Origin of the sequence: Micromonospora sp. AP08 (assembly GCF_008085935.1) — a bacterium.
GTDB lineage: Bacteria > Actinomycetota > Actinomycetes > Mycobacteriales > Micromonosporaceae > Micromonospora > Micromonospora chersina.
This window is the reverse complement of the sequence record NZ_VSEZ01000001.1, coordinates 1-57,126: the sequence shown is the minus strand read 5'-3', so window position 1 is coordinate 57,126 and position 57,126 is coordinate 1. Positions and strand designations below refer to the sequence as shown.

The window sequence follows — 57,126 nt, the reverse complement described above, 5'->3', positions numbered from 1 at the left end:
CGGCCCGGTCCGCGCGGCGGACGCGTACGCCTGGCCGGAGGTGCTGTTCGAGGGCGTCGGCTGGGTGCCGTTCGACCCGATGCCGCGCCCGGACGAGCAGCCGCGCCCGGTGGAGGAGGACTTCCGGCCGAAGCCGGAGGACCCGCCCCCGTCCGAGGTGCCCGCACCGACCGTCGAACCCACCGCTACCCCGCCGGCCGCGGCCGGCCCCGACGTGGGGGGCGGGCCGGGCGGACCGGGCACGCCGGTGCTGGTCGGCGGGGGCGTCGGCGGCCTGGTGCTGCTGGCCGGAGGGCTGCTGCTGGTCCTGGCCGCGTTGCGCCGGAACCTGACCCGGGCCCGGCTGGCGCAGGGTGACCCGGGGCGCCGGATCGCCGGCGCCTGGCGGGAACTGACCGACGCGCTGCGGCTGGCCGGCCACCCCGTGGGGGCGGACCTGTCCGCCGCGGAGGTCGCCGAGCGGGCCCGCCGCGCCCTCGCCGAGGCGCAGGCCACCCCGCCGCCGACACCCGCCCCGGCGCCAGCACCCGCCCCGCCGGCGCAGGTACCGGCCCCGCGCCCGGTGCGCAGCCCCGGCGCGGAGCCGGTCGCCGGCCGGCCCGGCGGCCCGGTGGACGAGCTGGCCGGCCTGCTGAACCAGGTCGCCTTCGCCCCCGGCACGGCCACCCCGGCCCAGGCCGAGCGGGCAGCTGCGCTCGCCACCGGCTACGTGGCGGCGCTGCGCGCCGCCCGCCCCGGCTGGCGTCGCCTCCTGTGGACCGTCCACCCCGGCCCGCTGCGCTGGCGCCGCTGACCCCACCCGACACCGTCACGGAAGCGGCGTGGGCGTCCTGCTGACGCGGGACGCCTGGCGCTCTGACCGGGAACGTCTACCGGGTTGGCGGCGGTGCGCGTTTTACGCGTTCGGGTCCCAGTCTGCGAGCTGCTCCATCGGCTCGGTGTCGCCGGTGTTCTCCAGGCCGTCGAGCGGGAGGCGATCGTAGAAGTAGAGGACCAGTTCGCTCGCTGCGCCTCGCATCGCCAGGTCGCCCGGCTCCGCGTCGGCGGCGAGGTCGTCGCAGCGGACGCCGTCGGCGTTGAGGGTCAGGCGCCAGGAGCGGCCCTCGGTCGCGTGCAGGTCGATGGTCGCCGGCTTGAACGGCCAAGGGACGGTCGTCGCCGCGACGGTCGTCAGGAACTCGTCGACGCCCTCGACCGCGACGTCCGTCGGCAGCGGCTGTGCGGCCCCCTGGGTGAGCTGCACGTCGTAGGTGTGGACGGCGATCTCCTGGATCTGGTGCCGTGCCACGGCTCCGCTGGTCTCCGGGGCCTGCGAGCGGCCCCACCAGGTCCAGCAGCCGCGGTCCGGGCCGGCCTCGCGCATCGCGTCGAGCATGAGCCCGGTCGACTCGGCGAGCCACGCGTCCAGGGCTTCGCGGTCGCGGGGCGCGGTCGGAGCGCCCTTCGGGTCCGTCCTCGCCGGGGGCTCAGCGCCCGGGCCCGCCGCGATGATGGCGGCCTGACGGCGGCGGCCGTCGCCGAAGTGCTGCGCCAGTTCGCGCAGCGTCCAGTCCGGGCAGGTCGGGACCTGGACGTCAAGGTCGGGGGCCGACGCGATCGCGGCGCGGAACGCGGCCGAGCGGTCTTCGATCAGCCGCAGGACCTCAGGGAACTCCAACGTGTTTTGCACCTCGGTTGTGTATCACCGCGCTCCGGCCGCCGGGTAGCGAATTTGTCGGACGAACGCTCCTACTGATCCGCGGCGCGCAGCTTGCGGACGAGTTTGCGCAGGCCGGCCTGCCAGCCGTCGGGGTCCTCGGCGCGGCGGCGGGCGTAGCCGGCGACCTCCGGGTGCGGCAGGATGAGGAACCGCTCCTCGGCCAGCCCGGCGATGGTGGCGTCGGCGACCTGCTCGGGGGTGAGCACCGCGCCGGAGGCGGCGATCACCCGGGCGCCCAGGTGCCCCTCGGCCAGGCCACCGGCGAGCATCGGAGTGTCCACGCCCTGCGGGCAGAGCGCGCTGACCCGGATGCCGTCGTCCCGGTAGGTGATGGCGAGCCACTCGGCGAGGCCGACCGCCGCGTGCTTCGTGGCGGTGTACGGGGCGTCGCCCACCGCGGTGAGCACGCCCGCCGCCGAGCAGGTGAACAGCAGGTACCCCTGGCCGCGGCGGAGCATCGCCGGCAGCACGGCCCGGGCGCTGTGCACGTGCCCCAGCACGTTGACCCGCCAGGCGCGTTCCCAGTCGGCGTCGGGCGCCTCCACTCCCCCGCCGGTGGCCACCCCGGCGTTGGCGCAGAACAGGTCGATCCGGCCGTACCGGCGCTCGGTCTCGTCGACGAGCGCCCGCACCTGCGCCTCGTCGGTGACGTCGAGCCCGACGCCGTGCGCCACCGGGCCGATGCCCTCGGCGACCGCGCGCGCGGCGTCGGCGTCCAGGTCGGCCAGGACGACGGCGGCGGCGCCCTCGGCGGCGAACCGGCGGCCGAGCGCGGCGCCGATGCCGCCCGCCCCGCCGGTGATCACGGCCACCCGGTCGGTCAGGTTCATGTCAGCCCGCCTCTCCGCCGGTCACGCCGAGCCGTGGGATCAGCCCGGCCAGGGCCGCCGCGCCGCCGGCGGTCAGTTCGGGGGTGGGCAGCAGCGCCAGCACGGGCACGTCCACGCCGCGGTCGCCGTAGCGGCGGACCCCGGCGACGCACTCCTCGGGCGAGCCGTGCAGGACCAGCGCGTCGACCACCTCGTCCGGCACCGCCGCCGAGGCGCCCCGCCGGTCGCCGGCGGCCCACGCCTCCCACATGGGACCGAGGCTTTCGTGGCGCCCCAGCCAGCGGTGGAAGGCCGCGTACGCCGGCACGGTCAGGTAGCCGGTGATCAGCCGGCGGCCGAGCGCCCGGGCGTACGCGGCGTCCTCGGTGGGGCACACGAAGATCCGGGCGACGACTTCGAAGCCGGGGCGACGCTCGCCCAACTCGGCCAGGGCGGTCGGCACGTCCTCGGCGGCCAGCCAGTTCAGGATGACCCCGTCGGCCTCGGCGGCGGCGAGCCGCAGCATGCCGGGGCGCAGCGCGGCCAGCAGCACCGGCGGCGGCACGGCCGGCGGGCGTTCCAGCGTGAACCGCCGGACGGTGAAGGTGTCGTACACCTCGTCGACCGTCTCGCCGCGCAGCGCGGCCCGCAGGAAGCGCAGCACGTCCCGGGTCCGCCGGAACGGCTCGTCGAAGGGCAGCGCGTTCCAGTCCCGGACGAGCACCGGCGAGGAGGCGCCGATGCCCAGCGCGAAGCGGCCCGGCGCGGCCTCGGCGAGGGCGGCGGCGCTCATCGCCAGCAGCCCGGGCCCCCGGGTGAACACCGGGGCGATCGCGGTGCCCAGCCGCAGCCGCGGTTGCCAGGCGGCGGCGAGCGCCAGCGGCGTGAACGCGTCGGTCCCGGCGACCTCCGACGACCAGACGTCGGTGAAGCCGGCCCGGTCGAGGGCCGCGTAGACCGCGGCGTGGTCGGCGAGGGTGACGCCGGCCAGCGGCACCGTCATGCCCCATCGATTCGTCACCGGTCGATCGTGCCCGTTCGCCATGGTCGCGAGCAAGATCCCGGCCGGTGGCTCCAGGTCGCGGTTGCGGCGTGGGACGCGCCGAGCTGGCGTTGCCACCTGGAGGCGATATGCCCGATCGGCAGCACCCGGCGCGGAAAGGGTGTTACGAACGCCAGATGGGGTGGGCCAAGGGCGGGAGGTCGCGGTGAAGACTTCCGAACCGGCCGCCCTCCGCCCCACAGAGGGGCCGAACCGGGCGACGTTCGTGGAGCTCTTCTTCGACCTGGTGTTCGTCTTCGCGCTGACCCGGATCTCCGCCCGCGCCTTCGAGGACCTGGCGCTCGAAGGGGGGAAGACCGCCTGGACGGCGGTCACCGGAGGCGGCAAGACGCTGCTGCTGTTCCTCGCGCTGTGGGCGGTCTGGCAGGGCACCGCCTGGACCACCAGCCGCTACGACCCGTACCACATCTGGCTCCAGACGATAGTGCTCATCGCGCTGATGGGCAGCATGGTGATGGCTGTCGCGACACTCCGTGCCTTCAGCAGCACCGGGCTGGCCTTCGCGGCCGCGTACGTGGTGGTGCAGGTGAGCCGGCCCGCGATCCTGCTGATGGTGCTGCGCCGGATGCAGTACCGCCGGCTGAAGCTGCGCATGCTGATCACCTTCAGCGCGACGGGGGTGCTCTGGCTGACCGGCGCGGTGCTGCCCACCGACTCACGGGTGACGCTGTGGGCGCTCGCGCTCCTGCTGGAGTATCTGGCGTCCCGGTTCGGCTGGCCGGTGCCCGGGTTGGGCCGGTCGACCGTCTCCCGGTGGGACATCCATGGCGAACATCTGGCCGAGCGCTACCAGCAGATCTTCCTCGTCGCGCTCGGCGAGACGATCCTGATTGCCGGGCTGGCCTACAGCCAGAAGCCGACCGGCGCCGCCCGCACCGTCGCCTTCGCCGCCGCGCTGCTCACCTCGGTGCTGTTCTGGCGGATCTACGTGCAGCGGGCCGGGCGGATCCTGGGCGAGGCGGTGACCCGGGCAGCGCACCCGGCCACCATCGGCCGCTCCGCCGCCGACACCCACCTCATCATGGTGGTCGGCGTGGTGGCCACCGCGATCGGCTACGAGCTGGTCAACGAGCACCCGACCGGCCACAACCAGGCTGGCTGGGTCGCCATGATCCTCGGCGGTCCGGCGGTCTTCCTGCTCGGCCGGGCCCGCTTCGAGTACGAGGTGTTCGGCCGGGTGTCCCCGTCGCGCTGGGTGGCCGTCCTCGTCCTGGCGCTGCTCATGCCCCTGCTCAAGCCCGTGGTGCCGCTGACCGCAGCCATCGCCACGCCGCTGGCCGCAGCGATCGCCACCCCGCTGGTGCTACTCGGGGTGGCGGTGGCCGACGCCCGCCGCGCCTGGGGCCGCCCGCTGGAGGAGGCCGCCCCGCCGTACTGACCGCGCCTTGTGCGGACCGCCGACGCCCCAACCCCGGCGCTACCATCCCCGGGTGACCTACTCGATCATCGCCCGCTCCGCGGACGGCCTCCTGCACGGCGTCGCCGTGGCCAGCAAGTTCCTCGCCGCCGGGGCCCTCGTTCCGGCCGCCGAGGCCGAGGTCGGCGCGCTCGCCAGCCAGGCCCACGCCAACCTGGCGTACCGGTCGCAGGGGCTGGCGATGCTGCGCACCGGGGTCCCCGCGGCGGGCGTGGTGGCCGGCCTCATCGCCGCCGACCCGGGCCGCGACGACCGGCAGCTCGGCGTGGTGGGCGCGCGCGGCGACGGCGCCACCTGGACCGGGCCGCGCTGCCACCCGTGGGCGGGCGGCCAGTCCGGCGACGGGTGGGCCGCACAGGGCAACATCCTGGCCGGCCCGGAGGTCATCGACGCGCTCCGGGACGCCTGGCTCGGCGCGGCGGACCTGCCCTTCCCGCAGCGGCTGCTGGCCGCCCTCGCCGCCGGCGACCGGGCCGGCGGCGACCGGCGGGGCCGGCAGAGCGCCGCCCTGTTCGTCGTGCAGCGCCACGGCGGCTACGCCGGCACCGGCGACGAACTGGTCGACCTGCGGGTCGACGACCACCACGACCCGGTCGGCGAACTGGGCCGGCTGCTCGACATCCACACCCTGCTCTTCGGCAAGCCCGACCCGGCCACCCTGCTCGACCTCACCGGCCCGGTCGCCGACGAGGTGGCGGCGCTGCTGGCCGCCGCCGGCCACCCGGTCGGCGCCGCCGGGCTGGAGGAGGCGCTCGACGCCTGGGCCGGCGTCGAGAACCTGGAGGAGCGCATCGTCCCCGGCCGGATCGACCCGGTCGTCCTGGACCACCTGCGCCGCACCACGGCGGCGGCCGCCGGCGGCTGACCGCCGCCACTCAGCCGCCGAAGGACAGCCAGCGGAAGCCGGTCCGGTCCAGCACCGCCCGCTCCGCGTCGGTCACCGGCACCCGGCCGGTGGCCTTGCGCACCAGGGTCAGCGCGTCCCAGCCGAGCCCGTCGGGCACCGGCCCGCGGGCGAGCAGGTCGGCCACCACGGTCGCCGCGGTCGGGCTCAGCCAGGGCCGCCGGTCCAGCGCGTCGGCCAGGTCCAGGCCGTGCACCGCGACCTCCACCACCCGGGTACGCAGGAACTCCGTCAGCGCCATCGCGTCGCCGTGCCGGGTGCGGACCAGCCGCCCCGGCTGCGCGGCGGCCACCGCGGCGTCGGCGGCCCGCCAGGCCCGCGCGAAGCCGTCGGCCACCTCGGGTACGCCGGGCAGCCCCCGCGCCTCCCGCCGGGCGCCGTCGATCCGGTCCCGGTCCACGTCGGGCGCGAACTTGGCCGCCCCGAAGTAGCCGGCCGCGTCCACCTCGGCGCGCTCGGGGGCCGGCGCGGCGAGCATGCCGACCAGCCGCCCGGCGCCCGTGCGCACGTGCGCCAGCAGGTCCCGCACGGCCCACGGCGGGCAGAGCGTGGGCCGGTCCAGGTCCGCCTCGTCGAGATCCCGCAGCACCTGCTCCAGCCGTGCGCACTCGTCGCGGAACGCCGCGCGTACCTGCTCCATCCGTCCTCCCCCGTCCGGTCCGTACCTCGGTGGTCCACCCTGCCAGCTGCCGTTTCGCCGCCCACCGGCCGGGTACGCGCCGGTGGACCGAGGAGAGGAGGCGCCGAACGATGGCCGGCATCATGCTCCGCAGCACCGCGTTCAACGACCACGACCTGCTTCCCGGGCGTTTCTCCCAGGAGGGCGGCAACGTCTCGCCCCCGTTGGAGTGGTCCGGGGCCCCGGACGGCACGGAGGAGCTGGTCCTCATCGTGGAGGACCCGGACGCGGGGAAGACTCCTTTCCTGCACTGGCTGGTGACCAACATCTCGCCGGATTCCGGCGGGGTCGCCGAGGGCGGCGTCCCGGAGGGCGGCCGGGAGTGGCCCAACAGCTTCGGCACGACCGGCTGGGGCGGCCCGCACCCGCCTCGCCACGAGGACCCGCACCGGTACTTCTTCCGCCTGTACGCACTGGAACGCCCGCTGGCGCTGCCGGAGGCGCCGCAGGCCCCCGACGTGCACCGCGCGCTCACCGACAAGGAGATCGCCAGCGGGACGATGGTGGGCACCTTCTACCGCTGACCCGCTCCGGGGCGGCCGGCCGGCGATCCCGGCCGGTCAGCCCTTCCAGCGGGGCACCAGGCGGTGCACCACGGCGAGCACGAGCGCGGCCACGACGGCGATCGTGCCGGCGATGCCGGCCGCGCTGCCCGCGTACCCGATGAAGAGCGGACGGCGGGTGAGTTCCTCGACGGGGATGGTGGAGCGGTCGACCAGCCAGGAGAGGGCGAGCGCGGAGACGACCAGGGCGAGGGCGCCGACGCCGCCGAGCACGGCGGCGGCGACGCGGTGCGCGTCCGCCGGGGAGACCACGGCCTGTTCCCGCTGGAAGAACAGGAGCACCAGGCCGGCGACCGCCGCCCAGGCGCCGACCACGAGGAACGCGGCGACGGCGTCGCTGGGCCGGTGCCAGCCGGCGGAGAGGGTGGCCACCCCGGCGGCGGCCGCGTAGCCGGCGCCGATGAACGCGCCGGCCACCCGCAGCTTCGGTGGCAGCACCAGGATCAGCGCGACCGCCACGGAGGCCGCCACGGCGGTGTGCCCGCTGGGCAGGCTGTTGCCGGCGGCGGCCCGTTCCGGGTCGATGCCGAAGTCGGGGCGGTCCAGGTAGCGCTTGAGCAGTTGGGTGCTGACGTTGGCGCCGGCGATGAGCAGGGTGGCGGTGACGGCGAGCGCCTTGCGGCCACGGATCAGTGCGATGAAGCCGATCACGGCGGTGGCGACCAGCAGCGACACCACCGACATCGCGTTGAGGATGCGGTCCACCGGGCCGTCGATGCGGTCCTGGCCGATCCGGTTGCCGCTCAGCGCCACGGTGTCGAGCCACTGGCCGAGCTGGGTGTGCACGGCGAAGCGCCACACCACCAGGAACGCGGCTGCCTGGGCCAGGGCCAGTACGACCAACCAGACCGCCGTCCAACCCCTTGCCGTCTCGCGCACCCGCACAACTTAACGGTCGGCCGGGTTCGGCGCTCGTCGGAGCTGCGCGGCCGTCGGCGTAGGTTGGGGACGCGACGGGAGGGGGTGCGCGTGACCAGCATGCCGGAGCCGGAACGGCCGGCCGGGGACCGGCCGGAGTCGCTGGCCGACCTCCTCGGTGGCCGGCGGGGCGCGGTCGACGCCACGGTGCCACCGGTGGCGTTCGCCGTCGGCTGGCTGGCCGCCGGACTGTGGGGCGGGGTGGTCGCCGCGGTGCTGGCCGGCACGGCGGTGGCGGGCTGGCGGTGGCGGCGCGGGGACCGGCCGCGCTCGGTGCTGATCGGGCTGCTCGCCGTCTGCGTGGCCGCGCTCATCGCGCTGCGGACCGGGCGGGCCACGGACTTCTTCCTGGTGCAGCTGGTCTCGAACGCGGCGAGCGGGCTGGCCTGGATGGTGAGCATCGCGGTGCGGTGGCCGCTGCTGGGCGTGCTGGTCGGCGCGGTGCTCGGCCAGCGGAGCCGGTGGCGACGCGACCCGGCGCTGCTGCGGGCGTACGGGCGGGGCAGTTGGGTCTGGGTGGCGACCTACCTGCTGCGGCTGGCGGTGTTCGTCCCGCTGTGGCTCGGCGGGCAGGTGGTCGCGCTGGTGGTGGCGCGGGTGGCGCTGACCTGGCCGCTGGTGGCCGCGGCGCTGGCGGTGAGCTGGCTGGTGATCCGGCGGTCGCTGCCGGCGGGTCACCCGGGGCTGCGGCACCCGGTCGTGCTGTCCGATCGGGACGACGTGCCGGCACAGTAGACGTGCGGGCAAATTAAAAGAGAGGCCGCCACGGGGGGAGCGGCCTCTCCGGTGAATTACGTTACTCCGTCGCCGGCTCTCACGTGATCCCGTGGAGCGCCGATTTTCGCGGGCTTTTTCGCGGCAAGTTCGTCTCCGGGCGGTTGGGTGGGCCGGTCCGTCCGCTGCGTCGGCCGGACGGCCGGCCCACCCGGCCTGACTGTGGGGTGTCAGGCCGCCCGCCGACCGGGCCGCTGCGTTCCCCCTTCGGCCCGGGTCGGCCTCCGTCGCGGGCGGGCGGGGCCCGCCCGCGACGGAGTGGTCAGCTCAGCCCGCCGGGAAGTAGGTGCCGTAGTCGGAGTACGCCATGGCGACGTCGGCCTGGGCCCAGAACCGGTGGTAGTTGAAGACCGGCTCGGCGCCGCCGTTGAGGTACGCCTGCACCTTCGGCCAGTCCGGGTCGTTCTTGTAGAACGAGCGGATGTCCAGGAAGCTCTTGCCGGCGGCGATGGCGTCGCCGTTGGGCATCTTCCCGGTCCAGCCCGAGGGGATGTAGAGGCCCTGGCCGTCGGCCGCGTTGTAGACGTCGTCGAAGCGCTTGTAGTCGCCGCGCTTCTCCGGCATCGAGACGCCCTTGGCGTCGGCGGCGGCCGACAGCGCGTCCAGCAGGCCCTTGGCCGTGGTCTTGGCCGCGGCGTTGCCGGACTTGGCCGCGTACGCGATGAGGGTCCGGGCGTAGGCGGCGGCGACGCCGACGTCTTGGCCCTTCACCGTCACCTCGACGTGCAGGTTGGTGTTGGGCTGCGGGCTCGTCGGGTTCCAGTTGGCGGGCTGGCCGGTCCACTTCATGTCCGAGGGGATCGACCAGTTGGCGCCCACCGTGGTGTTGGCGATGGCCCACGGCACCCACTTGTCCAGCAGCGCCTTGGCCTTGGCGTTGCCGGTCTGGAGGTACAGCTCGGCGATCCGCTGCATCGACCACGCCTGCATGCCGAACCACTGGTTCGACGGCGGGTCGTTGTAGACCGGGTCGACGTCGTAGAACATGCCGTAGAAGGTGGCGGTGCCGGCCGGCGGCTGGGCGTAGCTGCCGTCCCAGCTGTTGGTGGCGCCGCCCGCGATGCCGCCCTCGGCGGACTGGAGCCAGGTGTAGAACTCCAACTGCCGGTCGAAGCTCTTCTGCCAGTCCGCGGTCGCGGTCGCCGACTTGGGCTTGAGCTCCGGCACGTTGGTCAGCGCCCAGGCCGCGAGCGGGTTCTGGTAGCCGAAGTGGTTGTGGCTGGAGCCGATCCGCCACGACCAGTTCTGCGACGTGTCGTACGCGCCACCCCAGGCGTAGTACCAGGAGAGCAGGTAGTGCGCGGAGTCGCGGCCGCTGCCGGCCGGGCAGGCGGACGCGCCGACGCAGTTGCCGATCTTCTTGAAGTACTTGTCGAACAGCGCGTAGCGCAGGTAGTCGCCCATCTTGGCGGCCTTCGCCACGGTGGCCGCGACGTCAGCCTCCTTGCCCTGCGCCTTGGCCCAGGTCAGCGCCCAGTACGCGGCCTGCACGGCGCGGGCGTCGGCGTCCGGGGCGTTGGTGTACTTCCACTGCTTGGCCGGGGCGGCCGACTCCTTGACGAACAGGTCGAGGTAGCCGTACTGGCCGCCGTGCTTGAAGGTGTCGCAGGACGGCTGCGGCACGGTCTCCCAGACCGACTCCTGGGTGCCGCGCTGGAAGGTGTTGATGTAGGCGGGGCGGGTGGTGCCGTCGCCGCAGCGGCCGTAGCCGTAGGTGTTGTCGACGTCGAGCAGCCAGTGCATGCCGTAGATGTCGCCGGTGCCGTACGTGGACTGGAGTTCGGAGCGCAGCGGGTCCTGGCCGACCGGGACGTTCGGCTCGAGGGCCGACGGGTACTGGCTGGGCAGGTTGTGCTCGGCGGCGTACTGGGGGGTGCCCGGGGCGCCGGCGGTGGGCTGGTCGGCGTGCGACGGGATGATGTACTTCTCCATCACCGTCCATGCGTTGTTGAACGGGGCCCAGTTCTGGGTGACCCGGCCGTACTGCGCCTCCAGCCAGAGCCAGAAGCTGAACGCCTCCGAGGTGGTCTCGTGGCCGTGGTCGGGCGCCTCGACGATGAGCGTCTCGACGGAGTGGTACGGCACGCCCTCGGGGCTGAAGTAGCCCGAGTTCTTGATCTTGCCGTACTGGTCGAGGAACTTCTTGATGTACGCGTTGTCCCCGCCCGGGGTGTCGTTGTCGATCTCCGTGGCGGTGACCACGACGGGGGCGAAGCCGGTCGCCGAGGCGGTGATCGTGGCGGTGCCGCCGGTGGTGTCGGCGTCCTCCGCGGCCGCGACGGTGGCGCTGACCCCGGTGTTCCAGTTGCTCGGGGTCAGGGTCAGCGTCGAGGGCGACACGGTCACGTCGCTGTCCCCGGCGACGGCGAGGGTCACCGGGACGTTGGCGGTGGGGGCGGCGCTCAGGGTGAACTTCACCGACGAGGCGCCGCCCTCGTTGACGCTCACGGCCGACGGGGTGGCCACCAGCACCGGGCCGGAGGCCGGGTTGACGGTGAACGACTTCTCGGCCACCCCGATGCCGTTGGCGTTGTCGTACGCCTTGGCCTGCACGGTGTAGCTGCCGGCCGGCAGGTCCTCGAGGGTGTAGCCGTAGGGGGCGCTGGTGTCGGTGTTGACGAGCAGGCCGTTGCGGTAGAACTCGACCTTGCTGATGGTGCCGTCCGGGTCGCTGGCGGTGGCCGTCAGCGGCACGTCGGCCGGCGCCTCGAAGGGCCCGGACGGCACCCCGAGCGAGACCGTCGGCGGCTGGTTGGCCGGGGTGCCGTTGCAGGTGACGCCGTTGAGGGTGAACGCGGTCGGCTTCGGGTTGCTGCCCGAGTAGGCGCCGTTGAAGCCGATGGTGGTGGAGGCGCCCGTGCCGAGGCTGCCGTTCCACGACTCGTTGGTGGCGGTCACCTCGCTGCCGGACTGGCTCCACCTGGCCGACCAGCCCTGGGTCAGCTTCTGGGTGCTGTTCGGGAAGGCGAACTTCAGCGTCCAACTGGTGAGCGCGTCGCCCAGGTTCTTGATGGTCACGTTGGCGGTGAAGCCCGTGCCCCAGTCGTTCGTCGCGTAGGTCACGTCGCAGGCGGGGGGGGCCTGCGCGGCGCCCGCCGGCAGGGCCACCCCGCCGATGGCGAGGGCGGTGGCGGCGAGCATCGCCGTCCGGCGACGTCTGGCCATGAGTCTCATGTGCGCGGTGTCTCCTCGGACCGGGCCGGGACGCGGAGCCCCGGCGGGGCGCCTCCACGCGTCGACGAGGACGTACGCGGGGGGACGGAGGCGCCCGGAAAGGTGGTCGACCCGGCCGTGCCGGGGGGATCGGGGCGCCGCACCGGTGTCACCGGGTGCCCTCGGCGGCCCGCACTCACGCGAGCTGGCTCCGCTTCGCGGTTGAGAGTGTGCCATGGAAGCGCTCCCACCACAACGGCCAGGGCAGACACGCACGCGAATGTTTCGATCTCATTCAGGGGGTTTCACAAACCGGTGACGGGCGTTACAGTCGCAAGCATCGCCGATGGGAGCGCTTCCATCGACGGAGATGCAGGTACAAGATCGCCGGGGACCCCGTGTGCCCGGCGCGCCAGCCCCTCGGCTGACGGCGGGCCAGCCCGGACGCCGCCGTCAGCCAACACCCACCGACATGGAGGGAGGTGGAACCAGAGCCACTCGCGTGGCCCGGCTCCCGCGCGACACGCACGACCGGACGCCAATTCCACTCGTGCGTGTGTGCATCACAGGTGGGGACGGGGGTTGCCCTCCCCCGTCCCCACACTAAACCCCCGTTGTCGACGGGAAAAGAGGCCGACGGGACAGGCGCGAGGCGCCGCCCGGACGGCCTCCTTCGCTATCTGCCCCACCCTCGCCGCTCGCCCCCGCCCCCGAGCGACACCCCGCCCACCCACATCTCCGGCCGCCCGACGGCCGGGCCGCGCCCCTGCCGCGGCCCGCCCTCGGGACGCGGCCGGCCGCGCCTGGCCTATGCTGGGAGCGCTCCCGGCCCCCAGGGCGGCCAGTCACTCCGAGGAGAACGCCCATGTCGCTACTCACCAGACGGCGCCTGCTCCGCCGTGCCGCCCTCTCCGCGACCGCCGCCGGCGCGGCCCGGACCGGGCTGGTCGGCGCCGCCGCGGCCGGGACCGTCGCGTCCGCCACCGCCGTCGCCGGCTGCGACGGCACGCCCGATCCCGACGACGACGCCGACCCCGACGGCACGCTGCGTTTCCCGCCCGACTTCGGCTGGGGCGCGGCCACCTCGGCCTACCAGATCGAGGGGGCGGCCAAGGAGGACGGGCGGGGCGAATCCGTCTGGGACACCTTCAGCCACACCCCCGGCCGCACCCGCAACGGCGACACCGGCGACGTCGCGGCCGACCACTACCACCGGTACGCCCAGGACCTCGACCTGATGCGCGACCTCGGGCTGCGCAGCTACCGGTTCTCCATCTCCTGGCCGCGCATCCAGGCCGACGGGTCCGGCCGGCCCAACCAGCGCGGCCTGGACTTCTACCGCCGGCTCGTGGACGGGCTGCACGAGCGGGGCATCGCGCCGATGGCCACCCTCTTCCACTGGGACCTCCCCCAGGCCCTCCAAGACGCCGGCGGCTGGGAGAACCGGGACACCGCCGAGCGCTTCGCCGACTACGCCGACGCGGTGTTCCGCGCCCTCGGCGACGGGGTGCCGGTCTGGCTGACCGTCAACGAGCCGAAGACCGTGGTGCAGAACGGCTACCTGTGGGGGCACCACGCGCCCGGCCGGCAGGACCCGGCGGCGGCGTACCTGGTCGCCCACCACCTCCAGCTCGCCCACGGCCTGGCCGTCCGCGCGCTGCGCGCCGCCGGTGTCGGGGGACGGATCGGCCCGGCGCTGAACCTGCACCCCTGCTACCCGGCCGACGACACCGCCGAGGCGGCCGCCGCGACCCGGCTGCACGACGGCTACGAGAACCGGCTCTACCTGGACTCGATCTTCAAGGGCGCGTACCCGGAGGACGTGCTGGCGGACCTGGGCGCCGACAGCCGGATGGTCCGCGGCGTGCGGGACGGCGACCTGAAGATCATCTCCAGCCCGGTCGACCTGCTCGCCGTGCAGTACTACACGCCGATCTACGTCACCGGCCAGGGCGACACGGTCCGCCGGTGGCCGACCTCCGAGGCGGAGTGGCAGCAGATCTACCCCGAGGGGATGTACGACATCCTGACCCGGGTCACCCGCGACTACGGCCGGGTGCCGATCACCATCACCGAGAACGGCCTGCCCTGCCCGGACACCCTCGCCGCGGACGGCACCGTCGACGACAGCGCGCGGATCGACTTCCTCCGCGACCACTTCGCCGCCGCCCACCGGGCGATCCGGGACGGGGTGCCGCTGGAGAGCTACCACGTCTGGTCGCTGCTGGACAACTTCGAGTGGGCCGAGGGGTACGAGCAGCGCTGGGGTCTGGTCTACGTGGACTACCCCACCCAGCGCCGGGTGCTCAAGCGCAGCGCCCACTGGTACCGCGACGTGATCCGCCGCAACGGGCTCTAAGAGGGGCCGGCCCGGCCGGCGCGACGCCGGCCGGGCCTGACCTACCCGCCCTCAGCGGGGCAGGGCCTGCTGGAGTTCCGCCCGCAGCGCCGGGGTGAGCATCTCGCCGGCCTGCTTGGCCAGCCGCGCCATCTCGTAGCCGACCACGCCGATGTCGGCGTCGGCGCCGGCCAGCGTGGCCAGGATCGAGCCGTCCCGGATCTGCATGACCAGGAAGTAGCCCCGGCCCATCTCGACCACGGTCTGCTTCACGACGTCGCCGTCGAACATCTGCGCCGCGCCGGCCGTGATGCTCATCAGGCCCGAGGTCACCGCGGCCAGCTTGTCCGCGTGGTCGCGGGGCAGGTGCGCGGAGATCGCCACGAGCAGCCCGTCGGACGAGACCACCACGGCGTGGGCCACCCCGGGCACCCGCTCCGCGAACGCGTTCACCAGCCAGCTCAGGTCCCGTGCCTCCTGGCTCAACGTCGTCACTGTCGTCGTCCTCCTTCATCGCGCGGCAGGTAGATCTCGGTGGTCTCCTCGGCCTCCGCCCGCCGTACCCCGTTGTAGTAGCGGGAGAGCATCCCGCCGACCGCCTCCGGGTCCGGCTCGTGACGCGCGGACCGGTTCGGTCCGGCCGGCCGGGTGACCGCGGTGAGCTGGGCCATCGGTACGCGTACCGGCAGGCCCCGCTCGTTGGTGCCTCCGGTGACCGGCGTCGCGGCGGGCGCTGGTGTCACACCGAGCACCGCGGACGACGGCCCCTGGCGGCTGAACCAGCCACCGCCGGCCGGCGACCCGGCCGCCGGGGCGAGCACATCCTCGGCCCGGCCCGGCACCGGGCGCGGCCGCGGCACGGGCGCCCCACCCGGTTCCGGCGCCGCGGCGGGCCGGCCCGGCAGCGAAGGCTCCGCGGCGGGCGGCGCCACGCCGAGCGGCAGCCCCGTCAACGGCGACACGGGCAGCTCCCCCGGCCCGGCCAGCGGGCGGCGGCCGGCCACCGGCAGCTCGGCCGTCGCCGCACGGAGCGGGCCGGCGTCGGGCGCCAACCGGGACGCGGCGGCCACCTGGCTGGTCAGCATCCGCGGCGCGGCCGGCTGGTCCAGCGCGGCCGGGGGCGCGGCGGCCAGCAGCTCGGCCGGGATCCCGACCCGGGCCACCAGGCCCTCGTGGCCGCCCCGCAGCCGCACCCGCACCCCGTGCCGGGCGCCCAGGTGGCTCACCACGAACAGGCCCATCCGCTCCGAGGCGGCCACGTCGGCCGCCGGCGGCTCGGCCAGCACCGCGTTCGCCTCGGCCAGCGCGGCCGGGCTCATTCCCAGCCCCTGGTCGATGATCTCCACGTACGCGCCCGGGCCCTCGGCCCCGGCGACCACCAGCACCACCGTGTCCGGCCGGGAGAAGGCGGTGGCGTTCTCCAGCAGCTCGGCGAAAAGGTGCACCAGGTCACCCACCGCGTGCCCGACGACGTGCAGGTCGGAGCGGGAGTCGTGGCGCACCCGCTGGTACTGCTCGATCTCGGCGCTGGCCGCCAGCAGCACCGCGCCGAGGCCGACCGGCCGGTTCCACCGCCGGCTCGACTCGGTGCCGGCGAGCACCAGCAGGCTCTCGTCGTTGCGGCGCATGCGGGCGGCGAGGTGGTCCAGCTTGAACAGGTTCTCCAGCTGGTCGGGGTCGCTCTCCTCGCGTTCCAGGTCGTCGAGGAGTTCGAGCTGCCGCTCGACCAGCACCTGGCTGCGCCGGGCCAGGTTGACGAACATGGCGTTGACGTTGCGCCGCATCATCGCCTGCTCGACCGCCACGTCGACGGCGCTGCGGTGCACCGCCACGAACGCCTCGGCCAGCTCGCCGATCTCGTCCTGCGAGTCGACCACCGCCGGCGGCACGTCGATCGCGCCCAGCGGCCGGTCGACCGCGCGCAGCCGGTCCAGGGTGTGCGGCAGCTCCACCTGCGCGATCCGCAGCGCCTGGCCCCGCAGCAGCCGCATCGAGCGGGCCACCGACCGGCCGACCAGCAGCGAGATCAGCACGGCCACCAGGAGCACGCCGACGATGCCGCCGACCACCAGCAGCGTGTCCCGCAGCTGCCGGGCGCTGGCGTCGTCGGCCTGGCGTACGGCGTCGTCGAGGACCTCGCTCTCGAGCTGGCGGAGCAGCTCCTGCCGCTGCTCGCTGGCCGCCCACCACTGCGTCGCCGGCAGCAGCGCCGGCTCGGCGGTGCCGCTGGGCAGGGTCTGCTCCTCCAACCGGGCGGCCGAGACGAACGCCGGATCCACCGAGGTCTGGTCGTAGCGGCGGACCTGGTCGGCGGTCGCCGCCACCCGGAACGCGCCCAGCGCGGTGAGCTGCTGGGCCCGCAGGTCGGTCAGGGAGACCTGGTCGTCCACCTCGTACCGGCCGGCCCGGGCGGCGGCGTACAGCTCGGCGCGGATCCGCGAGGACAGCTCCTTCACCCGGGAGAGCTGCACGTAGCGCAGCACCGCGTTGGTCAGCGCCCGCTGGTCGTCGCCGGGTGACGGCTCGGCCAGCAGCTTGAGCAGGGCCGCGATGGCCCGGTGGTAGTTGCTCAGCACGGTGTCGCTGGAGAGCACCGCCGGCGCCACGGCGGCGCGGATGTAGACGACCTGGTCGTACGCCTCCAGCACCTCGGAATAGGCCACCCGCCAGGCGGCGTCGGCGTCGGCGAGGGGCTCGGCCGCGGCGCGCAGCTCGGTCATCGCCCGGTCGGACGCGTCCTGGAGCGGCTTGAGCGCGGCGATCGCGGCGTCCCGGTCGGCGCCCTTGCCGGCCTTGCGCAGCGCGGCCAGCTCACCGGCGGAGCGGTCCCGCTCCTGCTGGAGGCGGTCCACCGCGGTGCTGATCTGCCGCCCGACGCCGACCTGCTGGGCGAAGTCGCTCAGCGCGGTGGTCTGCCCCACCAGCCCGCGGGTCTGCACGCCGGCGAGCACCAGGAACGCCACCGAGGGCAGCACCAGCACGGTGGCGAGCTTGGTACGCATCCGCCAGTCCCGCAGCCGGAAGCGCGAGCGTCGCCGGTGCGGTGCCACCCGGTCCTCGGACGGGCTCCGGCGTGGCTGCGACGCCGTCCCGCGAGCAGGGTCGGGACCTGCGCCCACTCGATCCTCCTCGGTCCCCCTCGGCTCCACCGTGACGGGGAGCGGAAGTACATCCAACCAGGCCAACGGGCGGTGTCAAACGCTTCGGCCGGCCGCACGATCAGGAAGGTCAGCGCGGTGGGCGGGAGTCTACGGTGTTCGGCGTTTTCCGGTCGTCCGTCCGGCCGATGCCGGCCACGTGCGCCGCCTCGGCGACCCGGCCGAGGGCCACGAGCGCGGCCCCGGTGGCCCCGATCTCCGGGTTGCGCTGGTAGCGCACCGCGCGCGGGGCCAGCGCGTCGACGAACGCCGCCCGCCACCAGGCGGAGGCGGCCATCGCGCCGCCGCCCAGCACCACCTCGGCCGCACCGCCGCCCGCGCCCGCCTCGACGAGGGCCAGGTCGTCGGCCACCAGCCGGCACAGCTCGGTCATCAGCACGGCGAGGATGTCGACCGCGGTGGTGCCGAAGCTCAGGCCGCGCAGCTCCCCGGAGCCGGCCGGGGCGACCCCGGGTGGCCGGTCCCCGCCGAGCCGCGGGTTGGCGTGCAGGGTCAGCTTCGCGCCGGCCCGGGTCAGCGCGGCCTCCAGGTCGGCGGTGGGCGGCAACCGCAGCTCGCGGGACGCCCAGGCGAACAGGTTCCCGCCGCTGGAGTACGCCGCCCCGGTGACCACGTGCTCGTGGTCGACCCGGTAGCGCCAGAGCTGCTCGGGCAGGGGCGGCAGCGGCGCGCCGGCCGGCACCGCCTGGGTGAGGCGTACCGCGGCGGAGGTGCCGACGGTGACCGCGGCGCGGGACGGGTCGACGCAGCCGGAGCCCACGTTGGACGCCGCGCCGTCGCCGACCGGGGCGGCCCAGCGGGCGTCGGCGAGCTGCGGCCAGCGCTGGGCGTGCTCGACGCGGAGCCGGCCGCGCCACCGCTGCGGGGCCAGCGCCGGAAGGTCCTCGGGGCGTACGCCGGCCAGCTCGCACGCCTCGGCGTCCCACTCGAGCCGGCGCAGGTCGAGCAGCCCGGTGCCGGAGGCCATCGACACGGACATCGGCGCCTCGTCGAGCAGCACGCCGAGGACGTACTCGACCAGGCCGCCGAAGCGGGCGACCGGGCTGCCGCAGTGCGCCCGCAGCCAGGGCAGCCGCATGGTCCAGTAGCAGCGGTGCCACCAGGCGCCGGTGCGCTCGTGGAAGGCGTCCGGATCGGCCGGGCCGGCGGCGCCGGCGGTGGCCTCCGGCCGGGTGTCCATCCAGGTGAGCACCGGGCCGAGCGGCGTGCCGTCGGCGCCCAGCGGCAGCACCGAGTGCCACTGGGCGGAGGTGGCCACCAGCTCCACGTCGCGCAGGTGCCCGGCGGCGGCCAGCTCGTCCAGGCACTCCGCGAGGCAGGCCAGGTAGCGGGGGCCGTCCAGCGTGCCGCTGCCGTCGGCGCCGGTCACCAGGCGCACCTTGCGGCGGGCCAGCGCCCCGGGGCGTGGGACGGCGTTCGCGTCCAGCACGAGCCCGCGCACCGAGGAGGTGCCCAGGTCCAGAGCGAGAATGTCCATCGCGGGTCAACCTACCCGCCGGGAGCGGCGCCGAAGCCAAGATCCGTCGCCCCGGCCCGGCGATCGGGTTCCCCGGCGCGGCCCGCTCGCGTACAGTGATCGCCATGCCCGCGCACCTGTCCTGCTGGTGGCCCGCCGACCCGGCGGCCCACTCCCGCGCGTAGCTTCCCCACGCGGCCGCCCCACGAGGCGGCCGCCGGTCTCTTCCCGGCACCCCGGGGCCGCCCCACCGGCGGCCTCCGGCCCACCGAGGAGACCCGATGACCCGCTCGCACGACCTGCTCGCCGCCGTCGCGGCCGGCCGCGACCCCGGCCCGTTCGCGCTCGTCCGCCGCGAGGGCGCCGACCACGTCGACCTGTTCGCCGGCACGGTACGCACCGTCGACCGGCTCGCCGGGATCCCGCTGCCCGACGACGCCCCCGGGCCGCGCACGCTGGCCCTGGTCCCCTACCGGCAGATCGCCGAGCGGGGCTTCGCCTGCGTGGACGACGGCTTGCCGCTGGAGTGCCTGGTGATCTCGGAGCACCGGCGGCTCCCGCTCGACGAGGTGCTGGCCGCCCTGCCCGACGCGCCGGTGGTGACCCGCGATGCCGCCTTCGACATCTCCGACGCCGAGTACGCGGACACCGTGGGCCGGGTGCTGACCGACGAGATCGGCCGGGGTGAGGGCGCCAACTTCGTCATCCACCGGACCCTGCGGGCCGCCGTGGAGGGCCCGCCGCTGGTGGCCGCCCTGGCCGCGCTGCGCCGGCTGCTGCTGCGCGAGCGGGGCGCGTACTGGACGTTCGTGGTGCACACCGGCGCCCGGATCCTGGTCGGGGCGAGCCCGGAACGGCACGTCAGCGTGGACGACGGCCTGGCCATGATGAACCCGATCAGTGGCACCTTCCGACACACCGGCGCGGCGGCCGACCGGGAGGAGCTGCTGCGCTTCCTCGCCGACCCGAAGGAGGTCGAGGAGCTGTACATGGTGCTCGACGAGGAGCTGAAGATGATGGCCACCGTCGCCGAGCACGGCGGCCAGGTGGTCGGGCCGTACCTGAAGGAGATGGCGCACCTCGCGCACACCGAGTACCTGCTGGCCGGGCGGGGTTCGCTGGATGTCCGGGAGGTGTTGCGGGAGACCATGTTCGCGCCGACGGTCACCGGCAGCCCCATGGAGAACGCCTGCCGGGTGATCGCCCGCCACGAGCGGACGGGCCGGCGCTACTACGCCGGGGTGCTCGCCCTGCTCGGCCGCGACGACCAGGGCCGGCAGACCCTCGACGCGCCGATCCTCATCCGCACCGCCGAGATCTCCCCCGCCGGTGAGCTGCGGGTGCCGGTCGGGGCCACGCTGGTCCGGCACTCCACCGCGGCCGGCGAGGTGGCCGAGACGCACGCCAAGGCGGCCGGGGTGCTGGCCGCGCTCGGCCTCGGTCCGGACGCACCGACCCGCGACGCCGGGCCGGCGCTCCGGTACGCCGACGACCCCGAGGTGCGCGCCGCGCTGGCCGCCCGCAACACCCCCCTCGCACGGTTCTGGCTGGACCAGCGCGTCCCCGGGGCCACCGCGCTGCCCGGGCTGGCCGGCCGGCGCGCGCTGATCGTCGACGGTGAGGACACCTTCACGGGGATGCTCGCCCACCAGCTCGGCGCGCTCGGCCTGGCGGTGACCCGGCGGGACTGGCACCGGGCCGGCCCGGTCGACGGGTACGACCTCGTGGTGGTGGGTCCGGGGCCGGGCGACCCGAACGACCTCGCCGAGCCGAAGATGGCGAGCATGCGGGCCCTGCTGGCCGGGCTGCTCGCGGCCGGGCGCCCGACCCTGGCGGTCTGCCTCGGCCACCAGCTGCTGGCCGGGCTGCTCGGGCTGCCGCTGCACCGCCGCGACGCGCCCTACCAGGGGCTGCCGCGGGACGTGCCGGTGTTCGGGACGACCCGCCGGGTCGGCTTCTACTCCAGCTTCACGGCCCGTGCCGAGGCGGACCGGGTCGCCACCGGGTACGGCCCGGTGGAGCTGTCCCGGGACCCGGCGGACGGGGCGGTGCACGCGCTGCGCGGGCCGGGCTTCGCCGGGGTGCAGTTCCACCCGGAGTCGGTGCTCAGCCGCGACGGCATGGCGGTCCTGGCGGACCTGCTCGGGCATCTGCTGGCCCATCCCGCGCTGACCGGGCATGGACCGGCCGATCGGGGGTAGGGCGAGAGGCGACCGGTGATGGGACGGGTCGAGAGCCCTCGTCCCACCACCGGTCGCCACGGCTCCGGGGTCAGCCGGCCATGCCCTTCTTGAGGGCGGCACCCATCTGCACGGCCCGCTTGGCGGTGAGGGCCGTGGCGGCGAGGGCCACATGGTCCGGCGGGTTCTCGCCGTTGTTGCTGGTGTGCGAGGCCCCGTACGGGTTGCCGGCGACGAACTGGCTGGGGTCGGTGTAGCCGGGGGTCACCACGATGCCGCCCCAGTGGTAGAAGACCGTGTACAGCGACAGCAGGGTCGCCTCCTGGCCGCCGTGCAACGTGGCGGTCGAGGTGAAGCCGGTGTAGACCTTGTTCGCCAGCGCGCCCTGGGCCCACAGCGGGCCGGTGGTGTCGATGAACTGCTTGAGCTGGGCGGCGACCATGCCGTAGCGGGTGGGCGAGCCCATGATGACGACGTCGGCCCAGGAGAGGTCGTCCGGCTGCGCCTCCTCCACGTCCTGCGTCTCCAAGCGGTGCGCCGCCCAGCCCGAGTTCGAGCGGATCGCCTCGTCCGGCGCCAGCTCACGCACCTTGCGCAGGCGTACCTCGGCGCCCGCCTCGCCGGCGGCCTCGACCGCCGCCTGCGCCATCTGGTAGGTGATGCCGGTCGCGCTGTAGTAGATCACCGCGGCCTTGACCTGGCCATCCATCAGACGATTCCTCCTCGGTGTCGGGTCAGCTCCGGCGACTACCCGTCGCTTGCGACGTCAAACGTCGGGCGCGTACGGTCCGTGACCTTCCCTGCACCGACCGAACTGGGTCGATCCCTTGCCGCCGCTCAAGATTTGCGCAAGTTCCGATGGAAACCGCTTCCCCGGGCCGGGGCGCGCGAGGATCCTGATGCCACCGGTGCCGGCGTACCGCCGCCGCCCCGCACCGGGAACCTGAACGGGGGATCGCGCTCCGCCGGCGACGTGGCTGGCGTAGCGCGATCAGGGGCGCGAACCCGGCTCAGTCGTTGAGCTTGTCCCCGCAGGTCGGTCACCCGCTTCTCCAGCCGGTTCACCGCCTGGGTTCAGTGGACGCTGTCATCACCCCACACCTCGCATTCCTCGCGTCGGTCACGGGCGGCGCATCCCCGCTGCGGCGGCGCTCATGCCTCGCACCGGGTGGCGTTACCGGCATCGTTGCTGCTCCTCCTCCTATTCGTCCCGGTTCCGGGGAATGGCGGACACGCCCCGGGGGATCCGGGTGGTGACCCACGAGAGGAAGGACGAACGATGCGACTGACGGAGCAGCAGGTCCGCTCGCTGTACGGGCAGGACGTCCAGGACCGCTCGGGCGCGACGATCGGCAGCGTGGGCCAGGTCTGGGTCGATCCCGGTGGCGAGGTGACCTGGGTCAGCGTGAAGACCGGCGTCATGGGTCACCACGAGTCGATGGCTCCGCTCCAGGCGGCCCGGATGGAGCCGAACGGCCGGCTCCAGGTGCCGTACGACAAGGCGACGGTGCGCAGCGCTCCCAGCGTGGAGACCGGCACCGACCAGCCGCTCGGCAGCGACCAGCTCAGCCAGCTCTACCGGCACTACCAGCTCGGGGAGCAGGCCGGGCCGGCGCCGCAGCGGATGGCGGGCGCCCCGGAGGTGGTCCGCTCCGAGGAGCGGCTGCGGGTCGGCACCCAGAGCGAGCCGGCCGGCACGGCACGGCTGAGCAAGCGGGTGGTCACCGAGAACGTGCAGACGACCGTCCCGGTCGAGCACGACGAGGTGACCGTCGTCCACGAGCCGATCAGCGAGGCCGACCGGGACGCCGTCCGGGCCGGCATCGGCGAGGAGCAGCGCGAGATGGAGCTGCGCGCCGAGCACCCGGTGGTCGCCAAGGAGCAGGTCCCGGTCGAGCGGGTCCGGCTGAACAAGGACGAGGTCGTCGAGGAGCAGCCGGTCAACGCGCAGGTCCGCCGGGAGCTGGTGGACGCCGACGTGCCGGAGCGGGCACGCCGCAACGGCTGACGCGAGGCGCATCCCGGGCGGGTGGGCCACGGCCCGCCCGTCCGGTCGTCCGTCCCGCCGGGAGCGTCAGAGCGCCGACCTATGCTGACCGTCCACGTCGACGGAAGGCCGCTCGTGACCGTACGTCTCACCGGCGCCGAGGCGCTGGCGCTGCGGATGACCAGCCTGCTGCTGCGCCCGCACCCCACCGCGCGCCCGGAGAGCGTGGCCGCGGTGGTCGAGTGGTTCGGCGCCATGCAGGCCCAGGACGCGGCGAGCGGCCTCTGGTCGCTCGGCGCACGCCTGCCCGGCCGCACCCAGGACGACGTGCGCGCGGCGCTGGAGCGGCGCGAGGCGCTGCGCACCTGGCCGATGCGGGGCACCGTGCACCTGGTGCCGCCCCGCGACGCGCGGTGGATGCTGGCGGTGACCGGGGTGCGGGCGCTGTCCGGCGTGGCCGGCCGGTGGGCGCAGCTCGGCCTGACCGAGACCGACGGGAACCGGGCCGCCGACGTGCTGGGCGAGGCCCTCGCGGGCGGGGGGCGGCTCACCCGCGCCGAGTGCCTGGACGCGCTGCGCGCCGCCGGCCTGGACACCGCCGGCCAGCGCGGCTACCACCTGCTCTGGTACGCCAGCCAGCGCGGCGTCACCTGCATCGCCCCGCACGTGGGCACCGAGCAGACCTTCGCGCTGCTGGAGGAGTGGGCGCCGGACCCGCGCCGGCCCGAGCGCGACGAGGCGCTGGGCGTGCTGGCCCACCGCTACGTCCGCGGCCACGGCCCGGTGACCCGGCACGAGCTGGCCCGGTGGACCGGGCTCACGGTCACCGACGCCACCCGGGGCATCGCGGCGGCCGGCGAAGCGCTCGCCCCGGTCGAGGTGGACGGGGTGCCGGCGGTGGTCGACGCCGCCCTGCTCGACGCGCCGCGGGCGCCGGTCGACGACGTGCACACCCTGCCGGGCTTCGACGAGTACCTGCTGGGCTACAAGGACCGCACGCTGATGCTCGACCCGGCGCACGCGAACGCGGTCGTCCCCGGCAGCAACGGGATCTTCCAGGCCACGGTGGTGCGCGGCGGCCGCACGGTCGGCATCTGGAAGCGGACCGTGGGCAAGCGGGCGGTCACCGTGACCGTGCGGCAGTTGACGCCGTTCGACGCCGCGCTGCGGGCCCGCGTCGAGTCGGCCCTCACCGGCTACGCCGACTTCCTCGGGCTGCCGCTGCGGCTGACCTGGTGACACGCGGCCGGGCCGGTGGGCGGCGCCCACCGGCCCGGACCCGGTGCCGTTCAGTCGGCCAGCGCGCCCGACGCCCGCCCCTCGTGCAGGGTGAGGTTCCGTCCGGTGGACGGGTCGAACAGGTGGATCTTCTCCAGGTTGAACCAGACCCGCCGCGACTCGCCCTCGCGCACCGGCGACTCCGCCGACAGCCGGGTGACCAGGCTCGACCCGGTCCCGGTGAAGTCGGCGGCGCCCGCGTCGGCGGCCAACTCCTCCAGCTCGGCGGCGCTGGCCCGCTCCCCCTCGACGGTGAAGTAGACGTACTTGTCCGAGCCCATCGACTCGACGATGTCGACCGGCGCGTCGAACTCCAGGCCCCGCCGGCGGGTCTCGTCGTCGATGAGCGCGGCGTCCTCGAAGTGCTCCGGGCGGATGCCGAGAATCAGCTCGCGCGGGGCGTCGGCGCCGTCGAGCTGCCGGCGCACCCGGTCGCCGATCGGCACGTCACCCAGCGCCGTACGCAGGTGACCGTCCTCGACGGCGGCGTGCAGGAAGTTCATCGACGGGGAGCCGATGAAACCGGCGACGAAGAGGTTGCGCGGGTGGTCGTAGAGCTCCTGCGGCGGGCCGACCTGCTGCACCGCGCCGCCCCGCATGATCACCACGCGGTCGCCGAGGGTCATGGCCTCGGTCTGGTCGTGGGTCACGTAGACCGTGGTGGTGCCGAGCTGCTTCTGGAGCCGGGACACCACGGTGCGCATCTGCACCCGCAGCTTCGCATCCAGGTTGGACAGCGGCTCGTCCATGAGGAACGCCTTGGGCTGGCGGACGATCGCCCGGCCCATGGCCACCCGCTGCCGCTGCCCGCCGGACAGGTTGGCCGGCTTGCGGTCCAGCAGCGGGGTCAGCTCCAGGACCTTCGCCGCCTCCTCCACCTTCTGGTTGATGGTCTCCTTGTCCAGCTTCGCCAGCCGCAGCGGGAAGGCCATGTTCTCCCGCACGGTCATGTTCGGGTAGAGCGCGTAGGACTGGAAGACCATGGCGATGTCACGGTCCCGGGGCGCCTTGTCGTTGACCCGCTGCCCCGCGATGCGCAGCTCCCCGGAGCTGATGTCCTCCAGCCCGGCGATCATGTTCAGGGTGGTGGACTTCCCGCACCCGGAGGGGCCGACCAGGATGACGAACTCGCCGTCGGCGATCTCCAGGTCGACGTCCCGCACCGCGGTCGTCCCGTCGGGGAACCGCTTGCTCACCTTGTCCAGCACGATGTCAGCCATGACAACACCACCTATCCCTTGACTGCGCCGGAGGTCAGGCCGGAGACGATGCGGCGCTGGAAGAAGAGCACGAACAGGATGATCGGAATGGTGATCACCACGGCGGCGGCGCAGATCGCCCCGGTGGGGTCCTCGAACTGCGACTCGCCGGTGAAGAACGACAGCGCCACCGGGACCGTACGGGCCCGCTCGGTCGAGGTGAGCGTGATGGCGAAGAGGAAGTCGTTCCAGCAGAAGATGAAGACCAGGATGGCCGTGGTGAACAGGCCCGGCGCGGCCAGCGGGGCGATCACCCGCCGGAACGCCTGGCCCTGGGTGGCGCCGTCCATCTTCGCCGCCTTCTCCAGGTCCCACGGGATCTGCTTGAAGAACGCCGAGAGCGTGTAGATCGCCAGCGGCAGGGCGAAGGTGATGTACGGCAGGATCAGCCCCGGCCAGGTGTCGAAGAGGCCGAGCTGCCGCTCGATCTCGAACAGCGGCGACACCAGCGACACCTGCGGGAACATGGCGATCAGCAGGGACACCCCGACCAGCAGTTTCTTGCCGGGGAAGTCCAGCCGGGAGATCGCGTACGCGGCCATGGCGCCCAGCACCACCGCGATGAGGGTGGCGATCAGCGCGATGCCGATGGAGTTGACCAGGGCCCGGACGAACTGGTCGGTGTCGAAGATCGTCCGGTAGTTGTCCAGCGTCCACTCCCGGGGCCAGAACTTCCCGTCGGTGAGGGTGGCCGGTGTCTTGAACGACAGCGAGGCGATCCAGAGCACCGGGACCAGCGCGAAGACGACGACGATGACGTCCAGCAGGCCCCAGCGCACCTTCGCCCGCGTGGTGGTTTCGACTGCCATGTCAGCGCCTCTCCCCGTCGTCGCTGCCGGGAGCAGCGGTGCCGAACAGCTTCACGAACACGAACGCGATGATCGCCACGGTGAGGAAGATCAGCACCGACATCGTGGAGCCGATGCCGAGGTTCAACCCCCGGATCAGGTTGTTGTAGGCGAGCATCGACACCGACGAGGTCTCGTTGCCGCCGGCGGTGAGCACGAAGATGTTGTCGAACACCCGGAACGCGTCCAGGGTGCGGAACAGCAGGGCGACCAGGATGGCCGGCTTCATCACCGGCAGCATCACCTTGGTGAACCGCTGCCAGGCCGTCGCGCCGTCGGTGGAGGCGGCCTTGAGCAGGTCCTCCGGCACCAGCGCCAGCCCGGCCATGAGCAGCAGCGCCATGAACGGGGTGGTCTTCCAGATCTCGGCCAGCATGATGATCGCCAGCGAGCTGGCCCGCTCGGTCAGCGGGGCGCTGCCGTCGAACAGGTTGGCCAGGTAGCCGGTGCCGGGTGTCCAGGCGTACCGCCAGGAGAAGGCCGCGACCACCGTGACGATGCCGTACGGGATGAGCGCCGCGGTGCGGACGATGCCCCGGCCGACCAACGTCCGGTGCATGATCAGCGCCAGGCCCATGCCGAGCACCAGCTCGACCGCGACCGTGACCACGGTGATCAGCGCGGTCACCCCGAACGCCGTCCACCAGAACTGGTTGGTCAGCACGGTCGCGTAGTTCTCCAGCCCGATGAACTCACGCTGGTCGGGAAAGCGCAGGTCGAAGCGCTGGAGCGACAGCCAGACCGAGTAGAGGATCGGGTACGCGGTGACCAGCACCATGACCAGCGCGGCGGGCGCGCAGAGCAGCCAACCGAGGCGCCGCTCGGCGCGCTTGTTCTCACTCAGCGGCGGCTTCTGCCGGCGGCGGCCCCGCTGGGTGGGCACGGCGGCGTGCCGGCCGGCGGGGCGCTGGGCCTCCGCGGCGACCTCCGCGCCGGCGGGAGTGGCGTTCACGCTCACGGCAGGACCCCCTTCGACTCCAGGGCGTCGGCGATGGCGCCGCGCAGCTCGTCAGCGGTCTGCTCGGGCCGGATGGCCGACGGCGGCGACAGGATCGCCGACATGACCGTGGAGATGCTCTGGTACGCCGGGGTCAGCGGCCGGACCGCCGGCTCCTTCAGCTCCTCCAGGATGGTCTCCTTCATGGGGTACGCCTTGTCCATCTCCGGGTCGGCGTAGACCGACTCGATGGTGGGCGGCACACCGTCGTTGACCGCGGAGAACTTCTGGTGCTCGGCGTTGCGGATGCACTTCGCCGCCTCGAAGGACTCCGTCGGGTGCTTCGAGTAGGCGCTGACCGCCATGTTGACCCCGCCGATGGTGACCTTGCTCGGGGTGTTCGCGTCGATGCCGGGCATCCGCGCCCACTTGACCTTCTTGGCGAGGTCCGGGGCCGCCTCCTGCATCGCCGGGTAGACGAAGGGCCAGTTGACCTCGAAGGCGCCGCCGCCGGACTGGAACTCCAGCCGGACCGGGTCCTCGGTGGCGTTGCTGAACGACGGGGACGTCACGCCCGAGGTGGCGAACTTCTTCAGCTGGTCGAGGGCCCGCACCGTGCCCGCGTCCATCACGGCCTTCTTGCCGTCGTCGCTGAGGATCTTCCCGCCCGCGCTCTCGGCCAGGGTGTTGTAGAGGACGACGAGGCCCTCGTACTGGGCGCCCATGGTGAGCACCTGGTACGGCTTGCCCTGCTGCTTGAGCTGCTGGGCGGCGGAGATCATCTCGTCCCACGTCTTCGGCGGCTCCTGGACCAGGTCGCTGCGGTACCAGAGGAGCTGCACGTTGGTGTTCTTCGGCGCCGCGTAGAGCTTGTCCTGGTAGCGGGCGGTGTCCAGCGGGCCGGCGAGCGTGCCCTGCTCCACCTCGGTCTTGTCCTGGCCGGTCCACTCCCGGATCCAGTCGGCGCTGGCGAACTCCTGGGTCCAGGTGACGTCGAGGCCCAGCACGTCCATCCCGCTGTCCTGCGCCGCGAGCCGCCGCACCATCTGCACGCGCTGGTCGTCGGCCTGCCGCGGCAGCACCCGGTAGGCGATCCGGTAGCGCCCCTGGGCCTGCGCGTTGCAGTCGTCGACCACCTTCTGCAGGTTCTGCTCCGGCGGGTAGTACAGGTTGATCGTGGGCGGGCCGCCCTCACCGCCCGATCCGCAGGCGGCCAGCGGGGCCACCAACGCGAGTGCGGCGGCTGCCGCCGCCGCACGCCGGGCCGGCCGCCGCCGTGCGGCCGCGCCGGGGTCTGTCGTCATCGCCCTCCCCCTTTCCTCGGCGAAGAACCGGGGAGTCACCCGTGCCCCGGCGCACGGCGAGACGGTCGGAGCGCCGGCGGTCGGCCGGGCGTCCCGGGACGTTTCGTGCGGCAGACAGTGCCCTGCCTACGACGCTGCGAAACCCGATCGTCACGGGACGGATACGACGGGGCCTGCTGTGGGGCGGGTCACTCCCCTGGGCCGCGGCCGCCGGGCAGCGGGGCGATGTCCGACCCGGGCGGCATGATGGCCGGATGATCGCGCGCTACAAGGACCTTTGCATGGACGCGGCCGACGCCCACCGGCTGGGCGGCTTCTGGGCCGGCATCCTCGACGGCAACCTGGTCGACACCGGCGACGGCGACACCCGGATCGACCCCCGCGGCGCCGCCTCCGACGCCGAGTCCATCTGGGTCAACACGGTGCCCGAGCCGCGGACCGGGAAGACCCGCGTCCACCTCGACCTGCGGCTCGCCGATCCGGAACCGGCCACGCTGCTGGCCGCCGGCGCGCGCCTGGTCCGCGAGCCGGACGCGGAGATCAGCTGGTGGGTGCTGGCCGACCCGGAGGGCAACCAGTTCTGCGCGTTCCCGCCGCGCGAGGGCGGGCGGCCCGGCGTCTTCGAACTGGTCGTGGACAGCGCCGACCCGGAGGCCCAGGCCGCCTGGTGGGCGAGGGTGGTCGACGGCCGGGTGGAGACCACCGCGGAGGGCGCCGCCTCGGTGGTCGGCGCGGCGGGCTTCCCCTGGGACCACTGGGTGTTCGACCCCGTGCCGGAGCGCAAGCGGGTGAAGAACCGGGTGCACTGGGACGTCGAGTTGACCGGCACGGAGGTCACCGCGCTGATCGAGGCCGGCGCCACGCTGCTGCGCGAGCCCACACCGGCCACGTCGTGGTGGGTGCTGGCCGACCCGGAGGGCAACGAGTTCTGCGCCTTCCGGCCGCGTCCCACCCAGTGAACGGCGAGGCTACCCAGCGTCCGCCCGGTCGACTAGCGTTTCCATAGCTCCGCAGCCAGCGCGTCGCCGTCGAAGTCGATACGCCTCCGGCCGACCCCCAGCCTGTCCGATCGGTTGGTTCTCGCGCGAACGTCCTTCTGCGGTCCCACCGGTTGGGCAGGATTCCCACAAGGAGGTGCCGTCGTGCAGGACACCCGCGCTCTCGCCCTGACATTCGAGGTGAGCGGCCTGCCCCCGGTCAAGACCGAGGCCCTGTCCATCTTCGCCGCGGGCCACCGCCAGGCGACGAGGGTCCGCACCCTGCTCCAGGCCGCCTGCACGGCGGCCCAGCGCACCGGGTGGACCCCGCTCGACGGTCCGATCGAGGTGGACGTGACCCTGCGCTGCCCGCCCGGACACCGCACCTCCGACGCCAGCACGCTGGTGGGCGGGGTCTGCGCGGTGCTCCAGGACAAGAAGCGGGTGGCGAACATCGGCCTGGCCCACCTCGGGGTGCTGGTCGACGTCGCCCTCTGGTCCGACGACCGGCAGATCCGCCGGCTGTCCTACGTCGAGGAGCCCGCGGAGGACTTCTCGTACCAGGTCCGGGTGGCGGCCGTACCGCGGATGGTTTGACCGACGACGGCGGTGGGGTACCGCGGTCGCCGACGAAGGGAGCGCCGATGTCGGAGCCACATGTCACGCTCGATCCGAGCGGGCTCGATCCCGTGCAGGAGAAGCTGCGCGGCCCGCTGGAGGATCAGCTGACCTCGGCCCTGCAGGCGGCCGCCGACCGGGTCCGCGCCGGCTACGCGGGTGAGCCGGTCGAGGAGGTCTGCCGTCGGCTGCTCGACGAGACCCGCTCCGGGCTGCACCCGGACATCGCCGCCGGCTTCCAGCCGGACATGGACGAGTTCTGCCGGGTCGCGGTGGCCATCGTCCGCGGCGAGGTCGGCTGACACACGCGCATCCCGACCGCGCCGGCCACGAGCGCCGGCGCGGTCGGTCCGCACGGGTCAGCCGCGTCGCACGTCGACCGCGACGACGTGGGTGCCGTCGGGGCGGGTGGACTCGCCCAGCCGCACCGGCAGCGGCCCGCCGGCCGGCGGCCGCAGCCCCAGCCCGAAGCTGAGGTGTCCCTCGAAGTCGCCGGCGGCGGCCCAGCCGCGCAGGGTCGGGTAGCCGATCCGCGACGGCGGCACGTCGGCCGTGCCGGCGCCACGGGCGTCGTGCGCCTGCGCCGGGTCGAACCGCACCGAGAGGTAGGCCGTGCCGGGCAGTTCGACGGGCGCGCCACGCCCCTCGGTGAACACCTGCGGCACGTAGCCGACCTGGTAGGAGGGCGTCGGGCCGCGGAACGCGAAGGTGATCCGGCTGAACCCCTCGGCCGGGTGGTCGCCGACGCGCACCTCGACCAGGACGGGCAGCGGCTCCCCCGGCGCCGGGGTGACCGGCACCCGCACCTCGTGGGTCACCCGGGCGGGCGTGGCGGGGACCGCCCAGCCGTAGGTCGCCCGCCAGGCGCCCTCGACGGGCGCGCCGGAGGTGGGCGCGGCCGGGGTGGTGGCCGGCGTGGTCGCGGCGGCGGTCGCGCCGGGCGCCGTCGCGGTCGTCGGGGCCGCGCCGTCGTGGTCCGTCGCCGTCGTGCAGGCCGCCGCGAGCAGCACGACCAGGCTGGCGAGCAGTGGTACGCGCTGAGGTGTCATGGCTCAGTGTCGCGCCGGCCGCGCCCGTCCACCAGGGCCGTTCGTCCGCGCTGCCGCGGTGCCGGCGATGGTCAGCCGGCGAGGGCGAGCGACTTCACCACGACCAGCGCGACGAGGAGCAGGGCGACGGCCACGGTGACCGCCACCTGCGCGGCGGTCCGCCGCCGGGCCGGGGCGTACGCGAGCCCGAGGCCGACCAGGCCGCCGACCAGCAGGCCGCCCAGGTGGCCCTCCCAGGAGGTCCAGCCGGCGGAGAGCACCATCCAGATCACGAACGGGATGAGCACCCGCTGCGGGTCGATCGGGTGGTGGTGCAGCCGGCGGGTGAGCACCACGTAGCAGCCGGCCAGGCCGTACACCGCGCCGGAGGCGCCGACGGCCGCCTCGTGCGGTGAGACCAGGAAGCTCAGGACCCCGCCGCCCAGCGCGGAGAGCAGGTAGACGGCGAGGTACCGGGCGTGCCCCAGCCGCTCCTCGATGACCCGGCCGAGTTCCCGCAGCCACCACAGGTTGAACGCGATGTGCAGGAACCCGAGGGCGCCCTGGGTGGGCAGCAGGTGCAGGAACGACGAGGTGATGAGGCGGTACCACTCGCCGTGCGCGATGCCGATCGGCTCGTGCCCGGGGCGGGCGACGCCGTCGTCGACGTAGCGCTGGCCGGCGTCGTCGACCAGCCCGGTGCCCAGGCTGTCGAACTGGTTCAGGACGGCCGGGTGGACCAACTCGACCAGGTACGCCAGCACGATGAGGGCGACCAGCGCGTACGTCACCAGCGGGCGGGCCACCAGCCGGCCGCCGAAGACCGTGCGGGCCTGCCGCACGGTCCGGTTGTCCGCCCGGACGCACTCCGGGCAGCGATGGCCGACCGGCGCCTCGCGCATGCAGTCGGGGCAGATGTGGCGGTCGCAGCGGGTGCAGCGCAGCAGCGTCTCCCGCTTCGGGTGCCGGTAGCAGGTGCTGGCGGCGTTCTCGGCGGGCGGCTGGCCGGTGCTCACGGTGTCCATGGGGATGCGGTCCTGGCGGCTCGTGGGGGCGGGCGATCAGTAGCGGTCGAGGTGTTCGGCGGGGCTGAGCACGATGTGCGGCGCCGCCTCGGGGTCGAGCCAGGTGAGCACCGCGACCAGGTGCTCGTGGGACAGGCTCACGCAGCCGGCCGTGGGGTTGCCCCCGGCGTGGCTGAACTCGTGCAGGAAGATGCCGCTGCCGGCGTGCGGCACCGGGGCGGGAACGGTCGGCGGCATGTTGTAGGTGATCACCGCGAAGTGGGTGTACGCCGGGTCCTCCCGCCACAGCGCCTCGCTCTGGCCGCCCAACGGCTCGGCGGAACGCTGGAAGCTGTTGTAGTGCGGGGACTCCGGCTCGGCGTTCCACCAGTCGTCGACGCCCACCCGGTGGTACCGGTGGCGGACGCCCGGGTCCGCGGCGATGCCGTAGACGGTGGGGCCGATGGCGTAGACGCCGGTCGGGGTGGTCGGCACGCCCTCGACGTGCCGGTCGCTGAAGCCGTCGGCGCCGATCCGGGCCGGCAGCGGGGGCAGGGCCGGCCCCCAGTCGTCGCCGGAGAGGTCGTACGTCTCCAGGGTGGCGTGGGTGGTGCGCCAACCCTCGCCGGTGACGATGAGGACCTGCGCGGTGTCCGCTGGCAGGGAGGTCAACCGGGCGGCCTTCGTCGGCTTCACGCGGAGGATCCTCGCACGGGGCGGGCGCCGGACGGGAGGTGGCCGGACGGGTCAGGACCGGGTCCGCAACTCCCCGGTCCTGACCCCCAGCCGTCCGGTGTGGTAGCGGTAATTCGCCGTTGCGAGCGCGGCAGGCGTGGCACGCCGCCAACGCCGGGCTCAACACGGCGAGCCGGCCCGCCTGCACTCAGCTCCACGGTGCCCAACTACCGGACTTCGGCGCGCCCCCGTCTCACCCCGAAGAGGCGTGGGCGCGGGCTCAGGTTAGGCAGGTTCCCGCAGGTCGGACAAGGTTCGACGGGCCCGGGAGAATGTGATTGATACCAACGTTGAAATACGGCATGTCGGCGTAACAGGGTCAGCCGCACGGGCGCTGTTTGTGTTCGAGGCGATGACTGCGCACGGCCTCCGGCGGGGGCGGGGCCAGGGCTCCGGCCGCGGCCGCCCCGGCGATCAGCGCGACCGCCGCGAGGTGCAGCAGGCGCACACCGGCCGGCGCCGGGACGGTGGCCGCCGGCAGGCCCGGCAGCAGCAGCGTCCCGAGCCCGGTGACCGCCAGGGCCACCGCCCAGAACACGCCCGGCCGGGCCGGCGGCCCCGGCGGCGGGACACCCTCGAAGATCTCATGCCGGCGGGCGGCGCGCACGGCCAGGGCGGCGACCAGCAACCCGCCGGCGAGGCTGCCCGTCACGTCGGACATCTGCCACCAGTACAGCCCGGTCAGGGCGTGGAAGTCGGCGATGCCGAGCAGGCGCGGCCACCGGTCGCTGTGGGTGACCCGGTCCCAGGCGACGTGGCTGAACGCGCCGATCAGCGCCGAGCAGACGGTGACCTGCCAGGGATGCCGGACGCCGGCCAGCGCGGCGTGGTCGGGCCAGCCGAACAGCCGCTGGCCGGGCAGGTGCACGGCGATCCCGGCGATCACCCGGCGGACGATCCAGGCGTAGGCGAGCGCGACCGGCAGGCACCACCAGAGCAGCCCGCCGAGGGTGTGCGTCCGCAGGTCGGGGGCGAGCGCGGTGCCGGTGAACAGGTAGCCCACGTCCGGGGCGACCGCGCCGGTGGACAGCGCCACCCCGTCGAACCAGTGCGGCCGCCACAGCTTCAGCGGCAGCACCGGCGCCAGGTGCGACGGGAAGGTCAGCGGCACCGCCCTACGTTACCGGCCGGATCAGAAGTGCCGGACCAGGTCGGGGAACGCGGCCAGCCGGATCACCCCGGGGTCGGACGGGTCCAGCTCGTCGTGCTCCAGCACCCAGGTGTTCTCGTTGGGGATGAACACGGCGTTCAGGCCGGCGGCCCGGGCGGGCAGGATGTCCGAGCGCGGGGAGTTGCCGACCATCCAGGCGGTGGCCGGGTCGAAGGCGTGCTCGCGGGCCAGCCAGCGGTAGGTGTCGACGTCCTTCTCCGGCACGATGTGCGCGGCGCGGAAGTGGTGCAGCAGCCCGCAGGCGTCGAGCTTGCGCTGCTGCTCCTCGCGCTCCCCCTTGGTGAGCAGCAGCAGCTCGTGCCGGGTGGCCAGGTCGTCCAGGGTCTCCGCCACGCCGGGCATCAGCTCGACCTGGTGGCCGACCAGCGCCACCGCCAGGTCGTCGATCTCGGCGCGCTCCCGGTCGGTGGCCGGGCGCGCCCGCAGCTTCTCCAGGCACTCCCCCAGGCTGCGCAGGAAGACCTTGCTGCCGTAGCCGTGCGCGACCGCGTTGGCCCGCTCGATGTCGTCGAGCACCGCCCGGATCTCGACCCGGTCGAGCGTCGGATGGTCCAGCCAGGTGAGGAAGTCGTCGATCACCCGCTCGAAGAGGACGTTGTTCTCCCAGAGCGTGTCGTCGGCGTCGAAGACCAGCACCGCGGCCTCCCGGCGCTGTAGCATCGCGTACTCCTCCCGTGTGCCGGACCGGGACACGGTACTGCCCGCGGCCGCTTCCGGCAGCCCGGTTTCGGGTACGCCGGCCAGGACCGGCCGACAAGATCATCGGAGGCGGACGGACGGACCGTCCGGACTGGCCGAACGCCGTGCGACGGGCGGCGGGAACCCGACTGCGCGTACCCGGGTCGGGGCGGGATGCTTCGGCGATGACAACCTCACGCGATCATCCACGCGCGACACCGGCCCGGCGCCGGCGTCGCCGGAGGGCGGCGACCGCAGTGGTGGCCGCGCTCGCCGCCGCCGGCGGCGCGCTTCCCCCCTCGCCGGCCCTCGCGGTCAACGCCACGCACACCACGGTGGTCGGCACCAATCCGGTGGACTGGACGCCGCACGCGCTCGACGGCACCGTGTACCGGATCCTCCAGATCGGCAACCGGGTGTACCTGGCCGGCTCCTTCACCAAGGTCCGCAACGCCGGGCAGACCGCCCAGCTGGCGATGCCACGGTTGGTGGCGATCGACGCCACCACCGGTCAGATCGACACCACGTTCCGGCCGGTGGTCAACGGCACGGTGAAGGCCCTCGCCGCCTCGCCGGACGGCCGCTCGCTCTACATCGGCGGCGCGTTCACCACGGTCAACGGCGTGGCCGCCCCGCGGGTGGCCCGGATCGACGCGGCCACCGGCGCCCGGGTCGCCGGGTTCGCGCCGGCCGCGTTGAACAACCAGGTCAACGACATGCGGCTGGTCGGCAACCGGCTGATCCTCGGCGGGGCGTTCCAGACCGTCGGCGGGGTGACCCGCCGCGCCCTGGCCGCGTTGAACGCCACCACGGGCGCCGCCGACGCCTCGGTGAACCTGCGGGTCGAGGGCCCGCGGAAGACCACCAGCGGCGCCACCGCACCGGTCAAGATCGAGGCCCTGGACGTGTCGGCCGACGGCCGGCGGCTGGTCTTCGTGGGCAACTTCAGCTCGGTGGCCGGCGTGGCGCGCCACCAGCTCGCGGTGGCCAACCTGAGCGACACCGGGGCGACGCTCTCCGGCTGGTCGACGCTCCGCTACCAGCCGCAGTGCGCCGCGTCCATGCCCACCTACCTGCGCGGGGTGGACATCTCCCCGGACGGGACCTGGTTCGTGGCGGTCACCACCGGCGCCGCGTTCCCGGGCACGCTGTGCGACGCGGCGTCCCGCTTCGAGTTCGGCACGGAGGCCGGCGGCAAGCAGCCGACCTGGGTGAACTACACCGGCGGGGACACCCTGCTGTCGGTGGCGATCACCGGGGCGGCGGTCTACGTCGGCGGCCACCAGCGTTGGCTGGACAACCCGTACGGGCGCAACTCGGCGGGGGCGGGCGCCGTGTCGCGGCCGGGGATCGGGGCGATCCACCCGACCACCGGCAAGGCGCTGGCCTGGAACCCGACCAAGGACCGGGGCGTCGGCACGGCCGAGCTGTACGCCACCGACCGGGGCCTCTGGGTCGGCAGCGACACCGTCACGGTGGCCGGCGAGTACCACGCGCGGGTGGCGTTCCTCCCGCTGCCCTGACGTGGTGGGGCGCGGCGGGACTTCCCGTCGCGCCCCACCTGTCAGCGGCGCAGGGTGAGGATCAGGTCGGCGACCAGGGCCGTCCACCCGGTCTGGTGCCAGGCGCCGAGACCGGCGCCGTTGTCGCCGTGGAAGTACTCCGGGAAGCAGATCAGGTCCCGCCAGTCCGGGTGGGTCTGGAAGAGCTGGGCAGCGCCGTAGATCGGCCGCCGGCCCCAGCCGTCCCGGGTGAACAGCGAGATCAGCCGGGCCGACAGGTCGTCGGCGATCTCGTCGAGGGTGCGCTTCACCCCGGACCGGGTCGGATATTCCACCTGGAGGTCGTCGCCGAAGAAGGCGGCGTAGTCGCGCAGCGCGCTGATCAGCAGGAAGTTGGTCGGCATCCAGATCGGGCCGCGCCAGTTGGAGTTGCCGCCGAACAGGCCGCTGGTCGACTCGGCCGGCTCGTAGCCCACGCTGAACTCCTGGCCGCCGAGGGTGACCGTGAACGGCTTGTCCAGGTGGGCGCGGGAGAGCGTGCGCAGCCCGTATTCGGAGAGGAACTCGTCGGTGTCCAGCATCCGGGCGAGCAGGCGCACCACCTGGTCGGGGCCGACCATGGAGAGCAGCCGCTGCTGCCGGCCGTCGGGGCCGAGCCGGCGGGCGCCGATGACCTCGGCGTACTCGGGGCGGTTGGTGAGGAACCAGCGCAGCCGGGCGCCCAGCTCGGGCAGCCGGTGCAGCGTACGCGCGGTGAGCCGGGTGACCGCCGCGAGCGGCAGCAGCCCGACCACCGAACGGACCTTCAGCGGCACCTTCGTGCCGTCGGCCTGCCGCAGCACGTCGTAGAAGAACGCGTCCTCGTCGTCCCAGAGCCCCTGGTCGTACGCGGCCGCCGCAATGTACGCGAAGTGTTCGAAGAACTTCGTCGCCGTGTCCACGTACGCCCGGTCGTGCTCGGCGAGCACGATGGCCATGTCGAGCAGGTTGAGCGCGTACATGGCCATCCAGCCGGTGCCGTCGGACTGCTCCAGCACCCCGGCCACCGGCAGCGCGGCCGAGCGGTCGAACGGGCCGACGTTGTCCAGCCCGAGGAAGCCGCCCTCGAACACGTTGTTGCCGCCGGTGTCCTTCCGGTTGACCCACCAGGTGAAGTTGAGCAGCAGCTTGTGCATCACCCGGGCGAGGAACTCGTGGTCCCGGGAGCCGTCGATCTCGAACACCTTCAGCGCCGCCCAGGCGTGCACCGGCGGGTTCACGTCGCCGAACGCCCACTCGTACGCCGGGATCTGCCCGTTCGGGTGCAGGTACCACTCGCGGAGCAGGAGCAGCAGCTGCTCCTTGGCGAAGCCCGGGTCGACCCGGGCGATGGTGACGCAGTGGAAGGCCAGGTCCCAGGCGGCGTACCAGGGGTATTCCCAGGGGTCCGGCATGGAGATCACGTCGAAGCTGTTCATGTGCCACCAGGCGCTGTTGCGCCCGTGCCGCCGGCCGGCCGGCGGTGGCGTGGAGCCCGGGTCGCCCTCCAGCCAGCGCTTCACGTCGAAGTGGTAGAACTGCTTGCCCCACATCAGCCCGGCGATGGCCTGCCGGGCCACCAGCGCCTCGTCGGCGCTGGCCGCGGCCGGGATGACGCTGTCGAAGAACCGGTTGGCCTCGGCGCGCCGGGCCCAGAGCACCGTGTCGAACCCGTCGCCGAGGTCGGCCGGGGGCGGCGGAATGCTCGCCGGGGGCGGGGCGGTGCGGGTCAGCCGCAGCCGGATCTGCCGCTGCCCGCCGGCCGGCACCTCCAGCACGTAGTGCAGCGCGCCCTTGGTGCCCTCCCGGTCGGGGTTGACGGTGTCGGCGCCGGCCACCACGTGGTCGTTGATGCCGTCCTTCGGGTACGCCGACCGCCCGGTCAGCCCCCACAGCCGCTCGGCGTTGGTGTCGTTGTCGCAGAGCAGCGGCGTGGGCGCGCCGTCACCCTCCAGCAGGAGCTGGCCGAGCACCCAGTGCTCGCCCACCAGCCGGGACCCCGCCCCGGTCAGCTTCGGCACCCGGTCGCCGCCGGGCAGCCCCCACGCCCACGTGTTGCGGAACCAGAGGGTGGGCAGCACGTGCAGGGTCTCGTCGGTGTCGCCCCGGTTGGCCACCGTGACCAGGATGCACAGGTCGGTCGGGGACGCCTTGGCGTAGTCGACCGTCACCGCCCAGTACCGGTCGTCGTCGAAGATCCCCGTGTCGACCAGCTCGTACTCGGTGTCGTCCCGGCCGCGCAGCGCGTTCACCGCGACCAGCTCGTCGTACGGGAAGGCGGCCTGCGGGTAGTGGTAGCGCCAGCGCATCCAGGAGTGGGTGGGCGTGGAGTCCTCGTACCACCAGTACTCCTTCACGTCCTCCCCGTGGTTGCCGCCGTCGCCGCCGAGGCCGAACATCCGCTCCTTGAGGATCGGGTCCCGCCCGTTCCACAGGGCGAGGGCGAAGCAGAACGTCTGCCGGTCGTCGCAGACGCCCGCCATGCCGTCCTCGTTCCACCGGTAGGCTCGGGACCGCGCGTGATCGTGGGGGAAGTAGTCCCAGGCCGTGCCGTGTTCGCTGTAGTCCTCCCGTACCGTCCCCCACGCCCGCTCGGACAGATAGGGACCCCATGCGCGCCAGTCCTGCTCCCCGGCGTCGGCCTGGGCGAGCCGGTGCCGCTCGGGGTCGGGTGTCGCGGAGGTCGGGCGTTCAGTGATCACCTGCACATCTTCGACGCCCCCGGGGTACTTCTCCACAGGGGCCATTGTCGTCGTGGCGGGTGACACCCCGCCGGTGGTGGAGGAAAGTTGATCGACATTCGCTTCGGGCCGCAGGTCTGCGGGGAGCTGTCCGCCTCGTCGACCCGGGAGTGGCTGGTCACCGACGGGCGAGGCGGCTACGCCATGGGCACCGTCGCCGGGCTGCGCACCCGGCGCTACCACGGCCTGCTCGTGGTGGCCGGGGAGACGCCCGCCGCCCGCAAGGTGGGACTGGTCAGCCTCGACCCGGCGGTGACCCTGCCGTCCGGGCGGCAGGCCCGGCTCGGCGCGCACGAGTGGTCCTCCGGCGTGGTCGACCCGCGCGGCTTCGAGCTGCTGGAGCGCTTCGACCTCACCGAGGGGGTGCCGCGCTGGCGCTGGCGGATCGGCGACGTGGTGATCGAGCGGGAGATCGCCATGGCGTACGGCCGGTCCTGCGTGGCGGTGGTGCACCGGCTGATCTCCGGCGGCCCGGTCCGGCTGGACCTGGCCGCGGCCTGCACCTGGCGGGACGCGCACGGCGAGCGGCGGGCGGACGGCCCGGCCCCGCGGCTGGAGCAGGTGGCCGGCGGCGCGGTGGTGGACGGCGCGTTCCGGCTGGCCGGGCCCGACTGGACCCCCGAGGGGCAGTGGTGGCTCGGGGTGCGGCACCGGGAGGAGGCGGCGCGCGGGCTGCACCCCGACGAGGACCTCTGGTACGCGGGCCGGTTCTCCGGCGCCCTCGACGAGCCGGGCGCCGAGGTGTCCGTGCTGGCCTGGGCCGACGATCTCGCCGAGGAGCCGCCGCCGGCGACCGCGCTGGTCGAGGCGGCCCGGCGGCGGCACCGGGCGGTGGTGGCCGCCGCGAAGCCGGACGACGACGTCGACGCGACCCTCGCCCTGGCCGCCGACGCGTTCGTGGTCCGCACCGCCACCGGCCCCGACGTGGTGGCCGGCTACCCCTGGTTCGGGGCCTGGTCGCGGGACACCATGACCTCCTACGAGGGCCTCCTCCTCCGCACCAACCGGGGCGAGGAGGGGCGGGAGCTGCTGCGGGCGTACGCGGCCACGCTGTCGGAGGGGATGCTCGCCAACACCGCCGACACCGGGCGGGTGGAGCACAACACCGTCGACGCGACGCTGTGGTTCCTGCACGCGGTGAACCGGCACGTCACCCTCACCGGGGACACCGACCTCGGCGTGGAGCTGCTGCCCGCGCTGGAGGCCGTGGTGGCCGCGCACGTGGCGGGCACCCGCTACGGCATCCGGGTCGACCCGGCCGACGGGCTGCTCACCCAGGGCGGGCCGCCGGACGTCGCGCTCACCTGGATGGACGCCCGGGTCTACGGGGTGCCGGTCACCCCGCGTACCGGCAAGCCCGTCGAGGTCAACGCGCTGTGGGTGAACGGGCTGGCCGGGCTCGCCGAGCTGGCCGAGCTGGCCGGCCGGGACGCCACCGAGCTCTGGGGCCGGCACCAGCGGGCCGCCGCCGCGTTCCGGGAGCGCTTTCCCACGCCGGCCGGCTGGCTGCACGACGTGGTCGACGCGCCGGCGCCCGCGTACCCGCTCGGCGGGGCGCCGCACCACGACGACGACCTGCTCCGCCCCAACCAGCTGCTCGCCTGGTCGCTGCCGTACGCGCCCCTCGAACCGGACGAGGTCACCCTGCGCCGGGTCACCGAGGCGCTGTTCACTCCGCTCGGGCCGCGCAGCCTCGCCCCCGACTCCCCCGGCTTCGTGGGCCGGCACCGGGGCGGCCCGGCCGAGCGGGACTCCGGCTACCACCAGGGCACCGTCTGGCCCTGGCTGATCGGGCCGTTCGTCGACGCGTACCGCCGGGCCGGCCTGCCCACCGACGACCTGCTCGTGGGGCTGGAGGGGCACCTCACCGAGTACGGCCTCGGCTCGGTGAGCGAGACCGCCGACGGGCTGGCCCCGCACGCCGCCACCGGCTGCCCGTTCCAGGCGTGGTCGGTGGCCGAACTGCTGCGCGTCCGGCGGCTGCGCCGGTAACGCGTTACAGACCGGCAACCGGCGCGTCTCCGCTGGTTATCGACCGATGGGCAGGATGGGCTGCGACCCCACGACGCGCCCCACGCGGTGCCGTCGGGCGGTGCGGGAACCACAACTCCAAGGGGGCCGCATGTCAGCTGACGCCGAAGTGATCGACATCCAGCCCGCCCGACACCAGCGGGTGCTGATCCTCTCCTGGGAGTACCCACCCGTGCTCGTCGGTGGCCTCGGCCGCCACGTGCACGCGCTCTCCGTGGCCCTGGCCGCCGCCGGCCACGAGGTCACCGTCGTCACCCGCCACGCCGAGGGCGCCCCTCTGGAGGAGTACGCCGAGGGCGTGCGGATCCTGCGGGCCGCCGAGGACCCGGTCCGGTTCCCGCTCGCCACCGGCTCGCTGCTGGCCTGGACCATGGCCTTCAACCACACCCTCACCCGGACCGCGCTGCGCGCCGCCGAGTCCGGCGCGTACGACGTCGTCCACGCCCACGACTGGCTGGTCGCGCACACCGCGGTCACCCTCGCCGAGCACCTGGACCTGCCCCTGGTCACCACCATCCACGCCACCGAGGCCGGCCGGCACCAGGGCTGGCTGCCCGAGGAGATGAACCGCACCATCCACGGCGTCGAGCACTGGCTGAGCAACGCCTCGGCCCGGGTGATCGCCTGCTCCGGCTACATGCGCGACCAGGTGGCGCGGCTGTTCGACGTGCCGGCCGCGCGGATCGACGTGGTGCCCAACGGGGTGGACGACCGGGCCTGGCACGCCTGCCCCCGCGCGGTCTCCGCCGCCCGGGCCCGGTTCGCCGGGGACGGCCCGCTGGTCGGGTACGCGGGCCGGCTGGTGTACGAGAAGGGCGTGCAGCACCTGGTGCACGCCGTGCCGTACCTGCGGGACCGGCACCCGGGCCTGCGGGTGGTGATCGCCGGCGACGGCCCGTACCGCGACGAACTGGTCGACCAGGCGCGCCGGCTGCGCCTCGCCGACACCGTCCGGTTCGCCGGTTTCCTGGACGCCACCCAGCTCCCGGCCGTCCTGGCCGCCACCGACGCGACGGTGATCCCGAGCCTCTACGAACCGTTCGGCATGATCGCCCTGGAGGCGGCCGCGGCCGGCGCGCCCCTCGCCGTCGCGGACACCGGCGGCCTCGCCGAGATCGTCGAGCCGGAGGTGACCGGGGTGACCTTCCCGCACGGCGACGCGGACGCCCTGGCCGGCGCGGTCCACCGGCTGCTCGGCGACGAGGTCTTCGCCCGCCGGGTGGCCCGCCGCGCCCGCACCATGATTGCCGAGCGCTACGCCTGGTCCGCCATCGCCGCCCGCACCGCCGGCAGCTACGCCACCGCCCGCCGCGAGCACGGCGCGTTCCAGGCCCGCCGGGCGACGGCGCTGCTCGCCGGTGACCGTTCCGCCATCGCCATCCCGGACGGGAATCTGCTGGCCGGGGCCGCGAGCTGAGCCGGGACAGCTTCCGACCGGGCCGCGCCACCCGCGCGGCCGGCTGACACGCCGCGTCCCGTACCCGACAGTTGGCCCGGCCCGGCCGGGTCGGGACGACATACTTCCTGGTGATTCGGCGGCGCCCGCCGGGCCGGTCCGGCAACCCCTCCCCAGTGGACCGTCCGGGTGATGCCCCGGGGTCCGACGCCTAACTACAGTGACGTAGTTTTTGTCGATCAAGACTCCTGGGGAGGGCGAGCCGAGATGATGGGACCGTCCCACGCGCTGTCCGGCGCGGCGGTGTGGCTGACCGGCTCCTGGGCGCTGGACCAGTTCGCCGACTACCACCAGACGCCGCTCGCGCTGGCGGTCGGCACCGCGGTCTGCGCGGGCGGGGCGCTCTTCCCCGACCTCGACCTCTCCGGCAAGGTGACCCGCAACCAGGGCGGCGCCACGGTAGCCCGGACCTTCGGGGTGTTCAGCCTCTTCATCGCCGAGGTGATGGAGAAGATCTCGCTGGGCGTCTACTACGCGACCAAGCTCAGCAGGGATCCGCGCCGCAACAACGGGCACCGGACGCTGACCCACACCATCCCGTTCACCCTGCTGGTCGGCTGGGGCACCACCGCGCTCTGCGCCGCGTACGGCAAGTGGGCGGTGGTCAGCATCCTCTTCTTCATGATCGGTCTGGCGCTGCGCGGGCTCTTCGACGAGTGGGCCGAGCGGGCCGGCTGGGTGGTCGTCACCCTGTTGTCGGCGGCCGCGGCCTGGTTCACCTTCGCCAACCTGCCCGGTGACCGCGGCTATCCGCTCATCGGCACCGCGGTCGGGGTGGGCTGCTTCGTGCACATCCTCGGCGACATGATCACGAAGGCGGGGGTGCCGATCCTCTGGCCCATCCCGATCAAGCGGCGGATGTGGACGATGGTCGGGCTGCCCAACGGCATCGCGCTGCGCACCGGGAGCAAGGCCGAGACGATCGTGCTGCGCGCGGCGCTGACCGTGCTCTCCGTGCTCGCGGCGGTGGGGCTGGTCGCGCCCTCGGTGCTCCAGCGGTTCAACATTGAGGTGTGACGGACCTGGTTGACGGCGACGAGGGACCGGCGGACCACACCCGGCCGCCGGCCGAGGACGCGGCGGTGCCGGAGTTCTGGCAGCGGCTCGGGCTGCCCGGGCTCGCCGACGTGCACACCCACTTCCTGCCGCCCCGCATGCTGCGCAAGGTGTGGGCGTACTTCGACGCGGCCGGGCCGCTGGTCGGCACCGAGTGGCCGATCCGCTACCGGTGGGACGACGAGGCGCGGGTGGCGCACCTGCGCCGGCTCGGCGTGCGGATGTTCACGGCGCTGGCGTACCCGCACCGGCCCGGCATGGCCGAGTCACTGAACACCTGGACGCTGGACTTCGCGGCGCGTACCCCGGGTTGTCTGCCCTCGGCGACCTTCTTCCCGGAGCCGGCGGCCGCGCGCTACGTGGCGGACGCGCTCGCGGCCGGCGCCCGGGTGTTCAAGGTGCATGTCCAGGTGGGTGGCTTCGCGCCGACCGACCCGGCGCTGGACGACGTGTGGGGGCTGTTGGCCGAGGCCGGCGTGCCGGTCGTGGTGCACGCCGGGCACGCGCCGGTCGGCACCACGCACACCGGACCGGAGTCGTTCGCCGCGCTGCTGGCCCGGCACCCCGCGCTGACCGCGGTCGTGGCGCACCTGGGCGCCCCGGACTACGCGGCCTTCCTCGACCTGGCCGAGCGGTACCGGCACGTGCGGCTGGACACGACGATGGCGTTCACCTCGTTCTTCGACCGGTTCATGCCGTTCCCGGCGGGCGAGCTGCCCCGGCTGCGCGAGCTGGGGTTGGCCGGGAAGGTGCTGCTCGGCAGCGACTTCCCGAACATCCCCTACCCGTACGCGACGCAGCTGACCGGGCTCGCCCGGCTCGACCTGGGCGACGACTGGCTGCGGGCGGTCTGCTGGGAGGCCGCCGCCGCGCTGTTCGACCTGGCCTGAGCCGGCCGGGTACCAGGTATCGACGTGGCTGTGACGCCTGACGGTCAGGGAAGCGACTCCTCCGCCCAGCGGGCGAGCAGTTCCAGCACCGGACGACGGCCGGCGAACATCGCCGCCTCGTCGCGCCGGTCGTAGGTCTGGCCGGTGGCGCCGCCGGCCCGGTTGAGCATCACCGGCGCGAGCCAGAAGTACTTGGCCGCGCCGGTGAGCCGGAACGCACGGGCCACCAGCACCGGATCGACCGCCCCTTGCAGCCCCTCGACGTAGCCGGCGAGCACCGCGTCGGCGACCTCGGGCAGGAGCGCGACGTCGACCAGACCGTCGAAGAAGGTGTCCAGTACGAGGTTCGCGGCGTCCTCACCGATCGGCCCCGGCCCGACGAAGGACCAGTCCAGCAGGACCGGGCCGCCGTCGCTCAGCACCAGGTTCGTCGGCCAGACGTCGTGATGGCAGAGGGTACGCGGAAGCCGGTCCGTGGCCGCCAGCAGTTCCCGCCGGCGCTCCCAGAGCCGGCGCAGCGCGGCCCGCAGCGGTGTGGGCCAGGCCGCCACGGCGGCGGGATGGTCCCAGGGCACCGGCTCGGTCACCGGCCGGCTCAGCGTGTAGTCGCGCAGCCAGTCCCGGGCCAGCCAGTCGTAGCGGGACAGCTCGCCGGTCCGGCCCCGCCAGTCGGCGTGCGCGGCGCCCAGCCGGCGGGCCAGCTCGGCGAAGTCGCCCACCGTGCCGGCCGTTCCCGGCCGCCCGTCGACCTCGGCCAGCCACAGCGCGACCGTGCCGTCCGGCCGTTCCTCGACCGCGAGCACGGCCGGCCCGGCCAGGCCGGCGCTCGCCCAGGCGGTGCTGGCCAGCCCGCTGCGGTACGCCTCAACCTCGCGCCGCCAGTAGTTCCAGTGTCCCGGCTCGGCGCTCGCCGCCCAGTGCGCCGGGCCGGCGGCGCCGCCGGGGGGCGTGATCAGCTTGAGCACCGCCGGCCGTCCGTCCCGGCGGGTCCGCCAGATGCCGCCGGTCACCCCGTTGAGCGGGTTGTGGGTCAACCTGTCCGCCGGCACGTCGGCGGGGACGAGGTCGAGCGGAGGACGGGTCATCGCGCGCAGCCTACCGGCCGGTGACGGCTGTCGTCGGACCGCGCGCGCTTCAGCCGCCATGGCCTCCCACTGGCCCGGGCCGCTTCACCGGCCTACCCCGGTCTGGCAGGACGGCTGATCGAGGATCCGGCTCCGGAGTCGGGCGGATGCCGTTACGGGAAGCGGCAGCAGCCAGGGACCGGCGAGGAGGTCGGACAGACCATGGCTGCGAGGCGCCGGAAAACCGGTGGAACGGCGCCGTTGTGCGTCGATACCGTGCTGCCGGGCCAGATCGTCCAGGCGAAGGACGTGCCGTTGTACACCCTGTGAGACCTCCCGAGCGCTGATTCGTCGCGCGTCGCGCAGTTTGCGCCGCGCTTCCTTTTGCTGCGGACTTCTCACTGAGATCGGTGTATTTCTGTGCTCATCAATTGGGTGGTCGTACCCACCTGCCTGCCGCTCGTCGTTCGCCGTTGCCACACGTGCGCGTCCGACCGCTTCCGGGCGAGCGGCAAATTCCGCGTCAACGCCAACCACAAGCTCCTCGACGCCTGGCTCCTCGTGCTCTGCACCGGGTGCGGGGACACCGCCAAACTCACGCTCCTGGAGCGCACGAATGTCCGCTCCATACGGCCCGACCTGCTGGACCGGCTGCACGACAACGACCCGGGCCTGACGGCCGAACTGCTCCAGGATCCGGTCGTGCAGCGCCGCAATCGCATCGCCCTCGACTGGGACGGCGCCTGGCGCCTCGACACCGGCGGAGGGGATCACCTGGACGCCGAGGTGATCGACGTGGCGGTCCGCTTCGCGGCGCGGATTCCCGTCCGGCCGGTGCGACTGATCGCCGAAGGGTGCGGGCTCTCGCGGGCGGAGGTCGAGAGGCTGATCGCGGAGGGAAAGGTCGTTTCGGCGGTCCGGCTGACCGGCCGGCTCTCCGGCGACTTCACCTTCACGCTCAAGCGCTGATCCCTCGTCGGGACCAGGGCCTGTCCGGCGGATCCGCCGGGCAGGCCCTGGGCGCCGCCCTACTTCGCCGGCAGGGTTCCGGCGTAGCCGACGCCGCGGTCAACCCACCGGGCCAGATCGGCGTCGTCCGCGCAGGCCGAGGGCTCCACCGTGATCCAGCCCCGCATGGGCCGCCCCCGCATCACCGTCGCCTGCGCTCCGGGCTCCGCCTCCAGCCGCTCGGACTCGGCCGGGTCGACGCGGACCATGAGCCCGCCGGCGCCGCGGACGACCACCGCCATGTTGCCCTTCACCATCATCGCCAAGCCGCCGAACATGCGCTTCTCGTCGAACCCGGCCTCGCGCCCGACCAGTTCCCGGACCCGGTCCGCGAGGTCCTCGTCATACGCCATACCCGCATCCTGGCACCCGGCTACGACACGGCGAAGCAGCGGCGACGAGCGGCTTCGCCGACGGTCACGGCCTGGGCAGGTCGGCGCACAGCTTCGTCGGGAACGCCGGCTCCACGGTGCGGACCCGGCCGCAGCCGGCCTCCGTCGAACTGGTGATCGTGGCCCAGCCGCGCTCGCCGGCCCAGCGCAGGAAATAGCGGCGTACGTTGACCGTCGGCTCGCAGCCCGGCCTCGCCTCGACGCCGCAGGGCACCGGATCGAACGGCACCGTCATGACCAGCCAGGTGCCGTCGCAGCCCTCGGGCGAGCCGACGGAGTGGCGGGACACGTCCATGCCCCGGACGGCGACGCTGATCCAGGCCGGGTCGCAGTGGTCCGCGGGCATCGGGTCACAGCCGAACGTCGGATCGCAGCGGTGGTACTGCGCGCCGTCGCGCTTCCACGGCTCCTGGTTGAGCACGACGAGGCGGCCGGCGATCGGCGCCGGCGCGGTCAGCCGCACCTCGCCCGGCGTGTGGGTCGGGCAGGCGCCGACCACACCCGACAGGCGCGAGTCCTGCACCACGTTGGCGTAGATGCGGTTGTTCTCCTCGACGAAGTAGGTGATCCGAGGATTCCGCGAGCATCCGTCGGCGTCGGCGAGCAGCGCCACGGTCAGCACCAGCGAGCGCGGGTCGTCGCTGAGGCGTACCGCCGTCACGTCGGCCTGGTAGGTGCCCCAGGTGGCGCCCTCGGTGGGGTCGCCCGACGGGGGTCCGCCGCTCGGCGCGGGCCCGTCGCCCGGCGCGGGCCCGTGGCCGGGCGCGGCGCAGCTCAGGAGCGCGGCCAGGCACAGCAGGGCGATGGCGAGTCGACGCATGGGTGCGAGTCTGGCCGCGCCGCCGGCCCGCCGCATCCGTACGGGTACTCAGTCCACCTCAGACGCCGACGCGCTGCTCCGGGATGCTGAGGCCGTAGAGGGCCATGAGTTCCGGGCTGTCGATCCGGCTGCCGTCGGCCACCGAGTCGCAGGCGATGTCGACGATCTGGTCCTTGTGCGCCAGCAGGTAGGGCCGGGCGCCGACGTCGGCGCTGGCCAGGGTCGCGATGCCGGACCAGTGCCGCCGGCCGAAGAGCATCGGGTAGCCGCGCAGCCCGTCGTAGGTGGCGCAGGCCAGCACGTCCGGGTACGGCAGGGCGGCGACGCGGCGGACCGCCACGGCGGTGAGCCCAGGCATGTCCACCGGCACCACGACCACGGCCTCGATGGTCTCGTCGGTCAGCGCGGCCAGCCCGGCCCGGATCGAGGAGCCGACCCCGGTCCCCCAGGCTCGGTTGACCACCACGGTGGCCCCGCTCAGGTCGGTCGTCTGCCGCACCTGCTCGGCCGCCGCGCCCAGCACGACCACGACCTCCACGCAGCCCGCCTCGGCCATCGTGTCGATCATCTGGCTCACCAGGGGCTTTCCGCCCTGGCACAGCAGCGCTTCAGGTCCACCGATCCGGCGGCCCCCACCAGCGGCGATGATCATTCCTGCGATCCGGTTCAGCGGTGCCCCCTCGACCTGGGGGACAGACCGGAGGCAGCAGCGCCCGGTCCGTCCCGTCGTACGCACACCGGGCCCAACGAGCGCGCCGGGGGGCGGGTAGCGGGGCAAAACGGAAAATTGCGCGGCTATGCCGCGTCGGCGTAGCAGTCCACCACCGACAGGTCGAGCGGGAAACGGACCGGCGTCTCGCCGAACAGCAGCCGGGTGGCCCGCTCCCCGGCCTCGGTGACCGCCGCGGCGACCGACTCGGCCGCCTCGGCCGGGCAGTGCACGATCACCTCGTCGTGCTGGAAGAAGACCAGCTCGGCCGCGCTGCCGGCCAGCTCGGTGCGGAGCGTGGCCAGCAGCGTGGAGGCCCACTCGGCGGCGGTGGCCTGGATGACGAAGTTGCGGGTGAACCGCCCCCGCGACCGGGCCGCCCGGGCGCGGGGGCTCTGCGGATCCGCCCCGGCGTCCACCACCGCGTCGTCGCCGTCGCCGAAGCCGACCGACCCCGGCGGGCAGGTACGCCCCAGCCACGACCGCACCAGCCCGCCCGCCTCGCCGGTGCGGGCGGCCGCCTCGACGTGGCCGAACGCGGTCGGGTAGTTCTTCCTGAGCACCGCCAGGGCGGGCACCGCGGCGCCACCGGTCTGCCCGTACATGGCGCCCAGCAGGGCCACCTTGGCCCGGGCCCGGTCACCGGCGAAGGCGTCCCGGGCCAGCGCCGCGTAGAGGTCACCGGCGCCACCGGCGGCGGCCAGCCGCTCGTCGCCGGACACCGCGGCGAGCACCCGTGGTTCGAGCTGACCCGCGTCGGCCACCACGAAGGTCCAGCCCTGGTCGGCCACCACGGCCCGCCGGATCACCTTCGGGATCTGCAAGGCCCCGCCGCCCCGGGTGGCCCACCGGCCGGAGACCACGCCGCCCGGCACGTACTCCGGGTGGAAGCGGCCGCCGGAGACCCAGGAGTCCCGCCAGGCCCAGCCGTGCGCCGTCCAGATCCGGTAGAGCTCCTTGTATTCCAGGACCAGCGGCACCGCCGGATGCTCCACCCCGCGCAGCACCCACGCCCGGGTGTTGGGCAGCTCCACGCCGGCGCGGGCGAACGCCTTGAGCAGCTCGGCCGGGGAGTCGGCGTGCAGCTGGCGGACGCCGAACGCCTCGGCGATCCGGGCGGCCAGCTCGGCCAGCCGGCGGGGCGGCCCGCCGACCGGGGACGCCTCGCCGAGCAGGTCGGCCAGGATGGCGTCGTGCACGTCGGCGCGCCAGGGCAGCCCGGCCGCGCCCATCTCGGCGGCGATCAGCGCGCCGGCCGACTCGGCGGCCACCAGCAGCCGGAACCGGCCGGGGTGTTCCGTCCGCGCGATCCGGGCGAGCTGGTCCGCGTACACCCGGGTCAACGCCGCGATGCCCGGACCGGGCGGGCCGGACGGCGCGTCGAAGAGCGCGTCCTGGCCGTGGCCGGGCGGCTCCGGCGGGCGCGGCGCCGGGTCCGGCGGGACCGGCGCCCCGGTGAGCCGGGCCCAGGCCGCCGCGAAGGAACGCGGCTCGCCCCAGCGGCCGGCGTGGCCGAGCAGCAGCGCCTCGGTCAGCTCGACGTCGTGGCACCGGTCGAGCCGGACGCCGGCGCGCAGCAGCGCCGGGTAGAGGGTGGCGCCGCTGGCCCACACCCAGCGGGGGCGGTCGGTGGCCTCCCGGGCGGCCACCGCGGCGGCCAGGTCGGCCACCGGCTCGGCCGGGCCGGCCGGGCGGCCGGCCGGGTCGAGGGGTTGCAGCACTCCCCCGCCCCGCTCGTCGGACTCCACCGCCACCAGCACGGACGCGATTCTGCCCGGTCCCTCCGACAGATGCCGGAGGGACCGGGCAGCGGATGGCGGGCGTTACTTGCCGACGCCGGCCGTGAGGCCGGACTGCACCTGGCGCTGGAAGACGACGTACACGATCAGCACCGGCAGCATCGCCATGGTGACCCCGGCGAAGAGGCCGGACCAGTCGGACTTGTAGCCCTGGTTGACCGACAGCTCGATCAGACCCTGGGCGATCACCTGGTTCTTCGGCTCACCGGCGACCGGCTGCATGAGCAGGGTCGGCAGGTACCACTGGTTCCACTGGCCGAGCACGTTGAAGATGCCGATGCTGATCAGGCCGGGCTTGGCCATCGGCAGCATGACGCTGAAGAACGCCCGGCTGTGCGAGGCGCCGTCGACCATCGCCGCCTCGATGATCGAGTGCGGCAGCGTCCGGAAGAACGAGTGCATGAAGAAGACGGTGAACGACAGCGACCAGGCCACGTAGACCAGGATCAGCATGGCGTGCTTGTTCGGCCCGATCACCGGGCTGAGGAACTGCCCGACGACCGGGTACGTGCTGACGTTGTAGACGCCCTTGAACAGCGGCACCGCGGCGAGATAGACCGGCAGGGTCAGCCCGGACAGGAACATCCAGTAGATCAGCCGGTTGCCCCGGAACTCGTAGCGGGCCAGCGCGTACGCCGCCATCGAGCCCAGCAGCATCGTCAGCGTCACGCTGAAGACGAGCACGAGCAGCGTGTCCAGGAAGAAGCTGTCGATCCCGGCCGTCCAGGCCCGGGCGAAGTTGTCCCACTGCAGCGACTTGGGGAACAGCGACAGCGGCTGGCGGATGACCTCCGAGTCGGTCTTGAGCGCGGACATCACCACCCAGAGCAGCGGGTAGATCACCATGATCGCCCAGACCACGAGGAACAGGTGCGAGAAGCCGTTGAAGATCCGGCCGCCGATGCCGCTGCCGGCGGCTTCCGCCCGTCGGCCGGTCGGCCGCCCCGGGGGCGCGACGTCGGGTCGCTTCTGGCCGGAGGTGTGGGTCACCGTGCTCATCGTCCAGGCCTCCTCAGAACTCGATCCGGTCACGGCGGGTGATCCTCAGCTGGACGGCGGCCAGCAGGATGGTGAAGATGGCCAGCGCCACAGCGATCGCGCAGGCGTAGCCGAACTGGCCCTTCTGGAACGCGTTGAACTGGATCACCGAGGCGAAGATCTCGCTGGCGTGGTTCGGGCCGCCCTGGCTGGGCGTCATGACGAAGACCAGGGCGTACATGTCCAGGGCGATGAAGCCCAGGTAGACCCACGCGACCGAGATGGTGTCCCGGAGCAGTGGCAGGGTGACCCGGAAGAACGTGTGGAACCGGCCCGCCCCGTCGAGGATCGCCGCCTCGTAGATGTCCTTCGGGATGGACTGCATGGCCGCGGAGAAGAGCACCATGTAGAAGCCGGCGCCGCTCCACACCGCGATGAGCAGCAGCCACCAGAGCACCGCGGGGATGCCGAGGAACGGCTCCGGGTCGGCGGTGAAGGCAATCGGGTTGTCCGCGTCGACCAGCCCGATCTTGATGAGCAGGCCGTTGATCAGGCCCTGCTGGTCGCTGCGGTAGATCTGCTGCCACATGACGGCGATGACCACCAGCGACAGCACCTGCGGGAAGAAGAAGATGACCTTGTAGAGGGCGGAGCCGAAGACTCCGCGGATGCCGGCCCTGTCCTCGCGTCCGCCCACGTTGAGCAGGAACGCGAGGAACAGGGCCAGCGCGATGGTGAACAGCGGCACGGTGACCAGGAAGAAGACGTTGTGCCAGAACGCCTTCCGGATCAGCTCGTCGGAGAGCAGCCGGACGTAGTTGTCCAGCCCGACGAAGCGCTGGGAATCCGAGTATCCGCCCCAGTCGGTCAGCGAGTATCCCGCCGCCTGCGCGAACGGCCACACCACGTAGAACAGGTACAGCGCGACGGGCAGGGCCAGGAAGCCCGTGACGAAACGCGCGACTCCGTGCCGCATTGGACTCACTCTCTCCGTCGGATCAGGCGGTGCGGGTCTGCTTCTTGATCGACGAGTCCTTGGCGACCTTGTCGGCGGCCGCCTGCATCTTGTCGACGAACTGCTGCGCGGTGAGCCGGCCGGCCATCAGCTCCTCGGAGAGGTTCTGGCTCTCCTTGTCCAGGTCGGCGTAGAAGTCCTGGAACTTGACCGAGATGAGCTCGCTGCCGCCGTTCTTCATGAGGCTGTTGGCGCTGGCGAGCGCGGAGTCCTGCACGTTGTCGCCGGAGCCCTTGGTGGAGGCCAGCGACTTGGTCAGCTCGGCGAACTTGGCCGAACCCGCCTTGGACAGGATCGCCCGCAGGAACTCCTTCGCGGCCTCCTTGTTGGGGGCCTTGCTCGGCACGACGAAGCCCTCACCGGACGCGGCGAACACGTCCTTCGGGGCCTTGTCGTCGGCGTTGTGCCAGTAGTCGGACAGGGTCAGCTCGAAGCCCGGCGGGATGGTGGCCGACATCTCGTTCTTCAGCCACGTGCCGACCTGGATGAACGCCGCCTTGCCGTCGAGCCACGCCTGCTGCGACTGGGTGTGGTCGAGCTTGCCCGGCAGGAGCAGCTTGTCCTTGACCAGCTTCTCCCACGGCTCCAGCGCCTTGAGCACGCCGTCGGCCTTCCAGGCGTTCTCCTTCAGGTTGTCGATGTCGACGACGACCTGCTTGCCGGCGGTCTTCCAGATGCTCGCCATGAGCGCCCAGCGCGGGTAGTAGCCGTGCACGGCGTCGTGCACGTACGGCGCCATGCCCTTGGCCTTGATCTTCGGGGCCAGCGCGAAGAACTCGTCCCAGGTGGTCGGCGCCTGCCAACCCTCCTTCTTGAACAGCGCCGCGTTGTACCAGTTGCCCCACACCGTGTACGCCACGTTGACGACGTAGAACTTGCCGTTCTGGGTGCCGTCGCCGACCGTGCCCGGCAGCAGGGAGTCGGCGACGGTGCCCTCGCTGTCCCACGCGGGCGCGGTGAGCAGGTCGTCGAGCGGCTCGATGGCGCCCTCGTTGATCAGCGTGCTGCGGTCCATCATGTCGGCGCCCGAGTTCATGACCAGGTCACTCGGCTGCGTCGCCATCTTCGGCTGCTCTTCGGTCTTGATCTTCTGCGTCGACGACATGTTGACCGTGACGTTCGGGTGCTTGGCGCTGAAGATGACCTTGTCTTCCTTGGCCCACTGGTCGCCCAGGCCGCCGTTGAAGATGACCACCTTGACGGCGCTGCCGTCCTTCACACCGAACGGGTTGTCCTTGCTCTTGGCCGCGCCGCCGGTGTCCTTCTTCTCCGGCTCGCTGCCGGCGCAGGCGCTGAGCAGGCCCATCGCCGGGGTGGCGAGGAGGCCGGCCGCGGCGGCCCGCTGGAGCAGGGCCCGGCGGCTGAGGTCGCCGATGTTCTCGGGGGTAACCGACATCTTTGTCTCTCCTTGTGGTGTCGGGTCAGGCGGTCCGCCGGAGGCGCCCGGCGTACCGCGACTCGAGGGCGAGGTTGTGCTCGTCCCCACCGGGGACGTTGGCGGAGAGGTAGATAGGGGGTACCTCCCCGGCCTGGTGGAACCGTCGTACGACCTCGGCGGTCAGCAGCTGCGCCAGGAGCGCCGCCGTGACCGACGAGACCGCACAGACCGCGCCGCCGCCCTCGAGCGGCAGCAGTGCGTCGCCGTACGGCGCGCCGTTGTCCAGCACGACGTCGGCGAGGTCGGCGAGCCGGTGGCCGGACGGGTGCCGCGGGGCGACCCGTGCGGTGTGCTCGACCGAGGTGACCGCGATCAAGGGATGGCCCTGCTCCCGGACCAGCATCGCCAGCTCGACCACCGAGCCGTTGATGCCGGACTGGGAGGCGACCACGAACACGTCCTCCGGCTGCGGCGCCGCCAGGGCGTAGAGCTGGTGCGCCACGGCCGGGTCGCGTTCCAGCTTGGGGTCGGCGAGCACGTCGCGGGGCGCGTCGCCGTGCAGCACGAGGTCGTGCAGGGAGAGTCGGTTCGTGGGGACCAGGCCGCCGGCACGGGCCACCAGCTCGGCGGCGAACGCCTCGGAGTGGCCGGCGCCGAACGCCTGGAGCACCCCGCCGGCGCGCAGCCCGCCGGCGATCACGTCGGCCGCCCGATCGACCGCCTCCGCCTGGGTGTCGACCAGCCGGTCGAGCACCGGGCGGACGGCGTCCGCGTACCGCTGGGCACTGATCATGAGGTGGCCCCCTTCTCGGCCTTGTGCCCGTCGACGGCCTGGGCGGTACGCCGGAAGGCCGCGTGGGCGCGGTCGTGGGTGCGCTGTGCCACCGCGATGTAGAGCAGGTCGAGCACGACGAGCTGGGGGTGCCGCGCGGAGAGCGCGTCGGGCCGGAACGTGGTGGCCTGGCTGGCCGTGACCAGCACGATGTCGGCCAGCTCCGCCAGCGGCGAGCGCGGGAACCCGGTCAGCGCGACCGTGGTGGCGCCCCGGCTGCCCGCCTCGGCGAGCATCTCGATGGTCTCCCGGGTCTGCCCGGTGTGCGAGATGCCGAGCGCGACGTCGCCGACGCCGAGCAGCGCGGCGCTGGCCAGCCCCTCGTGGACGTCGCTCCAGGCCCAGGCGGCCACCCCGATGCGGTGCAGGCTGAACTGCATCTCCTCGCCGACCAGCGCGCTGCCGCTGGCGCCGAAGATGTTCACCCGGCTGGCCCCGGCGATGGCCACCGCGGCCCGCTCCACCTCTCCGAGGTCGAGCAGCGCGGCCGTGTCGTGCATGGCCCGGGTGTCGGCGGCCATGATCTGGTCGAGCACCCGGGACAGCGGGTCGCTGGGCTGGATCTCCCGGCCGATGTCGACCGTCCAGCCCGCCGAGCGCGCCCGGCCGGTTTCCGCGGCGATGCCGAGCCGCAGGTCGGCGTAGCCCTCGAAGCCCATGGCCCGGCAGAACCGGGTGATGGTCGCGGGTGAGGTGCCGCTTCGCTCAGCCAGCTCGACGATGGTGGCCCGGGCCGCCGCCTCCGGGTCGCTGAGCACGTGCTCGGCAACGCGGCGCAACGCCCCCGTCAGCTCCCCCGCCCCGGCCCGGACCCTGGCCAGCACCCCGTCGGAGGAGACGGTCACCGCACCCCGCCGGTCGACCGCGTCGGCGTCGACCACCGCGGTCCCCGCGGGGGTGTCCACCTCGTGATCAACCATGGGACGCCTTTCGGAAAAGAGTGTTAACTGTTGTGGTAAAAGTTCTTACTGACGGCCCCTCCGTGTCAAGACCATGGGCGAAGTTTTCAAACTGTTACCTGGCGCACAGCCGGGATCTTGCGCCCGGAAGCGCGGCCGACCAGCATGAAGGGATGTCGGACACCGTCGTGGTCGGCCTCGACGTCGGGGGTACGTCCACCCGCGCCGCCGCCCTCAGCCTCGACGGGGCACGCCTCGGCGCCGGCCGTGCCGGCGGGGGCAACCCGACCAGCCACGGCGCCGAACGCGCCGCCGCCGAACTCCTCGCCGCGCTGCGCGCCGCCCTCGCCCACATCGACCCCACCCGGGTCCGCGCCGGCGTCATCGGGCTGGCCGGGGCCGGCCGGCTCCTCGCCGACCCGCAGGGCCGGGCCGCCTTCGACCACGCCTGGGCCGACGCCGGCCTGCGCTGCCCGTACGCGGTGCACGGCGACGCCCTCGTCGCCTACGCCTCGGGCACGGCGGCCCCGGACGGCACCGTGCTCATCGCCGGCACCGGCGCGATCGCCGCCCAGGTACGCGACCTGCGCCTCGACCGCACCGCCGACGGTCACGGCTGGCTGCTCGGCGACGCCGGCTCCGGCTTCTGGCTCGGCCGCGAGGCGGTCCGCCGGCTGCTCACCGACCTGGACCGGGCCGACCCGCCCGGCGACCTGGCCCGACGGGTGCTCACCGACCTCACCGGCGCCACCGAGCTGGCCGCCCGGCCCCGCGCCACCGCCGAGGCCGTCGTGCAGGCGGTGACCCGCCGACCGCCGGTGGAACTGGCCCGGCTCGCGCCAATCGTGGTGGCGGCGGCCCGCGACGGCGAGCCGACCGGCGCGGCCCTGGTCGCGGAGGCGGCCGCGCTGCTGGCCGAGAGCGTCTCCCGGATCCGGCCGCCCGGCGCGACCGACCCGGTGGTGCTCGGCGGCGGCCTGCTCACCGGCGACACCCCCCTCGCCGCCGCGGTCCGCGCCGAACTCGCCCGCCGGTGGCCGGACGCCCCACTGTGCGGCGCCGGCGACGGGGCCGCCGCGGCCGCCTGGCTCGCCGCCCGCGACCTGCCCGAGGTCGCCGACCCGACGGCCCTGCACGCCCTGCTCGTCCCGGCGAGCTGACCCATCCGCAACTGCCTTCGGCGCACGACCCCGATGCCGGCCGTGGCGGCGACGAGGAAGGGCTGCGCGGGCCGGCCACCGCACTCTCGTCATTGCCGAGCACGGTGCGCGCAGAGGCACGTGCCGGTCGGCCGGCCCCTGCTGTGCGCATGGCACCTTGATGTCGAAGGTGACTCACCGCAGGCCCCAGGCAGCGGCGCCCGGCCGAGGCCAGGCGGCCCCGCGTCGTCAGGCCAGGCGAATCACCCACGTCATCAAGTTCCTAGTGGGTCCTGAGTGATGCCGGACGCTGCCACGGACGCCACGAATCGATTCCCCGAGGTGATCAGGATCGGTCAATGACGCTGGCCGGACCCGACGACCCCCGGGCTGGCGCGCTGGGCGGGGAGCCGGAACGAAGTGGCGGGCCGGGCGGCACCCCCGCCCCCCGCCCCCCCCCGCCG

At 73.7% G+C, this 57,126-nt stretch carries 49 protein-coding genes (1 of these 49 only partly in view); 19 read left to right on the top strand and 30 right to left on the bottom strand.

Translation table 11 applies throughout. The features are described 5' to 3' along the window. Positions 1-793: the 3' end of a DUF3488 and transglutaminase-like domain-containing protein gene (locus tag FXF50_RS00245; protein ID WP_370464066.1), read on the top strand. 1,622 nt of this gene lie to the left of the window's left edge; the window shows 793 of its 2,415 coding nt (coding positions 1,623-2,415); its start codon lies off the left edge, out of view; its stop codon occupies positions 791-793. Positions 794-895: 102 nt separating this feature from the next. On the opposite strand, the gene FXF50_RS00240 is transcribed toward FXF50_RS00245, so the two are convergent. The 3 genes from FXF50_RS00240 to FXF50_RS00230 are packed head-to-tail and all read right to left on the bottom strand — an operon-like array spanning position 896 to position 3,511. Next, positions 896-1,669, bottom strand: coding sequence for a maleylpyruvate isomerase N-terminal domain-containing protein (locus FXF50_RS00240; protein ID WP_148425165.1), 774 nt, complete (start codon positions 1,667-1,669; stop codon positions 896-898). Between the two features lie 59 nt (positions 1,670-1,728). Further along, positions 1,729-2,529, bottom strand: a complete 801-nt coding sequence (locus FXF50_RS00235) for an SDR family oxidoreductase (RefSeq protein WP_148425164.1) — start codon at positions 2,527-2,529, stop codon at positions 1,729-1,731. Position 2,530: 1 nt separating this feature from the next. Beyond that, positions 2,531-3,511, bottom strand: a complete 981-nt coding sequence (locus tag FXF50_RS00230) for an LLM class F420-dependent oxidoreductase (RefSeq protein ID WP_148425660.1) — start codon at positions 3,509-3,511, stop codon at positions 2,531-2,533. Positions 3,512-3,716: 205 nt separating this feature from the next. Here FXF50_RS00230 and FXF50_RS00225 point away from each other — a divergent pair, with 205 nt between their 5' ends. Further along, the gene (locus tag FXF50_RS00225) at positions 3,717-4,949 is read left to right on the top strand and encodes a low temperature requirement protein A (RefSeq protein ID WP_148425163.1); all 1,233 of its coding nucleotides are present in this window, start codon (positions 3,717-3,719) and stop codon (positions 4,947-4,949) included. A gap of 52 nt (positions 4,950-5,001) precedes the next feature. Next, positions 5,002-5,853 carry a DUF1028 domain-containing protein gene (locus FXF50_RS00220; RefSeq protein WP_148425162.1) on the top strand — a complete coding sequence of 284 codons (852 nt, stop codon included), beginning with the start codon at positions 5,002-5,004 and terminating at the stop codon, positions 5,851-5,853. Between the two features lie 10 nt (positions 5,854-5,863). Here FXF50_RS00220 and FXF50_RS00215 read toward each other — a convergent pair whose 3' ends face one another. Beyond that, entirely contained in the window at positions 5,864-6,532 is a 669-nt protein-coding gene (locus FXF50_RS00215) for a maleylpyruvate isomerase N-terminal domain-containing protein (RefSeq protein ID WP_148425161.1), read from the bottom strand. 110 nt (positions 6,533-6,642) lie between these two features. On the opposite strand from FXF50_RS00215, the gene FXF50_RS00210 reads away from it, so the two are divergent. Continuing rightward, positions 6,643-7,095 carry a YbhB/YbcL family Raf kinase inhibitor-like protein gene (locus tag FXF50_RS00210; RefSeq protein ID WP_148425160.1) on the top strand — a complete coding sequence of 151 codons (453 nt, stop codon included), beginning with the start codon at positions 6,643-6,645 and terminating at the stop codon, positions 7,093-7,095. Between the two features lie 36 nt (positions 7,096-7,131). On the opposite strand, the gene FXF50_RS00205 is transcribed toward FXF50_RS00210, so the two are convergent. Next, positions 7,132-8,019, bottom strand: coding sequence for a phosphatase PAP2 family protein (locus FXF50_RS00205; RefSeq protein ID WP_187399444.1), 888 nt, complete (start codon positions 8,017-8,019; stop codon positions 7,132-7,134). 93 nt (positions 8,020-8,112) lie between these two features. Here FXF50_RS00205 and FXF50_RS00200 point away from each other — a divergent pair, with 93 nt between their 5' ends. Beyond that, positions 8,113-8,787: a DUF3159 domain-containing protein gene (locus FXF50_RS00200; protein WP_148425659.1), complete on the top strand. Its 675-nt coding sequence runs from the start codon at positions 8,113-8,115 to the stop codon at positions 8,785-8,787. A 306-nt stretch (positions 8,788-9,093) separates the two neighbouring features. On the opposite strand, the gene FXF50_RS00195 is transcribed toward FXF50_RS00200, so the two are convergent. Next, on the bottom strand, positions 9,094-11,991 hold the full coding sequence (locus FXF50_RS00195) for a glycoside hydrolase family 48 protein (RefSeq protein ID WP_187399443.1): 2,898 nt from the start codon (positions 11,989-11,991) through the stop codon (positions 9,094-9,096). An 853-nt stretch (positions 11,992-12,844) separates the two neighbouring features. Between FXF50_RS00195 and FXF50_RS00190 the strand changes: the two genes are divergently transcribed. Continuing rightward, positions 12,845-14,338, top strand: a complete 1,494-nt coding sequence (locus FXF50_RS00190; RefSeq protein ID WP_148425157.1) for a GH1 family beta-glucosidase — start codon at positions 12,845-12,847, stop codon at positions 14,336-14,338. A gap of 51 nt (positions 14,339-14,389) precedes the next feature. Here the strand turns inward: FXF50_RS00190 and FXF50_RS00185 are convergent, their stop codons facing one another. The 3 genes from FXF50_RS00185 to FXF50_RS00175 form a co-directional block, all read right to left on the bottom strand. Beyond that, a complete protein-coding gene (locus FXF50_RS00185; protein ID WP_196806755.1) occupies positions 14,390-14,803 on the bottom strand; it encodes a roadblock/LC7 domain-containing protein in 414 nt (137 codons plus the stop codon). A gap of 5 nt (positions 14,804-14,808) precedes the next feature. Then, entirely contained in the window at positions 14,809-17,319 is a 2,511-nt protein-coding gene (locus tag FXF50_RS00180) for a nitrate- and nitrite sensing domain-containing protein (protein WP_255509807.1), read from the bottom strand. A 226-nt stretch (positions 17,320-17,545) separates the two neighbouring features. Next, entirely contained in the window at positions 17,546-18,952 is a 1,407-nt protein-coding gene (locus FXF50_RS00175) for an FGGY family carbohydrate kinase (protein ID WP_148425156.1), read from the bottom strand. Between the two features lie 260 nt (positions 18,953-19,212). On the opposite strand from FXF50_RS00175, the gene FXF50_RS00170 reads away from it, so the two are divergent. Then, positions 19,213-21,132: a chorismate-binding protein gene (locus FXF50_RS00170; protein ID WP_148425155.1), complete on the top strand. Its 1,920-nt coding sequence runs from the start codon at positions 19,213-19,215 to the stop codon at positions 21,130-21,132. A gap of 70 nt (positions 21,133-21,202) precedes the next feature. Here FXF50_RS00170 and wrbA read toward each other — a convergent pair whose 3' ends face one another. Continuing rightward, positions 21,203-21,820, bottom strand: a complete 618-nt coding sequence (wrbA, locus tag FXF50_RS00165) for an NAD(P)H:quinone oxidoreductase (protein ID WP_148425154.1) — start codon at positions 21,818-21,820, stop codon at positions 21,203-21,205. Between the two features lie 570 nt (positions 21,821-22,390). Here wrbA and FXF50_RS00160 point away from each other — a divergent pair. Beyond that, a complete protein-coding gene (locus tag FXF50_RS00160; RefSeq protein WP_148425153.1) occupies positions 22,391-23,119 on the top strand; it encodes a PRC and DUF2382 domain-containing protein in 729 nt (242 codons plus the stop codon). A 114-nt stretch (positions 23,120-23,233) separates the two neighbouring features. Continuing rightward, positions 23,234-24,337 carry a winged helix DNA-binding domain-containing protein gene (locus FXF50_RS00155; protein WP_148425152.1) on the top strand — a complete coding sequence of 368 codons (1,104 nt, stop codon included), beginning with the start codon at positions 23,234-23,236 and terminating at the stop codon, positions 24,335-24,337. A 50-nt stretch (positions 24,338-24,387) separates the two neighbouring features. Here FXF50_RS00155 and FXF50_RS00150 read toward each other — a convergent pair whose 3' ends face one another. Genes FXF50_RS00150 through FXF50_RS00135 form a run of 4 tightly spaced genes read right to left on the bottom strand, consistent with a single transcriptional unit; the run spans position 24,388 to position 28,724 of the window. After that, entirely contained in the window at positions 24,388-25,596 is a 1,209-nt protein-coding gene (locus FXF50_RS00150) for an ABC transporter ATP-binding protein (RefSeq protein WP_148425151.1), read from the bottom strand. 11 nt (positions 25,597-25,607) lie between these two features. Further along, a complete protein-coding gene (locus FXF50_RS00145) occupies positions 25,608-26,444 on the bottom strand; it encodes a carbohydrate ABC transporter permease (RefSeq protein WP_091321024.1) in 837 nt (278 codons plus the stop codon). A gap of 1 nt (position 26,445) precedes the next feature. After that, positions 26,446-27,441, bottom strand: coding sequence for a carbohydrate ABC transporter permease (locus FXF50_RS00140; RefSeq protein ID WP_148425150.1), 996 nt, complete (start codon positions 27,439-27,441; stop codon positions 26,446-26,448). Then, entirely contained in the window at positions 27,438-28,724 is a 1,287-nt protein-coding gene (locus FXF50_RS00135) for an ABC transporter substrate-binding protein (protein WP_148425149.1), read from the bottom strand. Before FXF50_RS00135 ends, FXF50_RS00140 begins: the two co-directional genes overlap by 4 nt. 254 nt (positions 28,725-28,978) lie before the next feature. Between FXF50_RS00135 and FXF50_RS29090 the strand changes: the two genes are divergently transcribed. The 3 genes from FXF50_RS29090 (at position 28,979) to FXF50_RS00120 (ending at position 30,621) form a co-directional block, all read left to right on the top strand. Further along, positions 28,979-29,683 (top strand): VOC family protein, encoded by a 705-nt coding sequence (locus FXF50_RS29090; protein WP_187399442.1) that lies wholly within the window; start codon positions 28,979-28,981, stop codon positions 29,681-29,683. A gap of 183 nt (positions 29,684-29,866) precedes the next feature. Next, complete coding sequence (locus tag FXF50_RS00125) at positions 29,867-30,298, top strand: hypothetical protein (protein ID WP_091321016.1); 432 nt, start codon at positions 29,867-29,869, stop codon at positions 30,296-30,298. A gap of 47 nt (positions 30,299-30,345) precedes the next feature. Beyond that, positions 30,346-30,621, top strand: coding sequence for a hypothetical protein (locus tag FXF50_RS00120; RefSeq protein ID WP_148425148.1), 276 nt, complete (start codon positions 30,346-30,348; stop codon positions 30,619-30,621). Positions 30,622-30,678: 57 nt separating this feature from the next. Here the strand turns inward: FXF50_RS00120 and FXF50_RS00115 are convergent, their stop codons facing one another. The 5 genes from FXF50_RS00115 to FXF50_RS00095 all read right to left on the bottom strand — a co-directional run bounded on the left by FXF50_RS00115 (position 30,679) and on the right by FXF50_RS00095 (position 34,917). Continuing rightward, on the bottom strand, positions 30,679-31,368 hold the full coding sequence (locus FXF50_RS00115; RefSeq protein WP_148425147.1) for a hypothetical protein: 690 nt from the start codon (positions 31,366-31,368) through the stop codon (positions 30,679-30,681). Between the two features lie 71 nt (positions 31,369-31,439). Continuing rightward, complete coding sequence (locus tag FXF50_RS00110) at positions 31,440-32,372, bottom strand: rhomboid family intramembrane serine protease (RefSeq protein ID WP_148425146.1); 933 nt, start codon at positions 32,370-32,372, stop codon at positions 31,440-31,442. A 36-nt stretch (positions 32,373-32,408) separates the two neighbouring features. After that, positions 32,409-33,047, bottom strand: coding sequence for a L,D-transpeptidase (locus tag FXF50_RS00105; protein ID WP_148425145.1), 639 nt, complete (start codon positions 33,045-33,047; stop codon positions 32,409-32,411). 358 nt (positions 33,048-33,405) lie between these two features. Continuing rightward, a complete protein-coding gene (locus FXF50_RS00100; RefSeq protein ID WP_148425144.1) occupies positions 33,406-34,197 on the bottom strand; it encodes a DUF4184 family protein in 792 nt (263 codons plus the stop codon). A 21-nt stretch (positions 34,198-34,218) separates the two neighbouring features. Further along, positions 34,219-34,917 carry an HAD family hydrolase gene (locus tag FXF50_RS00095; protein WP_148425143.1) on the bottom strand — a complete coding sequence of 233 codons (699 nt, stop codon included), beginning with the start codon at positions 34,915-34,917 and terminating at the stop codon, positions 34,219-34,221. A gap of 203 nt (positions 34,918-35,120) precedes the next feature. Between FXF50_RS00095 and FXF50_RS00090 the strand changes: the two genes are divergently transcribed. Beyond that, a complete protein-coding gene (locus FXF50_RS00090; RefSeq protein WP_255509806.1) occupies positions 35,121-36,458 on the top strand; it encodes a hypothetical protein in 1,338 nt (445 codons plus the stop codon). 41 nt (positions 36,459-36,499) lie between these two features. Here FXF50_RS00090 and FXF50_RS00085 read toward each other — a convergent pair whose 3' ends face one another. Beyond that, positions 36,500-39,202: a glucosidase gene (locus tag FXF50_RS00085; RefSeq protein WP_148425142.1), complete on the bottom strand. Its 2,703-nt coding sequence runs from the start codon at positions 39,200-39,202 to the stop codon at positions 36,500-36,502. Between the two features lie 42 nt (positions 39,203-39,244). On the opposite strand from FXF50_RS00085, the gene FXF50_RS00080 reads away from it, so the two are divergent. The 4 genes from FXF50_RS00080 (at position 39,245) to FXF50_RS00065 (ending at position 44,629) form a co-directional block, all read left to right on the top strand. Further along, positions 39,245-41,188 (top strand): amylo-alpha-1,6-glucosidase, encoded by a 1,944-nt coding sequence (locus FXF50_RS00080; protein ID WP_148425141.1) that lies wholly within the window; start codon positions 39,245-39,247, stop codon positions 41,186-41,188. Between the two features lie 130 nt (positions 41,189-41,318). Continuing rightward, on the top strand, positions 41,319-42,644 hold the full coding sequence (locus tag FXF50_RS00075) for a glycosyltransferase family 4 protein (protein ID WP_148425140.1): 1,326 nt from the start codon (positions 41,319-41,321) through the stop codon (positions 42,642-42,644). A gap of 246 nt (positions 42,645-42,890) precedes the next feature. After that, positions 42,891-43,700, top strand: coding sequence for a metal-dependent hydrolase (locus tag FXF50_RS00070; protein WP_091320991.1), 810 nt, complete (start codon positions 42,891-42,893; stop codon positions 43,698-43,700). Positions 43,701-43,705: 5 nt separating this feature from the next. Continuing rightward, entirely contained in the window at positions 43,706-44,629 is a 924-nt protein-coding gene (locus FXF50_RS00065) for an amidohydrolase family protein (RefSeq protein WP_148425657.1), read from the top strand. Between the two features lie 44 nt (positions 44,630-44,673). Here the strand turns inward: FXF50_RS00065 and FXF50_RS00060 are convergent, their stop codons facing one another. Continuing rightward, positions 44,674-45,714 (bottom strand): phosphotransferase, encoded by a 1,041-nt coding sequence (locus FXF50_RS00060; protein WP_148425139.1) that lies wholly within the window; start codon positions 45,712-45,714, stop codon positions 44,674-44,676. Between the two features lie 399 nt (positions 45,715-46,113). On the opposite strand from FXF50_RS00060, the gene FXF50_RS00055 reads away from it, so the two are divergent. Beyond that, positions 46,114-46,662: a DUF1062 domain-containing protein gene (locus tag FXF50_RS00055; RefSeq protein WP_148425138.1), complete on the top strand. Its 549-nt coding sequence runs from the start codon at positions 46,114-46,116 to the stop codon at positions 46,660-46,662. 59 nt (positions 46,663-46,721) lie between these two features. On the opposite strand, the gene FXF50_RS00050 is transcribed toward FXF50_RS00055, so the two are convergent. The 9 genes from FXF50_RS00050 to FXF50_RS00010 all read right to left on the bottom strand — a co-directional run bounded on the left by FXF50_RS00050 (position 46,722) and on the right by FXF50_RS00010 (position 55,544). After that, a complete protein-coding gene (locus FXF50_RS00050; protein ID WP_148425137.1) occupies positions 46,722-47,054 on the bottom strand; it encodes a TfoX/Sxy family protein in 333 nt (110 codons plus the stop codon). Between the two features lie 64 nt (positions 47,055-47,118). Beyond that, positions 47,119-47,913, bottom strand: coding sequence for a hypothetical protein (locus tag FXF50_RS00045; protein WP_148425136.1), 795 nt, complete (start codon positions 47,911-47,913; stop codon positions 47,119-47,121). 58 nt (positions 47,914-47,971) lie between these two features. Further along, complete coding sequence (locus tag FXF50_RS00040) at positions 47,972-48,565, bottom strand: NTP transferase domain-containing protein (RefSeq protein WP_148425135.1); 594 nt, start codon at positions 48,563-48,565, stop codon at positions 47,972-47,974. Between the two features lie 143 nt (positions 48,566-48,708). Then, a complete protein-coding gene (locus FXF50_RS00035; protein ID WP_370464065.1) occupies positions 48,709-50,382 on the bottom strand; it encodes a bifunctional 3'-5' exonuclease/DNA polymerase in 1,674 nt (557 codons plus the stop codon). 63 nt (positions 50,383-50,445) lie between these two features. Then, positions 50,446-51,420, bottom strand: a complete 975-nt coding sequence (locus FXF50_RS00030) for a carbohydrate ABC transporter permease (RefSeq protein WP_148425133.1) — start codon at positions 51,418-51,420, stop codon at positions 50,446-50,448. Positions 51,421-51,433: 13 nt separating this feature from the next. Beyond that, positions 51,434-52,375: a carbohydrate ABC transporter permease gene (locus tag FXF50_RS00025; RefSeq protein WP_148425132.1), complete on the bottom strand. Its 942-nt coding sequence runs from the start codon at positions 52,373-52,375 to the stop codon at positions 51,434-51,436. A gap of 22 nt (positions 52,376-52,397) precedes the next feature. After that, positions 52,398-53,810 carry an N-acetylglucosamine/diacetylchitobiose ABC transporter substrate-binding protein gene (gene ngcE, locus FXF50_RS00020; RefSeq protein ID WP_148425131.1) on the bottom strand — a complete coding sequence of 471 codons (1,413 nt, stop codon included), beginning with the start codon at positions 53,808-53,810 and terminating at the stop codon, positions 52,398-52,400. Positions 53,811-53,835: 25 nt separating this feature from the next. Next, positions 53,836-54,585, bottom strand: coding sequence for an SIS domain-containing protein (locus FXF50_RS00015; protein ID WP_148425130.1), 750 nt, complete (start codon positions 54,583-54,585; stop codon positions 53,836-53,838). After that, a complete protein-coding gene (locus FXF50_RS00010; RefSeq protein ID WP_148425129.1) occupies positions 54,582-55,544 on the bottom strand; it encodes a MurR/RpiR family transcriptional regulator in 963 nt (320 codons plus the stop codon). Before FXF50_RS00010 ends, FXF50_RS00015 begins: the two co-directional genes overlap by 4 nt. 152 nt (positions 55,545-55,696) lie before the next feature. On the opposite strand from FXF50_RS00010, the gene FXF50_RS00005 reads away from it, so the two are divergent. Next, the gene (locus tag FXF50_RS00005; protein ID WP_148425128.1) at positions 55,697-56,683 is read left to right on the top strand and encodes an N-acetylglucosamine kinase; all 987 of its coding nucleotides are present in this window, start codon (positions 55,697-55,699) and stop codon (positions 56,681-56,683) included. The last annotated feature ends 443 nt before the right edge of the window (positions 56,684-57,126 follow it).

Bases quoted from the DNA above. Each gene is read 5' to 3' on its own strand.
- FXF50_RS00170 (WP_148425155.1), top strand. From the start codon at position 19,213: ATGACCCGCTCGCACGACCTGCTCGCCGCCGTCGCGGCCGGCCGCGAC.
- FXF50_RS29090 (WP_187399442.1), top strand. From the start codon at position 28,979: ATGATCGCGCGCTACAAGGACCTTTGCATGGACGCGGCCGACGCCCAC.
- FXF50_RS00180 (WP_255509807.1), bottom strand. From the start codon at position 17,319: ATGCGTACCAAGCTCGCCACCGTGCTGGTGCTGCCCTCGGTGGCGTTC.
- FXF50_RS00120 (WP_148425148.1), top strand. From the start codon at position 30,346: ATGTCGGAGCCACATGTCACGCTCGATCCGAGCGGGCTCGATCCCGTG.
- FXF50_RS00095 (WP_148425143.1), bottom strand. From the start codon at position 34,917: ATGCTACAGCGCCGGGAGGCCGCGGTGCTGGTCTTCGACGCCGACGAC.
- FXF50_RS00050 (WP_148425137.1), bottom strand. From the start codon at position 47,054: ATGGCGTATGACGAGGACCTCGCGGACCGGGTCCGGGAACTGGTCGGG.
- FXF50_RS00085 (WP_148425142.1), bottom strand. From the start codon at position 39,202: ATGGCCCCTGTGGAGAAGTACCCCGGGGGCGTCGAAGATGTGCAGGTG.
- FXF50_RS00145 (WP_091321024.1), bottom strand. From the start codon at position 26,444: ATGGCAGTCGAAACCACCACGCGGGCGAAGGTGCGCTGGGGCCTGCTG.
- FXF50_RS00070 (WP_091320991.1), top strand. From the start codon at position 42,891: ATGATGGGACCGTCCCACGCGCTGTCCGGCGCGGCGGTGTGGCTGACC.
- FXF50_RS00015 (WP_148425130.1), bottom strand. From the start codon at position 54,585: ATGATCAGTGCCCAGCGGTACGCGGACGCCGTCCGCCCGGTGCTCGAC.
- FXF50_RS00210 (WP_148425160.1), top strand. From the start codon at position 6,643: ATGGCCGGCATCATGCTCCGCAGCACCGCGTTCAACGACCACGACCTG.
- wrbA (WP_148425154.1), bottom strand. From the start codon at position 21,820: ATGGATGGCCAGGTCAAGGCCGCGGTGATCTACTACAGCGCGACCGGC.
- FXF50_RS00200 (WP_148425659.1), top strand. From the start codon at position 8,113: ATGCCGGAGCCGGAACGGCCGGCCGGGGACCGGCCGGAGTCGCTGGCC.
- ngcE (WP_148425131.1), bottom strand. From the start codon at position 53,810: ATGTCGGTTACCCCCGAGAACATCGGCGACCTCAGCCGCCGGGCCCTG.
- FXF50_RS00135 (WP_148425149.1), bottom strand. From the start codon at position 28,724: ATGACGACAGACCCCGGCGCGGCCGCACGGCGGCGGCCGGCCCGGCGT.
- FXF50_RS00075 (WP_148425140.1), top strand. From the start codon at position 41,319: ATGTCAGCTGACGCCGAAGTGATCGACATCCAGCCCGCCCGACACCAG.
- FXF50_RS00060 (WP_148425139.1), bottom strand. From the start codon at position 45,714: ATGACCCGTCCTCCGCTCGACCTCGTCCCCGCCGACGTGCCGGCGGAC.
- FXF50_RS00005 (WP_148425128.1), top strand. From the start codon at position 55,697: ATGTCGGACACCGTCGTGGTCGGCCTCGACGTCGGGGGTACGTCCACC.
- FXF50_RS00230 (WP_148425660.1), bottom strand. From the start codon at position 3,511: ATGACGGTGCCGCTGGCCGGCGTCACCCTCGCCGACCACGCCGCGGTC.
- FXF50_RS00195 (WP_187399443.1), bottom strand. From the start codon at position 11,991: ATGGCCAGACGTCGCCGGACGGCGATGCTCGCCGCCACCGCCCTCGCC.
- FXF50_RS00160 (WP_148425153.1), top strand. From the start codon at position 22,391: ATGCGACTGACGGAGCAGCAGGTCCGCTCGCTGTACGGGCAGGACGTC.
- FXF50_RS00090 (WP_255509806.1), top strand. From the start codon at position 35,121: ATGACAACCTCACGCGATCATCCACGCGCGACACCGGCCCGGCGCCGG.
- FXF50_RS00175 (WP_148425156.1), bottom strand. From the start codon at position 18,952: ATGGACATTCTCGCTCTGGACCTGGGCACCTCCTCGGTGCGCGGGCTC.
- FXF50_RS00115 (WP_148425147.1), bottom strand. From the start codon at position 31,368: ATGACACCTCAGCGCGTACCACTGCTCGCCAGCCTGGTCGTGCTGCTC.
- FXF50_RS00110 (WP_148425146.1), bottom strand. From the start codon at position 32,372: ATGGACACCGTGAGCACCGGCCAGCCGCCCGCCGAGAACGCCGCCAGC.
- FXF50_RS00040 (WP_148425135.1), bottom strand. From the start codon at position 48,565: ATGATCATCGCCGCTGGTGGGGGCCGCCGGATCGGTGGACCTGAAGCG.
- FXF50_RS00215 (WP_148425161.1), bottom strand. From the start codon at position 6,532: ATGGAGCAGGTACGCGCGGCGTTCCGCGACGAGTGCGCACGGCTGGAG.
- FXF50_RS00025 (WP_148425132.1), bottom strand. From the start codon at position 52,375: ATGCGGCACGGAGTCGCGCGTTTCGTCACGGGCTTCCTGGCCCTGCCC.
- FXF50_RS00045 (WP_148425136.1), bottom strand. From the start codon at position 47,913: ATGCGTCGACTCGCCATCGCCCTGCTGTGCCTGGCCGCGCTCCTGAGC.
- FXF50_RS00010 (WP_148425129.1), bottom strand. From the start codon at position 55,544: ATGGTTGATCACGAGGTGGACACCCCCGCGGGGACCGCGGTGGTCGAC.
- FXF50_RS00235 (WP_148425164.1), bottom strand. From the start codon at position 2,529: ATGAACCTGACCGACCGGGTGGCCGTGATCACCGGCGGGGCGGGCGGC.
- FXF50_RS00190 (WP_148425157.1), top strand. From the start codon at position 12,845: ATGTCGCTACTCACCAGACGGCGCCTGCTCCGCCGTGCCGCCCTCTCC.
- FXF50_RS00030 (WP_148425133.1), bottom strand. From the start codon at position 51,420: ATGAGCACGGTGACCCACACCTCCGGCCAGAAGCGACCCGACGTCGCG.
- FXF50_RS00150 (WP_148425151.1), bottom strand. From the start codon at position 25,596: ATGGCTGACATCGTGCTGGACAAGGTGAGCAAGCGGTTCCCCGACGGG.